This window comes from Mesomycoplasma ovipneumoniae SC01 (assembly GCF_000218525.1).
GTDB lineage: Bacteria > Bacillota_I > Bacilli_A > Mycoplasmatales > Metamycoplasmataceae > Mesomycoplasma > Mesomycoplasma ovipneumoniae_A.
This window is the reverse complement of record NZ_AFHO01000001.1, coordinates 1-55,713: the sequence shown is the minus strand read 5'-3', so window position 1 is coordinate 55,713 and position 55,713 is coordinate 1. Positions and strand designations below refer to the sequence as shown.

At 28.4% G+C, this 55,713-nt stretch carries 34 protein-coding genes; 15 read left to right on the top strand and 19 right to left on the bottom strand.

The window, feature by feature from the left end; all coding sequences use genetic code 4:
- The 3 genes from MOSC01_RS0100205 (at window position 1) to MOSC01_RS0100195 (ending at window position 12,161) form a co-directional block, all read left to right on the top strand.
- Window positions 1-5,913, top strand: coding sequence for an SGNH/GDSL hydrolase family protein (locus MOSC01_RS0100205; protein WP_010320820.1), 5,913 nt, complete (start codon window positions 1-3; stop codon window positions 5,911-5,913).
- Window positions 5,914-6,340: 427 nt separating this feature from the next.
- Window positions 6,341-9,235, top strand: coding sequence for a P97 family adhesin (locus MOSC01_RS0100200; protein WP_010320819.1), 2,895 nt, complete (start codon window positions 6,341-6,343; stop codon window positions 9,233-9,235).
- Window positions 9,236-9,257: 22 nt separating this feature from the next.
- Window positions 9,258-12,161 (top strand): P110/LppT family adhesin N-terminal domain, encoded by a 2,904-nt coding sequence (locus MOSC01_RS0100195; RefSeq protein ID WP_010320818.1) that lies wholly within the window; start codon window positions 9,258-9,260, stop codon window positions 12,159-12,161.
- 123 nt (window positions 12,162-12,284) lie between these two features.
- Here the strand turns inward: MOSC01_RS0100195 and MOSC01_RS04775 are convergent, their stop codons facing one another.
- From MOSC01_RS04775 to MOSC01_RS0100115, 12 genes are all read right to left on the bottom strand, one after another.
- Window positions 12,285-14,645, bottom strand: coding sequence for a hypothetical protein (locus MOSC01_RS04775; RefSeq protein ID WP_010320817.1), 2,361 nt, complete (start codon window positions 14,643-14,645; stop codon window positions 12,285-12,287).
- A 284-nt stretch (window positions 14,646-14,929) separates the two neighbouring features.
- Window positions 14,930-16,048, bottom strand: coding sequence for an IS256 family transposase (locus MOSC01_RS0100185; RefSeq protein ID WP_010320816.1), 1,119 nt, complete (start codon window positions 16,046-16,048; stop codon window positions 14,930-14,932).
- Window positions 16,049-17,011: 963 nt separating this feature from the next.
- Entirely contained in the window at window positions 17,012-17,926 is a 915-nt protein-coding gene (locus MOSC01_RS0100175; protein WP_010320813.1) for a hypothetical protein, read from the bottom strand.
- 112 nt (window positions 17,927-18,038) lie between these two features.
- On the bottom strand, window positions 18,039-18,602 hold the full coding sequence (locus MOSC01_RS04795; RefSeq protein ID WP_237700246.1) for a hypothetical protein: 564 nt from the start codon (window positions 18,600-18,602) through the stop codon (window positions 18,039-18,041).
- Window positions 18,603-19,071: 469 nt separating this feature from the next.
- On the bottom strand, window positions 19,072-19,707 hold the full coding sequence (locus tag MOSC01_RS0100165; protein ID WP_237700245.1) for a hypothetical protein: 636 nt from the start codon (window positions 19,705-19,707) through the stop codon (window positions 19,072-19,074).
- Between the two features lie 296 nt (window positions 19,708-20,003).
- A complete protein-coding gene (locus tag MOSC01_RS0100160) occupies window positions 20,004-20,909 on the bottom strand; it encodes a hypothetical protein (protein WP_010320810.1) in 906 nt (301 codons plus the stop codon).
- 300 nt (window positions 20,910-21,209) lie between these two features.
- A complete protein-coding gene (locus MOSC01_RS0100150; RefSeq protein ID WP_010320808.1) occupies window positions 21,210-23,129 on the bottom strand; it encodes a transketolase in 1,920 nt (639 codons plus the stop codon).
- Between the two features lies 1 nt (window position 23,130).
- Entirely contained in the window at window positions 23,131-23,694 is a 564-nt protein-coding gene (gene efp / locus MOSC01_RS0100145) for an elongation factor P (protein ID WP_010320807.1), read from the bottom strand.
- A gap of 1,011 nt (window positions 23,695-24,705) precedes the next feature.
- A complete protein-coding gene (locus MOSC01_RS0100130) occupies window positions 24,706-25,785 on the bottom strand; it encodes a DUF3137 domain-containing protein (protein WP_010320805.1) in 1,080 nt (359 codons plus the stop codon).
- Window positions 25,786-25,921: 136 nt separating this feature from the next.
- Window positions 25,922-26,986 carry a hypothetical protein gene (locus tag MOSC01_RS0100125; RefSeq protein WP_010320804.1) on the bottom strand — a complete coding sequence of 355 codons (1,065 nt, stop codon included), beginning with the start codon at window positions 26,984-26,986 and terminating at the stop codon, window positions 25,922-25,924.
- Window positions 26,987-27,395: 409 nt separating this feature from the next.
- Window positions 27,396-28,043, bottom strand: a complete 648-nt coding sequence (locus tag MOSC01_RS0100120; RefSeq protein ID WP_010320803.1) for a LemA family protein — start codon at window positions 28,041-28,043, stop codon at window positions 27,396-27,398.
- Window positions 28,044-28,112: 69 nt separating this feature from the next.
- Window positions 28,113-29,177 carry a hypothetical protein gene (locus MOSC01_RS0100115; RefSeq protein ID WP_010320802.1) on the bottom strand — a complete coding sequence of 355 codons (1,065 nt, stop codon included), beginning with the start codon at window positions 29,175-29,177 and terminating at the stop codon, window positions 28,113-28,115.
- 412 nt (window positions 29,178-29,589) lie between these two features.
- On the opposite strand from MOSC01_RS0100115, the gene MOSC01_RS0100110 reads away from it, so the two are divergent.
- Window positions 29,590-30,219 (top strand): hypothetical protein, encoded by a 630-nt coding sequence (locus MOSC01_RS0100110; protein WP_010320801.1) that lies wholly within the window; start codon window positions 29,590-29,592, stop codon window positions 30,217-30,219.
- A 677-nt stretch (window positions 30,220-30,896) separates the two neighbouring features.
- Here the strand turns inward: MOSC01_RS0100110 and MOSC01_RS0100095 are convergent.
- The 5 genes from MOSC01_RS0100095 to MOSC01_RS0100075 all read right to left on the bottom strand — a co-directional run bounded on the left by MOSC01_RS0100095 (window position 30,897) and on the right by MOSC01_RS0100075 (window position 36,332).
- Window positions 30,897-31,802, bottom strand: coding sequence for a type I phosphomannose isomerase catalytic subunit (locus MOSC01_RS0100095; protein ID WP_010320799.1), 906 nt, complete (start codon window positions 31,800-31,802; stop codon window positions 30,897-30,899).
- Window positions 31,803-32,072 carry a hypothetical protein gene (locus tag MOSC01_RS0100090; RefSeq protein ID WP_010320798.1) on the bottom strand — a complete coding sequence of 90 codons (270 nt, stop codon included), beginning with the start codon at window positions 32,070-32,072 and terminating at the stop codon, window positions 31,803-31,805. It lies immediately after the preceding gene.
- Window positions 32,072-34,060 carry a fructose-specific PTS transporter subunit EIIC gene (locus MOSC01_RS04040; RefSeq protein WP_010320797.1) on the bottom strand — a complete coding sequence of 663 codons (1,989 nt, stop codon included), beginning with the start codon at window positions 34,058-34,060 and terminating at the stop codon, window positions 32,072-32,074. Before MOSC01_RS04040 ends, MOSC01_RS0100090 begins: the two co-directional genes overlap by 1 nt.
- 114 nt (window positions 34,061-34,174) lie before the next feature.
- Window positions 34,175-35,008: a MurR/RpiR family transcriptional regulator gene (locus MOSC01_RS0100080; RefSeq protein ID WP_010320796.1), complete on the bottom strand. Its 834-nt coding sequence runs from the start codon at window positions 35,006-35,008 to the stop codon at window positions 34,175-34,177.
- 109 nt (window positions 35,009-35,117) lie between these two features.
- Window positions 35,118-36,332: a phosphoglycerate kinase gene (locus tag MOSC01_RS0100075; protein ID WP_010320795.1), complete on the bottom strand. Its 1,215-nt coding sequence runs from the start codon at window positions 36,330-36,332 to the stop codon at window positions 35,118-35,120.
- 1,159 nt (window positions 36,333-37,491) lie between these two features.
- On the opposite strand from MOSC01_RS0100075, the gene MOSC01_RS0100070 reads away from it, so the two are divergent.
- The 4 genes from MOSC01_RS0100070 to MOSC01_RS0100055 all read left to right on the top strand — a co-directional run bounded on the left by MOSC01_RS0100070 (window position 37,492) and on the right by MOSC01_RS0100055 (window position 43,487).
- Window positions 37,492-40,509 carry a hypothetical protein gene (locus MOSC01_RS0100070; protein WP_010320794.1) on the top strand — a complete coding sequence of 1,006 codons (3,018 nt, stop codon included), beginning with the start codon at window positions 37,492-37,494 and terminating at the stop codon, window positions 40,507-40,509.
- Window positions 40,510-40,693: 184 nt separating this feature from the next.
- Window positions 40,694-41,305 carry a diadenylate cyclase gene (locus tag MOSC01_RS0100065; RefSeq protein ID WP_010320793.1) on the top strand — a complete coding sequence of 204 codons (612 nt, stop codon included), beginning with the start codon at window positions 40,694-40,696 and terminating at the stop codon, window positions 41,303-41,305.
- A gap of 6 nt (window positions 41,306-41,311) precedes the next feature.
- Window positions 41,312-42,775: a magnesium transporter gene (gene mgtE, locus MOSC01_RS0100060; RefSeq protein ID WP_010320792.1), complete on the top strand. Its 1,464-nt coding sequence runs from the start codon at window positions 41,312-41,314 to the stop codon at window positions 42,773-42,775.
- Window positions 42,776-42,803: 28 nt separating this feature from the next.
- Entirely contained in the window at window positions 42,804-43,487 is a 684-nt protein-coding gene (locus MOSC01_RS0100055) for a hypothetical protein (RefSeq protein WP_010320791.1), read from the top strand.
- Window positions 43,488-43,542: 55 nt separating this feature from the next.
- Here the strand turns inward: MOSC01_RS0100055 and MOSC01_RS0100050 are convergent, their stop codons facing one another.
- Window positions 43,543-44,346, bottom strand: coding sequence for a Cof-type HAD-IIB family hydrolase (locus MOSC01_RS0100050; RefSeq protein ID WP_010320790.1), 804 nt, complete (start codon window positions 44,344-44,346; stop codon window positions 43,543-43,545).
- A 146-nt stretch (window positions 44,347-44,492) separates the two neighbouring features.
- Between MOSC01_RS0100050 and MOSC01_RS04035 the strand changes: the two genes are divergently transcribed.
- Genes MOSC01_RS04035 through MOSC01_RS0100015 form a run of 7 tightly spaced genes read left to right on the top strand, consistent with a single transcriptional unit; the run spans window position 44,493 to window position 53,144 of the window.
- The gene (locus tag MOSC01_RS04035; protein ID WP_010320789.1) at window positions 44,493-46,034 is read left to right on the top strand and encodes an MSC_0624 family F1-like ATPase-associated membrane protein; all 1,542 of its coding nucleotides are present in this window, start codon (window positions 44,493-44,495) and stop codon (window positions 46,032-46,034) included.
- A gap of 46 nt (window positions 46,035-46,080) precedes the next feature.
- Window positions 46,081-46,626, top strand: coding sequence for a DUF2714 domain-containing protein (locus MOSC01_RS0100040; protein ID WP_010320788.1), 546 nt, complete (start codon window positions 46,081-46,083; stop codon window positions 46,624-46,626).
- Between the two features lie 27 nt (window positions 46,627-46,653).
- Window positions 46,654-47,520, top strand: coding sequence for an MSC_0622 family F1-like ATPase gamma subunit (locus MOSC01_RS04485; protein WP_010320787.1), 867 nt, complete (start codon window positions 46,654-46,656; stop codon window positions 47,518-47,520).
- On the top strand, window positions 47,521-47,991 hold the full coding sequence (locus tag MOSC01_RS0100030) for an MSC_0621 family F1-like ATPase epsilon subunit (RefSeq protein WP_010320786.1): 471 nt from the start codon (window positions 47,521-47,523) through the stop codon (window positions 47,989-47,991). It abuts the gene before it with no gap.
- Window positions 47,984-50,242 carry an MSC_0620 family F1-like ATPase-associated subunit gene (locus MOSC01_RS0100025; RefSeq protein WP_010320785.1) on the top strand — a complete coding sequence of 753 codons (2,259 nt, stop codon included), beginning with the start codon at window positions 47,984-47,986 and terminating at the stop codon, window positions 50,240-50,242. The genes MOSC01_RS0100030 and MOSC01_RS0100025 overlap by 8 nt, the downstream gene beginning before the upstream one ends.
- Window positions 50,242-51,768 (top strand): MSC_0619 family F1-like ATPase alpha subunit, encoded by a 1,527-nt coding sequence (locus MOSC01_RS0100020; RefSeq protein ID WP_010320784.1) that lies wholly within the window; start codon window positions 50,242-50,244, stop codon window positions 51,766-51,768. Before MOSC01_RS0100025 ends, MOSC01_RS0100020 begins: the two co-directional genes overlap by 1 nt.
- Window positions 51,769-51,770: 2 nt before the next feature.
- A complete protein-coding gene (locus MOSC01_RS0100015; RefSeq protein WP_010320783.1) occupies window positions 51,771-53,144 on the top strand; it encodes an MSC_0618 family F1-like ATPase beta subunit in 1,374 nt (457 codons plus the stop codon).
- 740 nt (window positions 53,145-53,884) lie between these two features.
- On the opposite strand, the gene MOSC01_RS0100005 is transcribed toward MOSC01_RS0100015, so the two are convergent.
- Window positions 53,885-54,931 (bottom strand): zinc-dependent alcohol dehydrogenase family protein, encoded by a 1,047-nt coding sequence (locus MOSC01_RS0100005; RefSeq protein WP_010320781.1) that lies wholly within the window; start codon window positions 54,929-54,931, stop codon window positions 53,885-53,887.
- Window positions 54,932-55,713: the final 782 nt, after the last annotated feature.

The following is a 55,713-nucleotide window of genomic DNA, read 5'->3' as shown; positions in this document are numbered from 1 at the left end:
TTGATTGGTATAAAAAATCGCGATAAAACCGAGCACTTTAATATACCAGTAACCCATTCAGACCAACAGACTGAAAAACTTTTAGATCAAATTAACTATTTATCAATAGGTGATTCAATTTCTGCTGGTTTTAATTGGGATTATTCACTTGATCTCCGTGGAAAAATTGACGGAAATAACAAAATTAATGGACTCTCATATCCAGCCTTTTTTGCTAGTTTTATTCAAAAAATAAAACCAAATGCGCTTAAATCCTTTGATAATTTGGCTCTTTCTTGAACAACAGTCACTGATTGACTTTATTTACTTAATCCCGAAAATGAATTTTATAAACATTCTGATAAGACACATTTTCATTTTAATTATCATTTAGACAAAAAATTAGACTCACCATATGGCGAGCAAATTCGTGAAGTTTTTGGTGATTTTAATTCAAATAGCTACCCAAAACTACATGAAAAAATTCAAAATTCTAATTTGCTAACCCTTTCATTAGGTGCAAATGATTTAATCGAAGCTATTGATTTTCGCACAATCGCCAAGCCAATGCAAAAACTTGCAACAAAAGCTGAGGCAAATTTTGAATTTGACCAAAACATTGAAATTGCAAATCAAAAAATTTACAGAAATTTACAACTATTAATTCAAAGTTTGCGAAAAATCAACCCTGATTTACAAATAGTTTTAGTTGGATATAATTCTTTGTCTTCAAAAATTATTAAATTTTTTGAAAAAATGCTCACAAACGAAATTGGCGTTCCAGAAAATTATGCTGATTTAATAATACAAGGCTTGAATTCAACAATCCAAAAAGCCGCAAAAAGCCAAAAAGTAAATTATGTTGATTTATACAATGAATCAATTTGGCAAGATAAACACTCTGAATTTGCTACAAATGACTTAGACATTCATCCATCAACTAAGGGCTATAAAAAAATGGCTCAGGATTTGTTGTTTAAATTAGCCTTTGAACAAGACCTAGAATTCAAAAAAGATGCCAATACTAAATTACAATGGGACGAAAATTATGTCCAAAAAGACATTAACTCTTACCGTCGAATTCTAAATTTAGGTCAAAATTCAGAGATTTTTAAGGCTTTAACGGTCGACAATTCACCTGAAAAATTTATTTCAGAAAATTCTGAAATTGAAAAATTAACTATTCAAAATATTAAAAAAGCTGAAAACTCGCCGATACAAAATTTTGTAAACGTGATACTAAATAATAATTTTGGCGCGTTTTTAAACCGTTTTATCCAATTAGCTGTTCAAAATAATTCAAGTGTGCAAAAAATTTTAACTGATTTTTGACAAGAAAACCAAAAAACTGGTGCTTCTTTTACCGAAATTTTGCAAAAAATTTTCTCAAGTGGCTTTTTTAGTCAAATAATTGACCGTTTTCAGACTTATGTTCAAGATGTAACTGATAACAAAAATTGAGAAAAAGCAACAATTTCTGGCCTTGTTAGCTATATTTTTGCTGATTTTGACGAAAAACAAATAATTGATGTTTTAAATACCGTTGTAACTTCTGAATTTGCAGATAACAATCCTGAAAAAATTAAAGATTTAATTTTTGCATCCATTTTTGGCCAAACAATAGTCCAAGATTTGCTAATAAATAACATTATCAAAATCGACCTTAAAAATAAGGAAGATTTAAAAATTGTTTTTACTTTTGATTCGATAAGAAAATTATTTTCTAAAATAATTACTGATTATCATCTTCGGTCAAAAGATTATAAAAATTCACAGAATTTTCAGGAAATAATTCGTACTTATTTAGAAAATCCTGAAAATGACAATGATAATGTTGCTTTTATCCGAAATTTTATCTCAGAAACACTAAAACATCATGAATCTGTTCAATTATTAGTAACAATTATTAACGATAATTTTGAATTTAATTTGAATGAGGCAGATCAGACTTCAATTGTTGATCTTTTAGTTTCAATTGCCGATGTTGTTGTTCGCACTAATGTTTGGGCTAAATTAAATGACCAAGCAGCAAAAAATTTCCTAAGTGTTATCAAACAAATCAAAACTACTGATATCGCTGAAAATATTACTTCAATTTTTTCAGAGCAAATTTATACAAATTACTCAACTTTTTTTAAAGATTCAAAAAATTTACTTGATTTATTTCACGAACTTCTAAGTTTTGACTTAAGTCAAAACCAAATTGATTCACTAAAAAAATTACTTAATAAATTCTACCCAATTTTAACAAAATTTGACCTAAGTAATTTTATCGATGATTCAAACCCTAATTTTGCTAGTTTTTCATTCTTTTTTGACTCACTCAAAGATTTTTTGTCTTCAAATTCATTTAAACCACTTGCTGACATTGTAAATCAAGCAATTAACGATTTTTTAATAAATAAAAGCACATATCGACAAATTGACAACTTAAATCGTTTTGGCTTTCAATTTTTAGCTAATAATTTGCCAAAACTTGAGGAAAATATTTACGAATTTATTGCTAGAAATGTAGAAAATGGTCAATTTTTAACCAACCTTACTAGCTTAATTTCAAATTCATTAGGCTCACAAGGATTAAATGAAAAATCAATTGCAACTTTTACATCAATAATAGAACTAATTTTTCAAGATTTTCAAGTTAAATATCAACTTTGAAAACAAGATAGATCAGCTTCGATTGATAATTTAATTTTTGGTTTTGTAAAGGCAGCCTTAGAAAATTTTGAAGCTTTTTATAAAGAAAATTCTGACGAATATAATTCAGTAAAATTTCGTCTTAATGAGGCCGAGAAAAAACAAAATCCACTAGAAATTGCACAATATTCTCGCAAAATTGCTTTACTTGATGAATCATTATCCTTTCAAAATTTTTCTTCATACTTTTTAAATAATTTTTTTACTCAAGATACAATTTATACACTCTTAAAAAATCTTGCAAGTCTTGATTTCAAAACTAAAATCTCAGATGAGAATTTAGTTTTATTTTTCAAAAACCTTTTTGGACAGTCGTTTTTGCACAAACAACTTCTTGAAAAATTAAACCAAAATAGTTTTTTTAGTAACCCTAAAATTCAAAACTCACTTTTAAATGTTTTAACTAACTTTTTCGAATCAAAACAAGTTGAACAATTACTTTCAGAACTTATTAAGTATTTTTTTGACAAAAAGGCATTTGAATTACATCCAAATTTCAATTCACTAGTTGAAAATTTTCTCAAACAAAATACTCAATTAATTGAGCAAGTTTTTACCCTTTTTTTAGGAGATTCTTCAACTTGAAATTCAATTTCTGAATTTCTAAAAATAATTTTGCAAGAATATAAATTAAATTTGTCAGAAAAATCAGTTCAGACAATTTTGGATTTAGTGCGTGATATTTTTTCAAAATTAAAAGACTCAACTTTAGATTTTAGCGATCAATCAGAAACTCATTCACCGCTAATAATAAAAGCTTTAATTTCAATTATATTTGATGCAATTTCAGGTAATTCAACCCCTAAAAAACCAGTTCTTGAGACTTTATTTGACAGTTTTAGCGTCGATATTGCAAATAATTATTATTCAACAGACCAAACAAATAATTTAGATAATAGCGAAAATCAAAGCACAATTTCTCAAGATAGTATTGCAACTTTGATTTCAGAAGTTGTTAGAAGTAATCCTATTTCTGAACAGATTCGGGCAGGTTTAGCAAATATTCCACAAGAATATCTTGAAAGTGTTATGCCAATTTTTGACTGATTTTTACAATCGCCGGCACTAAAAGATTTGTTTAATTCCTATTTTAAAATAGTTGCAAAAGCCCAAATCCAAAAGCCATTAAATAACCTTTCATTAATTAAAACATTATTTGAAAAACAATATTTTAATAAAATTATTGGTGAATTTATTGTTAAATTAGATGAAAAAAATGACACTTTAATTGATAATTTTGGAACACTAGCAGGAAAAATATTTGAAACTCAATTTGAAAAAACCGAATTCCAACCGTTGTTTAAATTAGTCAAAGAAATAATTCAGAACAATCTTGATAATTTTTACAAGGAAGAAATTGATCCAAAAGGACTTTTTTCACCTGAAGCCGCCACTGTTAATGTAAGTCAGAATTTTTCCGAAGCGCCAGCAAATACTCAACTTTTTAATGATACTAGTAATACTGATGAATCCCAAAATTCTTCATCAACAGCAACTTCTAGTGAAATAACCTTGCCCAAATCCGAGGCAAATTATACAAAAGAAAATGCATTACTTACAAAGTTTATTTCAGTTTTAAGCAGATTAACTAGCGGAGATTTTTCACTTTCAAATTTTAACTTGCTTTTAGAATCAGAAATTGCAAACGAAGAATTTATTGTTGAACTTATTAAACAAGTTGCATCAGTTTATAATAAAATTGAACAACCTGAAAAAGATAATCTTTGAAAAGTTATAACTAGAATTTTCCAATCTAAGTTTTTTAAAGAAAAAATTAATTCCTTAGCTATTGGTGATGTAAGTAGTTTTTCACTGTTTAGCAATTTGTCACAAGAAAAAAAACAGCAAATTGAGCCATTACTCAAAGATTTGTTATTGGAATTTTTACCAGATTCTGCAAACAAAGTTTTAATTTTTAGAGTTTTTAGCCATATAAATAAAAATCCAATGGTTTTTAAAGATGTAAAAACCTTCTCTTCCCTTTTGGCTAGTTTCTTAAAGGATGAACCATCAACCCAAACCAACCAAAGTCAGCAACAGTCTGATGTACAAAATAATAGTGAATTTTTAAAATCATATTTATGATATGTGGTGCATTTTTTAGTAAAAAATGATAAATTTTCTGATTTAGTGATTGATGTGATTGCCTCATATTTAAAGCTAAATTTAGATGACAATAAGGATTATTCTAGTTTTAAAATTGAAAAACCAAGAGAAATACTAAAAAAATTTTTAAGAGAATTTATTGGCCTTGGTCTTGAAAATCCCCTTATTTCTGGTATTTTGGATCAAATAGTTGATTCAATTAAAAATTCAGATACTAGCCAACAAGCAAAAAGTTTTTTTGAAACCTTGTTTAATAAATTAGACCTTTCAAAAGTTCTCAATCTTGATTTAGTAATCAAAATTGAACCAAAAATTGATGATTCTGTTCAACCAACTTCACAAACAGAAACCCAAAACTTGATAAATGAGACGAATTTGTCAATAAACACACCAAAAGGACAAAAAATATCGACACAGTTGTTTGCCGAATTTTTTGATACACTTTTCCTCACCTCACCAAAATGAGATTCTGCAAATAAAGATAACAACTCTCCGATTCTAAATGAATTAAATAACATACAATACACCGGAATTTCATTAAAGGAAGTTTTTGGGTCCGGCGGAAATAGTGGATCCAGTGGAAATAATGGATCCGGTGGGGGTGGAAAAGATTCTCAATTAGACGCAATTTCAAAGCTATTTCACAAAATATGGTATTCTGAAAAAACAAAGACAAAAATATCAATTGAAAATTTTAAGAGCACTCCAAAAGGAAGATTTCTTTATAGATTAGTCTTAATCCTTCTTTTTTATACATATGAATCTAGGGTTTCTCAAGCTAATTATATAGTTCGATCTTCAGCATTTTACGGTGGTGCTTTGTCTTCTTATACTGCATCTGAAGTAATCCGTGCATCGCTACAAAGTGGCGAACAATCTAATAAAAACAATACAAAAGATAGTGATTATAAAACTTTCATCGACAAAATAATAGGTGATCCTGTAAAAAGTAAAGGTTGGATTTGAAACACCTATTATTCATCCTCCGATGTAAAATTAAATGATATGCTAACAATGATTTATTATAATTTAGAAACTAATCGATTTTCTAGAGATACTGGCCAACCTAAATTAAGAGACCAAATTTTTCACCAAATTCATGATGGAACTTATCCTGAAAAATATCAATAATCCAACTAGAATAATATAAGTTTTATTTGATTTATAGTTAATTTTGGTGCAATAAGTAATTCATTTTTTAGTTAATTCTAGATGGATTCATCCTTTAAAACTTATTTTTAATTATCGCATAAAAATCGAGATTACTAATTAATCCGGATTTACTAGCTGTGTTTTGCAAAAAATGAAATGGTTAGAAATTTAACTTTGTGGTGATATTGTTTTTAATTTATAAAAATTAATTCTTATTGTTGTAAGAATTTTTTTGCACTTTTAAGCTATCGGCTCACAAATTCTTGCCTATAATAAAAGCGATTATTTTAAAAATTTAGAAAAAGTTTTACCACTAAAATGCTTATTTATTAACTTATTTCAGGAATGTGTTTCCTTTTTTTTTTTTTTTGTTAAAATTTTTTTATACAATACTTAGGAGGAAAGTGTGTCGAAAAGTACAATCACTAAAAAACTACTAACTAAAAAAAATATTTTTCTTTTAGGGTTAAGCACTATTGCTGGTGGAGTAATTATTGGGGCTCCGCTAGTTGTTTTTGCAAATTTAGAATTAAAAAATCCTCGAATTGATGTGCAAAACCAAGCAAAATCAATTTCATTCATTAGTATAAAGGATAAATATTTAAATGCTAATTCAGACTATTTAGATCTAAAAAAGAAACTTTTAAATGATGATAACACCAAAAAATCTGACATTGATTTAACAGATTTTTTTGATTTTTACCAAATCAATAATGCCAGCATTCCCATTGATTTTTCAAATGATTATAATTGAAAACCCTTTAAACTGGAAATTTTTGATATCAAACCTGATGATAATGACCAATCATTCGAGGTTTATTGGCGAGTTTTACAAAAATTAGACGATGATAAAACAGCTAATTCTGACTTATTTAAACAAAAAGTTGCTTACAATTATGTTCCAGATTATTCACTTTCTAATTTTTCAACTTTCTCAGAAGACAAGCTCAAGAAATTAAGACCTTACACAAATAGTGAGTTTAATTTTTCATTTAAAAAAGAATTGACAAAGTTAATTTCAGTTGAAGATTTTCAAAAAGAAGTTAATAGCGCAAAAGATGACAATCAGGCTAGGGAAATTATTAACAAATATTTTAACCTTGAGGAAACAATTTCGGAAATTTTTAGAAATAAAAGCTTTTATTTTGAATCTGATAGTGGTATTAAAAAGCCTCGTTATAATATAAATTTGGCAAAAGATCAAATTATTACTGATCAATATTTAGTAAAAACAGCCACCCCAGGTGTTTATAAATTGACCTTTGTTGCCCAATTTTCTTCTGATTTTTCAAAGGAAATTAGCGCTGATTTTAACAAGGATTCCAAATTTTTCCTCACTACTCAACTCAATTTAGACAATTCTTTTCTTGATAATTCAATTAGTGATGATATTGTCTTAAGTGAATTTTCTGATAATGATTATTATGCAATAAATAATTTTAGTCAAAATAATTTGACTTCAATTACAGGATGACATTTTCTAAATTACTATAATAATGAAATTTTTGCAACCAAGGAAAAGCGCGCAGATTTTCTTAATTCACTTATTGAAAAAATTGTCAAAAAACCACTAATATCAAAAATTAGATTCCAAAATAAACTAGCAAATTTAAATTTTAACCAAATTTCAAAATTTTTAGATCTTCAAATAAAACTAGATTCTGAACAAGTCAATTTAGATTTTAAAGATAACAATGTTGTTGCACAAATTAATGGTGATATTGTTATAAAAGATAAAAGAAACGATAAAATTATTGCTACAAAAAGATTTTCTCAAAGTATTAAAAATTTTGAGATATTAGTTCAAAATGATCCTGATTTTGCAGCTTCAATTAACAAGAATAATTTGGTTATTCAACCACAGGCCCAAGAATCTGTTCCAAAAAATAGTCAAAAAGGAATTCCAAAAGATGAAATATTGGCGCTAATTGGGGCAAATAATTTCGATAAATTAAAGAAAGTTCTTGAAAATTCTCGTTATTATGGCTTTAAATTTGACGAAACCCAATTAAAATCAATGGTTGATAGTTATAATTTGCCAACTGTTCAAGATTTAATTAAAAACTCAAATGTTGATGATGCAGCCTCTAAAGGTATAACATCAATTTTTTCTAATTATTTTAATACTGACGAGAAAATTTCACAATTTTTGTCATCTTTATCAAAACAAGACATTAGTTTTGTCGCAAAATATTGGTTTGATTTTCTTAAACATTTTAAATTAATAGATTCTGCAACAAACTGGCCAGAAAATTTTGGTATTAATGAATTATTTAAAAAATTAAGTGAAATTAAAATTAAGCCTACAGCAAAACCGCGTGGTCAAATTGATGATAATTCCGAGCCAACAGTTTGACTTTTTTCATTTAACTATGGTTTTTTAGATTCTAACAAACCTCTTGAAAATGGTTTTTATATTAATGATGAGCTTAAAAATATTCTTAATTTGATGAAAACAAATTCATCCATTAGTCCTGAATATTTTATAAAACAGATCGAATTACAATCAAAACAAATCAGTAAACCTAATTTTTCACAGCAAAACAATAAAAATAATATTGAAAATCTCACCGATTTTCTTGTAGCTTTTTATTCATTAGCTTATTCAAAACAAAAAAACCAAAAACTTTTTACTGGTAATTTTGGTAAGGATTTTGATTACAAAATTCAATTTAGTCTGGAACCTAATTTAACAAATGTTGATGGTTTAGAAAAATCAAATGGCCAAAATTTAAAAATAAAATATTGATATAATATTGGTCCAGTTGATAAAAACGGCGATCTAGTTAGTGTTATTTATCAAACCAAAAAATCAGAAATTGATCTAAAAATCAATTTTGAAAATAAACTTTTAAGTGAAGAAGTTGATAAATTAGATGAAATTGCCTCAACTTTTCCATCAATTTCACAAATAGTTTTCTTATCCAATCAAGATTTTAAGGATTTTGAATCTCAAATCAAAGTCGCTACCTCAAAATCAAAGGAAAACGAGCCAGTATCTGTTGATAATGAAGTAAAAAAACTACCTTTTAGCAGTTATTTTGCCTCAGAACACAAAGATTTAGGCTTTTATGCAATAAAACAAGCAAAACAGAGTCAAACAGATACAACAAATACAGCATCGCAAACTACCGACAGTGACATTAGCGGCGTAATTGAGAAAATTGATTCTAAGCTGGGAAGTCAAGTTCAATATAATTTATTTTTATATATTTATGATAAAAATAATCCTCAAAATTTCTCAAGTCAACCTATCCGCGTTATTATCATTGAGCATACAAGCTCTCTATTAGAAAAATAATTAATTTATAAAGGAAATTATTATGAAAAAGATTAGAATAAATCATATAATTTTTGCAATTATTGGAATTAGCACAGTCGTTAGTATTTCTGCCAGCGTTCCTTATTTAATCTCCTTAAAGTCAAAAAATTATAATTCAAAATTATCGGAATTTGACGAGAAACTAGCTAATGCTAAAAATCTAAATGTTAATTCAGAATTTAACTCAACCGAATTTGACAATCTAGTTGCTAATTTAAAACTTAAGTCAAAATTTGCTAAAAAATTAAGCGCTTCTGATGCACTGAATTTGCATTTTGATAATGCATACAATTTTGACCTAAATAATGCGATTGATTTTAGTCAAATTAGTCAAAAATATCCAGACCTAAATTTCAGATTGGTTATTCCTAGGAGCCAATCAGAAGTAAAAATTGAGTCAAATAAAATAAAAAATCTTGCTGTTAATATTTCAAATTTTAGTAAAAGTATAAATTATACTGCAAGTTTTGACTTAGATTTTTCAGATCATGATAAAACCTTGAATTTTTCAGCTGAAAATTTGAGCGCATCAATTAGTCTTCTAAATCAAGATTTTTTAGAAGGAAAAGCCGCAACTGAAATTGCGATTTTGTTTTATAATGAATTTAGTAAAAATTTTAAACAAACAAAAAATTCAAGTTCAGCATTATTTGCGACATTTTCTAAATTTGGCGGAATTTCCTTTAACATAAATTCTGAACCGATTTTTGTTTTTCCTTCCAATTTTGAAATAAAACCTGATTTGCAACAAGAAAAATTAATTTTTACAAATATTGATGATGTTAATAATAAAATCGATTTAGCATTAAGTTTATTTGATAAAAAAACACAAAAAAGTAGCAAATTAACACTTAACTTTGTTGATATACCTAAGAAAACAGATCAAAAAAATTTTTCTGAATTTTTAGAAATTTTTAAAAGAAATTATAAATTTAACTCATCTATTTCTAAATATTTAGCACAAAACAAGCTTAGTGTATCAGAATATTTTGCTCAAAATCCTCAAAATTTAAATCTTGAGCAGTTTAATTCTTTATTTACTTCAAATTCAGGTTTAAATTCAAGTGAAAATGAAACATTTCTAGAAGAAATTAAAAATTTAATTCCTAATTTTACTCCAAAAAGTGTCACTTTTTTAGTAAAAGCAAACAAAAATAACCCTAAAAATTCTAATATTGTCAATGTTGGGCTAAATCTTGATGGTAATTTTAGTGATGAAATATCACTTCCTTTAGGTTTAAAACTTGATGAAAATAACAATTATACCTTCAATTTTGAACTAGAATTTGATGCAGCTGAAGAAATTTATGGTGGATATTTTAAAAATGCAATTGAGAGTTTTGATCAACAAGGATCGCAAGATATTGACAATTTAAGTTTTAAAATCAAGAAAGATTTGCCAATTACAGTTTTTGCTTCAACAATTGATGATAGAATCAAACCTTTTTTAAATCGAGCTTACAATATAAAAGATATAACAAGTCAGCTAAGCCCTTTTTTCGATGTTCTTAATTTTTTTGCAACAAAAAATAATAAAATTAATCAAACTCCAATAACTTCAAGCACTGATCAGACCACTGAAGATTCAACCACACCTGCTGCTGTTCCTGCAAATGTTAGCGCTTTACCGGTATTATTTCAAGATACATCAACTGATACAAATGATTCTTCAACCACAAATTCAACTCCTTCTCCAAGCCCAGATCCAACCCCTTCTCCTTCTCCAGCTCCAGATACAACTACCCCTCCAACTCAACAATCTTTAGGCGATTACCTAAGAAAACTTTTTGAAAATCTTGAAAAAGCTGATTTTCCCGAAGATACTTCTATTTATATTTCCGCAGATTTTCAAGATGAGACCTATGGAATAAATCTTAAGATTAAAACCCCTAGCGGAATTGAAAAAAATTTAAAAATTGGACTTGATAATGTAAATAAAGACAATAAACTTTATCAATCTTTTTCTGATAGTGTAAAAACTCACCTATTTTTAGATTGAAAAACTAATGTTGTAACAGAAGACCAATCTTTAAATGGTCAAAATCAGCAAGTTTTAAAATCAATTTCAGCTGTTAATAATCCAAATTTTAAATTTAAGGCAAACGAAGCCCCATCAGATAAATCAAAAGAAAAAGTTCATGTAGATAACCAAGAACAAGGTATTTATCTAGCCGAAGGTGGAATTTCCTTGGAAACCTCAAGTAACATCACCGATCCAACATTAGATAACGGTATTTCCTTCTTTTATGCTTTTAAACCAAATAAATTGCCAAAACTAGACGTTCTCCAATACTTTTTGCTAAAAACAGGAGAAGAAGAGAATAATTTTAACTTACTTATTGAAAAGGAATTGTACGTCCCGGATGTTTTTAAAATTGGTGCTGATTTTATTTCTAAACCTAACCCCAAGTCACAACCTAATTTTATAAATTTTGATAACGAAAAACTAGGATTTCAAACAACATATAACGGTAAATTAGAATTAAAATTAGAAGTAAGTGATGAAGGAGAACTTCAGCCTAGCTTGGAAATTGAGCCAAAAAATCCTCACTCATTATTTCATGATTTTCTTAATAATTCTAGTGCCACTATTATTTTAGGTGTTGATATTGAGAAAAAAGATAGCAAATCAGTTATGAATATGAGACTTTATTCTAGCGAATCTAATAATGCTAAAGAACCGATTTTTACCTGAAGTCGCGAAATTCCAGCTGGTGCAAAATTGAATTTTGGCAAAGGTTTTACTTTCGGAACCACCAAATCAGAAAATCAAAAAGCTATCGACCAAAAACTTTCAAGATCTGAAACTGGAATCACCTTTAAAGGTTTTGTTTTATTTGACAAACCAGAAAGTGATAAAAAATATAAAGAACTTTTTGAACAATTTAGATCTGAGTATGTCTAGTCACAAATTTTAATTATAAAAAAACCCCGTAAAAAACGGGGTTTTTTTATAATTCTACCTCAAAATAAAATTCCTTAAATTTTTGAGGTACTAAAAAATTTATACTTATTTTTAAAGAAATAACTATTTTAAAAATTCATATTCAAATAAAATAGGGGCAATTTTTTCAAGATAATATTTCTTAATCATTTGTTTGATAACCTCGATATTTCCGTTTAATTCTGGATAGTCATAAAGATATTTATTTGATTTTGTGTTCCCTATTATTGTTTTTGTGTTTAGTTCTTCAATAATTTGGTATAAGCCATATTTAAAATCAGACCGGTAATTTTTAGTTTTACTTGCCAGGTCAAGAATCCTAAATCATAAATTTTCAATTTCTAATTCCTCAGGGCTACGTTGATATTTTTTTAATGTATTTAGCGCTAATGTTGGCTTTTGGTTTAAATTATCAAGGCATAACTCATTTAAATAAATTCTGTCTTTATTTCTAGGATCCTCAAGACTTCGAATATGATTTAAATTTGTTAAGGAAACAAAAAATAAATTTCTAAGCAAAAATTGTTTTAGTTTTGATAGGGTCTCAAGATCTGATAAAAAACGACTAAAGCCATCGCCGGTTTTTGCTAAATAGCTTTTAGTTCAGTCATTATCAAATGATTTATAAATAGCACTGCTAAAAGCAAGCAAACCAACAAGAAAATTATTTTTGTCAATTCAAAAGCCATTTTCATTGTAAGGCTTAGCTCGCACCAAACCAGCCGTGGAGTAATGAATGGGAAAAGCTGATGTCTGAATATATCCAATAAAATTAGGATCATCTAAATTTCTCGGCACTCCCCGTAGACTTTTTCCTGATTTTTTTGTAAAAAGTCCGTTATAATCACATGCAAGGGCTAAATCCGGGTCTACTTTTGGCGGAGCTGCTTTTTTGTATTTATAAATACTTTGGCTAAGCATGGTATGAACTTTTTTTATTTTTACTTTATTAATATAAATAAGTTCGTCAGTTATTGTATCAATATCAAATACTTCAACCTCGACTTGATTAAATTCTTCTTTTTCAAATTTTCACCAGATACAAGAGACAAAATCTTGACCTGCATGAAAATGTTTTCTGTTAAAACCAAAACCACCGCCAATTTTTCGACTAACAGAATTTTGTCATTTAAAATATTTTACCGGACTAAAGACAATAAGAGCATCACCACTTTGGCGAATGTAATATTTAAAAGCCGATCAAATAAAATAATTTGCAAGTTCATTAAAATCACTACCTTTGAATTTGCTCTCTTCTTTGATTTTCTGAACCACATAATAGTTTTTTCAACTTTCACGGGATTCTTTTGCTGTTTTAATTTTTTGCTGTTCTAATGAGGTTGGCTCAACATAAGGTGGATTTTCAAAAACAATTATTGAACATTTAGGATTATTAATATATTTCAGTAGTGTTTCATTTTTAATATATTCTTCGCTGAGTGCATTAGCTCCGTTTACAAAACCTTGCTGAAAAGTATTATCATTTTCAGTTGGCGGGATAATATGTCTTACTTTGTCTCCTAATAACTCAACTAAAACTTTATATTCATAATACTCATAAGTTGAGACAATAACATGAGATAATTCCTCGTCTGTTAGCCATTTTTCTAAATTTCCTGTCCCAGCACAGCGGTCTAAAATTATATAGTCATTCCCTTTTGGGACTTCCGAAATTGCTGCTCGTAGTAATTCATAGGCTTTAATTACATAAGGTTTTGGCGTGTAAAAAGCGCCTAAATTTTTTTGCTGAATCTTTGTATTTAACTGATCCATTAAATATTCAAAGCGAACATTGGAATCTTTTTTATAAGGATTTATATATTTAGCAAAAATATTAGGGTCACGTATTTCACCTAGAGTTCTAGTTTTTCCAGTATTATCACCGATAAAATCTTGTTTAGTTTTTCCAGGATTTTCACTAAAAAATTTATTAGCTCAACCAACTATACAGTTTTCATCGATATTTATTTTTGTGTAGTGCTTTTCTTTGAGCAAAGCTATTAATTCTTCTTGATCTGCGCCTGAATTTAGGTCTAATTTTTTTGGTTTTTTATCTGTATGGAAGTCAAAATTATTAGTGCTTGCCGCGCCAATATAGACTTTTTCAATGTACTCTAAAAAGTCGCTGGAATTATAAATATATGCCTGTTTTTTACTAAATGAAATTAAAAGAATATTTTTAGGAACTGGGATTCCTTTAATTCTCATTCTTGATAAATATTTTATTGTTTGAAATAAAACGGCATTTAAATAATTAATTTTTACTTTAAATTCTAAAATATTTCCATTAATAATTCCGTCGGTATAATTATTTTGGATTTGATCAATAGAAAGATTTTTATCAACTCTTGGGAGATATGTTTTATAAAATTCTAATTGAAGAGCAAGTTCACCTTGCTCTCTCTCTCTCTCTCTCTCTGTTAAAATGTCTTTAATATTTTCCATAAGTTCCTTAATTATAAATATATTTTTTTATTTTTAAATATTAAAAAAACGAAATGTTTCAAGACGATTAATTCTGATCATCATTTTATCATTTAGATTATTTTTTTAATTAGAGTTGCAATTTTTTTCGATAAATCAAATAAATTATAGAGAAAATTCAATTATTTTATTTATTATACATTATTTACGGTTGTTTTTTAACTTTTTTAGCATTTCTAGTCTGCTTTTTAGCGAGTGTTCATAATTTTGTGTTTTAGATTGTTATGGATTTTTCAAATAGAAATCTAATTTAATTTTACATTATTTAACCGATTAGGAAAAATAATTTCTAATTGTTTTTTAATTATGTCTCAATTTGTTATCTGTCTTTGTCATTTTTTAGATACGTTTTGGACCGTTAAATAAGTTATTTTTGAAAGGTCATTAACACTTTGAATTTCGCCATTTGTTTCTGTATTTTGCCTAATTAATTTAATCACTGATTTAATTGGATTTGTCGTATAAATTGATTGCCTTAATTCATCTGGATATTTAAAAAATGTCGTTAATTCAACGAAATTTGCATACCAAGACTCGATAATTGAAGGATATTTTTGGCCTCATTTTTTCGCAAATTCATCAAGATTTTGCATTGCAAATTCTTGATTGATCGCTTGATAAATACTTTTCATATCAGAGGCAAAGTCTTTTTTGTCCTTGTAAGAAACTTTTAAAAGCGAATTTCTAACTTGTTGAACAACACATTTTTGAATATCTGTTTGCGGGAAAAGTGCTTCAATTGTTTGACTAATTCCGCTTAGATTATCGCAAGAAATTATAAGGACATCTTCGAGCCCGCGAGTTTTTAGTTCGCTAAGAACATCAAGTCAATTACTTGCTGATTCGCTATTTTTAATCCAAAATCCTAGTGCTTTTTTATTGCCCTGCCAATCAATTGCAAGAATAAGATAAAGTGATTTTTTGACAAAAACACCGTTTTCTTTAACATCAAAAAACATCCCATCAATGTACAAAATTGGATAGAAATTCTCAATTTTTTGCGATTTCCACTTTTCAATTTCGGGTAATATTTTGTCAATAACTGAAGAAATTCAAGCGATACTTACTTCTTTTTCATAGATAATTTTCATTGCGTTAGCAATTTTTTCATATGACATCCCTGATGCAAAAAGTGAAATTACTTGCTCTTCGATATCGCTTAAATTTTTGCTTTGGTTACTTTTTTCATAGTCTAAACGTTGGTTTGATTGCACCTTTGAGAGCCCTTGAATAAAAGTTTCAAATATAACCGAAATTTTGTTGCGAGAATCTTCTTTTTTGAATTTTTCATTATCAGCGTATTTTTTAACAAATTCTTTAATTTCTAACTCAAATGGGGATAATTGTTTTTGCTTTTTTTTCATATTTTAGTCCCTTATGATAAATTTTATCAAAACAGATTTACCTTAAAACACAAAATATTTAATATTCCAATTTTTTCGATAAATCAAATAATTATAGAGAAAATTCGATTATTAATTTATTTATTATACATTATTTATGGTTATTCTTTTAACTTTTTTAGCATTTCTAGATTATTTTTTACTGTTTTTGAATTGTCCAAGAATTATTTTGCAAGATAAAATTCATTTTGCTAATCCTGAGTTTGCAAGTTTGATTGCAAAAATTCACTTTTATTGAGTATGAATACGCAAAAATGCCCGTAAATCCGTCTTTTTTGGCGACATAACCTTAATTTTTATTATTTTGAAATTGACCTTTGAAAAAAAAAAAAAAAAAATGCTTGGTCTAAGAAAAAATTATGTTATAATAAATCTAACTTAAGAATAATTAATAAATTTTGATATTGAATTAAGCGGGGATTAGTTATGTTTTTGCCATAAAAAATCATAAAATGCGAATTATCCATTATATTTTTAGATATGATGGAATGCCTTAAATTTGACCGTTTAGAAATCTACAAATTTATGGCTTTTGATTATTGTTCTTTCAAAACTTCATATATTTTTTTAGGCTCGATGTAAATAAAAACGAGTTTTCTATTTGTATTGAGTTTAAATAGTAGTTGTATTTTTTATGGTTTTTGTTGTTTTATCCATAAATTGATTTTTACCAGTGTTTTAAAATAGGTAATTAACTTTTGCCAAAAAAGTCAAAAAAGCCCCAAAACCAAACATTTTTTTAAGATTATCTCATAAAACTGGGAAACTCGGGAAAAATAGAAAACCTTCTAAATTTGTCAAGAGTAAATCACAAGTTTGATAAATAATAATCAAGTCGCTAATTTTTTAAGAATTTTTAAGTATTATAGATCTAAACTAAAAATAACAAAAAAAGGCTATTTTATTGCCTTGTTTTTAAAATGATTAACTCATACTTTTAAAAATGGCATCATAGCCCAAAGGTTTTATAGAATATACAATTATAAAAAAAGCAAGTTGAACAATATGGGGGAAAGAAGCAAACAATAGAAATCTATTAAATTTTAGATCAACTATTATAGTGGCTCTAAAAAATTCAACGCCTAATCAAAATATGAATAAAAGTAAGCCATAATCAATAACAAAGTATATAAAATAGATAAAAAGAAAAACTTTTCAGTATTTTTCATCAATTTTTAATGTTTGGTGTTGACTATTAAATAAAAAAACTTGCAAAACTATTTGAGCATAATATCTAGAAAAAATTCTACCAGGAATAAATATGTTAACTCTACCTTCAAATGTTGCGAGAATATTTTTTATTATTTTGTTAGGATCATTTTTATCAGTTTTACTTACCCCAGATCTAAAGTAAGTTACACGCCCTACAGCAAAATTATAATATTTATTATAATCAAGGTCAGTTAAAAAATCAAATTTATTTTCCGGGTTTAACCTACCTAATTTTTGTTTTACTTTTTTTGCTAAATAAAAATGGAATACTTTTTGTAAAAAGCCACAAAAATATGAATATGGAATATAAAAAATTAAATAAGTGCTTATTTCAAAAACCAATGTAATCAAATAATTATTAAAAATTTTAAGATATGGCGCTCTTAAAAAATCAATATTAGGGCTTAAAATTAATGCTAAAACAACTACAAAAAAAGGTAGCGAAAAACTTATTAAGTAAAGTAATGCAAGTAAAAAATAATGCTTTTTTTGCTTATTATGATTAAATTTAAAAACTAAAAAAGAGAAAAGTCTAAAATACAAAGCATTAGTCAAAAACGGCATTTTTGAAAATTTTTTTGGTATTTTAAGATTTAGAAATTTTTCAACTGTTGATCAAAAATGCATTTTAAATTTCCTTGAATAAAGTAGTGCTAATTTATATAAAAAGTCTAAAAACTATATTGATTTATTTATAATTTGTCTTTTCTAAGCCGCTTGAAATTAATTAAAGTAATTTTTAACTTTCAAATAGTCAATATGTTACTCACGTCTTTGGATAATAAAAAAGTCTAGGAATAAGACTATAACCTATCCCAAGAAACATTAATGGTATAAGAAAAATAGCATTACTTTCAAAAAGCCCTTTATAAAGATCCTCAGTATTTGACTTGCTTCAAAGAGCATGGCCAAAAAACACTCATATAGAGACTCATGAAAATATGAAATGTAGTGTTGTAAAAATAAAATAGATTATTAAAAAATATTTTCATTTTTTTTGATTGATTTTTAATTCTGAATTTTCAGAATTAAACAAAAAAACTTGTAAGATTATATGAGAATAATATCTGGCTACATAGCCTTGAAATCAGTCATGAGTGTGTATTGATTTAATAATATTTTCAACATTTTCATCAGGTTTATATCAATTTGTCTGCTCAAAATAATAATCATAAAGTTTTCTCTGACACGCAAATTTATAATATTTATCATAATCAAAGTTAGTTAAAAAATCGAATTTATTTTCTGGATTAAGTTGGCCTAATTTTTGTTTTACTTTTTTTGTTAAATAAAAACGGAACATTTTTTGTAAAAAACTACAAACATATGAATATGGGAAATAAAAAATTAAGTAAGTAATTATTTCAAACAAATGCGCTAAAAAATACGTGTTGAAAATTTTCAAATAAAAAAATCTTAAAAAATCAACATTATGACTTAAAATCAGTACTGAAACAAGCACAAAAAAAGGAAACGGGTAAGTTATTAGGCAAAGTAAAACAAGAAAAAAATAATGTCTTCTTTGCTTGTTAGGGTTCAACCGAAAAACTAAATAATAAAAAAGCCAAAAATACACAAGATTAGACAAAAACGGGATTATTGAAAATTTTTTTGGTATTTTAAGATTTAGAAATTTTTCAACCCTTGATCAAAAATGCATTTTAAATTTCCTTGAATAAAGTAGCGCTAATTTATATAAAAAGTCTAAAAACTATATTGATTTATTTATAATTTGTCTTTTCTAAGCCGCTTGAAATTAATTAAAGTAATTTTTAACTTTCAAATAGCCAATATGTTACTCATGTCTTTGGATAATAAAAAAGTCTAGGAATAAAAACATAACCCATCCCAAGAAACATTAATGGCATAACAAAAACGACAGTACTTTCAAAAAGTTCTTTATAAAAATCCTCAATATTTGACTCGCTTCAAACAACGTATCCAAAAAACAGCCATATAGAGTATCATGAAAATATGAAATGTACTGTTGTAAAAATGAAATAGATTATTAAAAAATATTTTCAGTTTTTTTGATTGATTTTTAATTCTGAATTTTCAGAATTAAACAAAAAAATTTGCAAGATTATATGAGAATAATATCTGGCTACATAGCCTTCGCGGTATCATCCATAATTCTTCATTGACTTAATAATATTTTCAACATTTTGATCAGGGTTATATCAATTTTGTGGTTCAAAGTAACGTGAATAAAGTTCTCTTTTACATGCAAATTTATAATATTTATCATAATCAAAGTTAGTTAAAAAATCGAATTTATTTTCTGGATTTAGTTGCCCTAATTTTTGTTTTACTTTTTTTGTTAAATAAAAACGGAATATTTTTTGTAAAAAATTACAAACATATGAATATGGGAAATAAAAAAATAAGTAAGTAATTATTTCAAACAAATGTACTAAAAAATACTTGTTAAAAATTTTCAAATAAAAAAATCTTAAAAAATCACCATTATGACTTAAACTCAGTACTGAAACAAGCACAAAAAAAGGAAAGGGGTAGCTTATTAAGTAAAGTAAAATAAGAAAAAAATAATGCCTTTTTTGCTTGTTAGGGTTAAACCGAAAAACTAAATAATAAAAAAGTCAAAAATACACAAGATTAGATAAAATCGGGATTATTGAAAATTTTTTTGGAATTTTAAGATTTAGAAATTTTTCAGCTCTTGACCAAAAGTTCATCTTATTAATTAACCTAAGGAAATAATTGTTTGAAAAAAATCTATTGCAGATAATACAATTATAATTTTGGGGTTTACCCATTTTACCGCATTTAGACTAGCAGTTGCTGCTGCTTGTGCTTTTCTTAATTTACCTATTTGTTCCAATATTTCTGAAAGCGGCGATGTAAGATTAGCATACGACAATCCTCTGGAAACAAGGTTGAGACCATATTGAACGTTTGTTTCTTTAATAGCATTTCAATTTTTGTTATACACAAGAGAATTATAAGCGTTTTTGTATTCAACTGAAAGCCATGTTAAGATCCCGCCTGCAATAGTGCTAGCTATTGCAGATGGAAACATTCAAGCTAATCCATAACCCACAGCAAGACCATAATTTACTGCAGCAAGCACGGCAGTCTGAACGTGTTGACCCCAAAGTTTATCCGCAAATTCTTTCATTTTTAAATTGGGAGCGCTCTTAGAAGAAAAGGATTGAGGCTTAACAAGTAAATCTTGATTTTGAATTTTATCATTTTTTGAATTTTTTGAAGCAAATATTTTTTCTATATTATCGGCGGTAACACCCCCTCTTAGTAATTTTTCCTTAGCAATTTTTTCCAAGTTCAAATTGGGGTTTTGTGAAACTTCATCGATAAAATCTTGAAAATCTTTTTCAAATTTTGAAAAATCCTTAATCTGTTCTTCATTATTTTCGTTAGTGGAAGAAAAGGACTCGGCATTTTTTTGTTTTAAAGCTGAAATAACATTCAGAGATTCGGATTTTAATGCTTTAGAGAAAGCTATGTCAGATATATTTTTATGATTTTCGACAGTTTTTTCATTAATACTTAATATTAAAAAAGGTAAAGTAGCAACTGTTGTAAAGGTTGTTATTCCAAGGATAATTTTAAATTTGGATAATTTAAGCATTTAAAGCCTCCTTAAATTTGTAGCTAAATAAAATTATACTATAATTATATTAAAAAGGCTGATCAAATCAATGTTACTTGTAAACTTTTTACCATTTACTTTGATTTTCTTATTAAATTATTGTCATATACATGTTTAAACTTGTCTAAAATCCTCTGCAAAATGCAAAATTTGGATTTTTAACCCTTTAAATTCAGCAATTTTGACGTGTTTAATTTTATCTTCAACTGTGAATTTGTGTTGTTTCATTTTGACACACCTTTTTGAATGTGTCTGAAATTAATATGCTAATTTAAAAAATTAGGCAATAATTTTTTTAATTTTTTCAACAAGATCCTTACTTCGAAAACCAATTTCATCAAGAATGTGTTCTGCTGGGGCTGACATTCCAAAGGTATCATGACCAAAATTGTATTTTGCATGTGCTTTTCAGCCAAAAGTAGAAGCTAACTCAAGTGAAATTGCAAAATTTGGATCTCAAATTGGTGTGTTTTGTCAATTTGATAAGGATATTAAATTTAGGTCTAATTCTTGAGCGACTTCTTTTGCCAGTCCTAATTCACTACCGGTAGCAATAATTGCTCATTTTGATTTGCTTTTTTGAGCTAAGTAGGCTCCAAGTTTGAAATTATCTTTTGATTCAGCAAATGATTTGATATTTTGACGAGTTAAAATTATTGCACAAGGTTTATCTTTGCTTTCAAGAGCAAGTTCGTAAGCTCCTTTTAGTTCATTTTCATCACCAGGACGATAGACAGCAAAATTAGGAACTGATCTAAGCATTGCAAGTTGTTCAATTGGCTGGTGGGTCGGTCCATCTTCGCCAACCATTAGTGAGTCGTGAGTAAAAATGTAAGTTACTGGCAATTTCATTAATGATGAGAGTCTTAAAGCAGGCTTTAAATAGTCAGCAAACACAAAAAATGTTGAAACAAAAGGACGTAAAACTGAATGAAGGGCAACTCCGTTTGCAATTGCACTCATTGCAAATTCACGGACACCAAACATTAAGTTTCGACCTTGATAATTTTGGTCACTAAAATAACCATCTGAACCTTTTGCTTTTGTTGAAACTGATAAATCAGCTGATCCACCGATTCAATAAGGAACATTTTTGGAAATATAATCAAGAACTAATGCTGATGTTGCCCGGGTTGCCTGGTTTTTAGGAAGGTCTAAATCAATTTCCAAATTAATATTTTGACCTTTTTGTAAAAATTCTTCAAGTTCTGGAGAAATTTTAAAGGCTTCTTTTTTAGCTTGAGTTCTTTTTACAAGTGTTTTTTGCCAATGAGCGCTAATTTCTGGATCAAGATAAAAATCTTCTTTGTGTTTTCATTTAAGATTTTTCTTTAAATTAACAATGTCATTTCCTAGTGGAGCACCGTGAACTTCGGTAGTATTTTGTTTAGTTGAACCTTGGCCAATAATAGTTTTGATTTCAATAAAACTTGGTCTTCGGGAAGCTTTTGCCTTAGAAATTGCCCTGGAGATCAATTTTACATCATCTTTTGGAACCAATTGGTAAAATAAACCTTGAGATTCAATTCGTTGTTTCATATTTTCGCTAAAAACAACGCTTACTGGCGAGTCAAGTTGAATATCATTTGAGTCATACAAAACAATGAAATTTTTAAGTTTTAAGTGTCCCGCTAGTGAAAGTGACTCATAGGAAATTCCCTCCTGAAGGTCGCCATCCCCGCAAATTACATATGTGTAGTGGTTAATTTCTTTGAATTTTGCATTTAAATGCGACTGAGCAAGGGCAATTCCAACTGCCATTGCGATTCCTTGACCAAGCGGACCAGTTGTTGCTTCAATTCCAACAGTGTGGCCGTATTCTGGATGTCCAGGCGTTTTTGAATTTTTTTGCCGAAAATTCTCAAGATCTTCTTTTTTTAGTAAGCCTAAACTATATAAAAGTGAATAATAAAGCGAAGATGCATGACCTGCAGACAAAACAAAACGGTCGCGATTAATTCAGTTAGGATCATTAATGTCAAAATTTATATGATCACGAAAAAGTGCATAAACCATTTTTGAAGCACTAATTGCAACACCAGGGTGGCCAGAATTTGCCTTATTTATTGCTTCGTTACTGTGAATTCTTAAGGAATTTACACTTAATTCTTCAAGATATTTAAACTTTTTGTTGAATTTCTTAACTTTTTCTTTTGTTTCCAATTCTGCTGCGTTAGTTATTTTAGTGTTGTTAGTCATTTTATTGTCCTCCTCTTGAAACATATTTTCCTTCTTCAGTTGAGACAACTATAATTTCGTCTTCTTTAATAAATAAAGGAACATCAATTTCAAAACCAGTTTCTAATGTTGCTCTTTTTGTCGGATTTGTTGTCGTATTTCCTTTTACGGCATCAAATGTTGAGGCAACTTTTAATTCAATTTTTGGCGGAAGTTCAATATCTAAAATTTCATCATTAAATTTACGTAATTTTACCTTAACACCTTCAGATAAAAAATTGAGTTCTCAGGCTATTTTTTCATTATCAATACTAATTTGCTCATAAGTAGAATCATCCATCAAAACACTATTTTGACCTTCATTATAAAGAAAAACCATTGTAATTTTGTCAATACGAGCTTTTTGAACTCTTTCACCACCTGAAAATGTCTTAATAGTGGTAGATCCTGAGCGAAGATTTTTAACTTTTGCTTTTACGTTCGCTTGTCCGCGACCTTGTTTTGAATGTTGAGCTGAAATTACGACAAAAATTTCACCTTCAAATTCAAAGGTGATTCCAGGTCGAAATTCATTAACATTAATCATTTTACCGCCTCCTAAACTTGAAATAATAGCAATTATACCATAAAATTGCATTTTAGAAAGTGATTAAATTTAAAAATATAAAGTATGTTAAATTTAAAACAGCAAAAAACACAGTAAAAACAAGCTTAGTAATTTGTGTTCTTTTTAAGTATGATTTTTTAAAAAATTTGCTAAATATAAACCTGACTAGAAAAGCGGAAAAAATTTGTCTGTTTAGTCTTTTTAATTGATTTTTAATGATATTTTAAATTAAAAATCAATTAAAAAAATTGAAAAAATGCTGTAAATTACAAGGTTTTTTACTTTTTGCTTATAAAGTCAAAGTTTTCTTCTTGAGTTTCCCAGTTTGATGGCAAAAATTCACTTTTTGGTGAATACAAATATGCAAAAATACCTGTAAATCCGGGTTTTTTAGTCTAAAATCTTAATTTTTATTATTTTAAAATTAACCTTTTCAAAAAAAAAAAAAAAAAACTTGGTTTAAAATTAAATTATGCTATAAAGAATCTCCCTTAAGAATAATTAATAAATTTGGATTTTAGAATTAAGGGGGAATTAATTATGTTTTTTGTCATAATAAAATCAAACAGTGCGAATTATCCATTATATTTTTAAATATGATGGAATGCCTTAAATTTGACCGTTTAGATATCTACAAATTTATGGCTTTTAATTATTGTTCTTTCAAAACTTCATATGTTTTTTTTAGGCTCAATTTAATAAAAACGAGTTTTCTATTTACATTGAGTTTAAATAGTAGTTTTTTTATGATTTTTGTTATTTTATCCATAAATTGATTTTTGCCAGTGTTTAGATATTTTATAATTTTGCTTTTTAAGTGTGTTTTTTCAAAATTTGGTTGAATATAAACCTGACTAGAAAACCGGAAAAAAATTTGTCTGTTTAACCTTCTTAATTGATTTTTTAATGATATTTTCAATTAAAAATCAATTAAAAAAATTAAAAAAATTCTATAAATTACAAGGTTTTTTGAAAATATTATGTTTTTAACTACTCTAAATACAAAGTAGCGTAAATAAGAGACAAAAGATAATACAAACTGTAAGTGTCAGTCAAAAAATCGTTGAAAATTCGACTAATAAAATGATCAGGGCTTTTTATTGATTTAGGAAAATTAAAATACATAAAATTTCAGTTGCAACTGTAAGTAAAATAGATAGAATTTTGAAAAGATTGAATGGAAATATCCGAAACTTTAACACCATTACGGTCAAAATATCTTTTTAGCGAAAGCTCCATTGCAAGCGGTGTATAGATTTTTCTGATTTTCAATTGATCATTTGATACTGGCCTAAAAACCTTGTTAAATAATTGGTTTTCAAGTTTAACTTTGTCTTTTTGAAAAGGCCAGCTGCCTGCTTTTAAAACTTTAAAATTAAATGCCTTTTCGCCTAAAATCGAAGTATCCATTTTTAAAAATCCAGTATAACTGTCTCTTATCACAGTTTTAACTTTTCCATCTTCGTCTTCTATTTCTTCTTCTCATTCTCAGTGGACATTTGTAAAGGCAACAAGGAATTTTTTATCAATTAATAATTGTTTGACAGGTCTAACTTCGCTAATTCAAGCATCTGCTGAGCCAATAGTTCCTGCAGGAGTAAAATTTCTAACTTCATTTCCTGAAATTAGAAAATTGTTGTTTAGTTGGTCATAAAAACCTAAATAATCCATTCCTTTGTCTAAAATTGAAAAGGCAGTTTTATAAGCATCTTCTGGTCTAAAATTAACTATGACGTCTTTTGAAATTTCATTTGTGATTGATCAAATTTCCTTCTTTTTCATTCAAAAGTAAAAAGCAGACAAAACAGCAATTATTCCCGGAATAATTGCAAAAATTAAGGTAATATATGCAACTTCGGCCAAGGAAATACTAAGAATAATAATAAAAGTTAAAAATAATGAAATTGAAAAAATAATGATAAGTTTTTTCGACTCTTTTTGTAATACAGCAATTTTTTGAAGTGAGCTTGAATTTTTTTTCTTGATAATTTCATCTAATTTGGGAAAAAATTCCTCTTTTGCCTTGTTTTTATAGTTTTCAAATTTAAAATAATCACTTATTATTTTCATTTTTACTCCTTGGTCAATTTTAAAAGGAATTATTATAAAAATACTCTTTTTAATGATTTTTCAGTTATTTTCCAATTAAAATAGCTAAAAAAATCCTATAAATTACAAGCTTTTTTTGAGAATATTATGTTTTTAACTACTCCAAATACAAAGTAGCGTAAATAAGAGACAAAAGATAATACAAACTGTAAGTGTCAAGTAAAAAATCGTTGAAAATGTGATTAATAAAGTCATCAGGGGTTTTTATGTATGTTGGAAAATCAACATACATAAAATTTCAGTCACATTTGTAAGTAAAATAGATCGCATTTCCCGAAGACTCAATGGTAACATCCAAAACTTTAACGCCATCACGGTCAAAATATCTTTTTAATGAAAGTTCCATTGCAAGAGGTGTATACATTTTTCTGATTTTCAATCTGTCATTTGATTCTGGATTAAAAATCTGGTTAAATTCTTCGTTTTCAAGTTTGATTTTGTCTTTTTGAGAAAATCAACCCCTTGGTTTTAGAAGTTTAAAATCAAATGCCTTTTCACCCAAAATTGAAGTATCAATTTTTAAAATTCCAGTAAAACTTTCTCTTGTCACAGTTTCTTTGTTTTTTCTTTCTTCTCATTGTCAGTGGACATTTGTAAAACTAACATGGAATTTTTCATCAATTAATAATTCCTTCAGAGGCCTAACTTCACTAATTCAAGCCTTTGATGAGCCAATGATTTCAACAGGAGTAAGATCGCTAATTTCATTTCTTGAAATTAGAATGTTGTTGTTAATTTGGTCATTAAAACCTAAATAATCCATTCCTTTATCTAAAATTGAAAAGGCAGCTTTGTAAGCAACTTCTGGCTTAAAACTATCTACGAGGTCTTTTGAAATTTCATCGGTGATTGACCTAATTTGCTTTTTTTTGACTCGTAAGTAAGAAGTAGAAGCAATTGCAATTATTCCAGGAATAGCTACTAAAATGACGCCAGTAAAATTTTTATGGTAAATGAGATGAACAATAATAGCAATCGTAGTTAAAACGGATGAAATTGACAAGACAATATTAAGTGTTTTTGCCACACTTTGTAATCCAGCAAGCTTTTCAACAGTCTTTGAATGTTTTTTCTTGATAATTTCGTCTAATTTGGGGTGAAATTCCTCTTTTGCCTTGTTTTTATAGTCTTCAAATTTAAAATAATCACTTATTATTTTCATTTTTACTCCTTGATCAATTTTAAAAGGAATTATATAAAAATACTCTTTTTTTTCACTTTTTAATTATTTTTCAATAAAAATAGCTAAAAAGCGCTATAAACTACAAGGTTTTTTTTATTTTTTGCTTATAAAGTCAAAGTTTTTTTAGACTTTTCAAATGCGGTTTATTATCAGTTTGTCTAACTCAAAATTAGTGGACTAATCTAACTTATATTAATAATAAAAAAATAAGACAAATAATCTCAAAAAATCTGAAGAATTAATTTAAGCAAATATTTCTTAGATTTAAAAGGATATTATTTGTCTAAAAGTGTATTTTTTAAATTTTTATTGTTTGAATTGTAAATCTATTGAGAAATTATGTCTGTTTATAGGAGTTTTTTTGCAGTGGTTGATTTTTAATAAGAAATTAAAAATCTTTAAATGATACATCTTGACGATTTTGGTTACTTGTGCTAAACATTGGGTAGGTTGTTAAATTCATCGAAGATGCAACAATTGAAGAAGGAAAGACAAAAATTTCGGTGTTAAAAGAATTAACATTGCTATTATAAAGTCGTCTTGCAGCCGCTAATTCTCTTTCTAAATAGGAGGTTTGCTCAATTAATTCTTGATAAATTTTTGATGCTTGCAATTCTGGGTAATTTTCACTTACTGCAATAAGTCTACCAAATAATGAGTTGTTTAAATTTTCAATTTCTTGAGCATTTTCTATGTTTGATTTTAAACTTCGCAATCTTGTAATATCGCTTAAAATTGATTTTTCATATTCACGATAGGAGCGAACTTGGTCAGCTAATTTCAATAAAGTTGCACTACGTTGCTCAAGTTGAACCTCGATTGTACCTGCTGATTCATTGATTGAATTCTGTTGACGCATAAAATTATTTTTTTGCGAAATGTAATAAATTGGGCCAATAAATAAAAACAAAGTCCCCAAAGTTCAAAATGCAACTTTAGCCGCTGTTGAAACAACCGGTTTTTTGGAGTCATTATCAATTCGAGGTTCAAATCCTTCGATATTTCCAGCATTTTTAGGGTTGTATAAATTTGACATTTTTTTCCTTTAAATATTAATTAAATTACAAATTATACCATATTTTTTTGAAAAACATCACGTTTTTCACTAATCCAAATACAAAGTAACGTAAATAAGACACAAAAGATAATATAAACTGTAAGTGTCAAGCAAAAAATCCTTGAAAATGTGATTAATAAAGTCATCAGGGGTTTTTATTGATGTTGGAAAATCAACATACATAAAATTTCAGTCGCATTTGTAAGTAAAATAGATAGCATCACCTGAAGATTCAATGGTAACATCCATAACTTTAACACCTTCACGGTCAAAATATCTTTTTAGTGAAAGTTCCATCGCAAGTGGTGTATACATTTTTCTGATTTTGAATCTGTCGTTTGATTCTGGATTAAAAACCTCGTTAAATTCCTCATTTTCAAGTTTGATTTTGTCTTTTTGAGAAAATCAGCCGCTTGGTTTTAAAAGTTTAAAGTCAAATGCCTTTTCACCTAAAATTGAAGTATCAATCTTTAAAATTCCAGTAAAACTTTCCCTTATCACAGTTTCTTTGTTTCTTCATTCTTTTCATTGTCAGCGGACATTTGTAAAACTAACGTGGAATTTTTCATCAATTAATAATTCTTTCAAAGGTCTAACCTCACTAATTCAAGCCTTTGATGAGCCAATGATTTCTACAGGAGTAAGACTGCTAATTTCATTTTTTGAAATTTGAATGTTCTTACTAGGTTGGTCATTAAAACCTAAATAATCCATTCCTTTATCTAAAATTGAATAGGCAGCTTTGTAAGCAACTTCTGGCTTAAAACTTTCTAGGACGTCTTTTGAAACTTCATCGGTGATTTTCCTAATTTCCCTTTTTTTGACTCCTAAATAAAAAGTAGAAGCAATTGCAACTATTCCCGGAATAACTGCTAAAATGATGCCTCCAATCCCTAGATCGTAATTGAGAGCAACAAACATAGCAATCATAGTTAAAACGAATGAAATTGACGAGACAATATTAAGTGTTTTTGTCACACTTTGTATTCCAGCAAGCTTTTCAAGAGTTTTTGAATGCTTTTTTTTGATAATTTCGTCTAATTTAGGCCGAAATTCCTCTTTTGCTTTGTTTTTATAGTCTTCAAATTTAAAATAATCATTTATTATTTTCATTTTTACTCCTTGGTTCAATTTTAAAAGGAATTATTATAAAAAACTTTTTTAATCCACTTTTTTAGTTATTTTCCAATAAAAATAGCTAAAAAAGTGGCTAATTTAGTGAAAAATTCCGACAGCTAGTTTTTATCTATGGTTTTGATTTTACCACTTTTATCAATTTTTTCTAGTAATTTATTAGTAATTATTGCACTTTTTCCTTTGATTTTACAATAAAATATACCATGTAAATTTTTAAAATCCAAAATTATAAAATTTTTTTGCACTTTAGCATTAATAATTTAAAAATTAATAGTATAATATAGTATTTTTAAATTTAAGTTAAAGTATCTGTAAAACATTATTGCTTTATTTAAATTCTTTGTTTTTCGACGCAAAAAAATAAAAAACCGATCAAAAAAGGAAAAAAATGTTCAAAAATATAAAAAAAATTGCAAAATTAAGGCTTCTTCCAATAGCTTCTGTACTGCCAGTTTTTATTGTCTTATCATGCCAACATAATAACCAAACAGCACCTGAAACTAAAAAAGGTTCCCAATCTAGTCAAGAAGATAAAAATAAACCCGTAAAAATGGACACTCAAAAAGAAACAACAACCAGAAAAACTAACCAAACAATCGACTTTCATTCTGCTCCATTTAATATTCCAAAAAAAGATAATGTCAAAATTCGAACCTTATTATTTCCAGCTGCAAGAAGTGAAAATAGGCTAAATAGTGAAGGTGTTTTCCGTTTCCAATTACACCACTCACCGGTAAAAGGCGTTACAGGAAAATGAAGTGCATATGCTAGTGAGGTAAAATCATTAACTGACAACACTTTAGTTGATCCTTTAAAAGTTAAGGTCGCTCGTACAACCGCAATTGAAGGTGATAATATTGAATTTCCTTTAATTTTTAAATGAGATGAGCAAGATCAAAAACTAGAAAAAGGTAAATTTTACACATTTATTTTCTGAAAAGATGATGGTTCAGAAAAAATTGTTTTTAAACCAGAACATGTTGAAAATAGTAGAGATACTTTTCAAGCAATTGAGTAAAATTTCAAAGTTTTTCAAAATAAAGACCGCATTTAGCGGTTTTTATTTTTGCAAAAAACAAGGAAAATTAAATCCTGAGTTTGACAGTTTGATGGCAAAAATTCACTTTTTAGCGAATGTAAATATGCAAAAATAGCTGTAAATCCGTGGTTTTGACCTAAAATCTTAATTTTTTATTATTTTAAAATTAACCCTTGCAAAAAAAAAAAAAAAATGCTTGGTTTAAAATAAAATTATGTTATAATAGATATCACTTAAGAATAATTAATAAATTTTTGATATTGAATTAAGGGGGAATTGGTTATGTTTTTTGTCGTATTAAAATAAGATAATGCGAATTTTTCCATTATGTTTTTAAATATAATGGATTGTCTTAAATTTACCCGTTTAGAAATCTACAAATTTAAGGCTTTTAATTATTGTTCTTTCAAAACTTCATATATTTTTTTAGGTTCAGTGTAAGTAAAAACGAGTTTTGTTTTTACATTGAGTTTAAATAGTAGTTGTATTTTTTTTATGATTTTTGTTGTTTTATCCATAAATTGATTTTTGCCAGTGTTTTAAAATAGGTAATTAACTTTTGCCGAAAAAGTTAAAAAAGTGCCCAAAATAATAAACTAGGACACTTTTTTAAGATTATCTCATCAAACTTGGAAACTCGGGGAAAACAAGAAAAATTAAATTATTTTGTTTATTAAAATTAGTGCATTTTCTGCTTGAAATTCAATTGGTTTTTCAATTTGCCCTGATATTAATATGGCATCAAATGGCTTAAAAGTAACATCATTAATTTTTCCATGACCAGAAATTATAATAATTTCGTACCAAAAAACATCATTTTGGGGCAAAAGTAAAAATTTTTGGCTAATTTTTACTTTTTCAAGGTTAAAAAATTTATTTTTAACTAAGGATTGTTGAGTTTTTTTGTTGTCATGAATAATTTTTGGACTTAATTTTGGTTTTATTGCGGCTTTTGCAAGTTCAAAATGAAGTTCTCTTTTTTGCCCGTTAGAGTCAAGTCGATCAAAGTCAAAAATTCGAAAAGTTAAGTCTGAATTTTGCTGAATTTCATAAACAAGGGCGCCTTGAGGAATAGAATGAATAAGTCCGGCACTAATATAGGCAAAATCATTTTTTTCAAGATCAGAAAAATTACAATGTTTGTCGATATTTTCGTTGTTAATTTCTGTAATTTTCTCAGCAAAATCGTTTGATTTTGCGCCAATTATAAAAGGATCATCGCCTTTGTTTAGCACAAATCAAGCCTCGTCTTTGCCAAAAGAATTTAATTTTTTTGCTATTTTATTATCAGGATGAACTTGGAGACTCAGTTTTTGCCCGGCATCAATAATTTTATGAAGATTTGGGTAAGTTTTATGTGGATAAAAGCCAAAAAATTGTGGGTTTTGGGCAAAAAATTCGTCAAAATTTTGCCCATTGACACGTGAAAGACCGTGTTTTTGTGCTGAAATTAGTCAAAGTTCGCCAATTTTTTGACTAGATTTTAGCTGATTTTGTAAATTTTGCCCAGCTCATAAAGTATTTTTTTGGTATGGTTCAACAAAAACAAAATAATCTTTCATTTAATTAGACTGACCTAATTTTTTGTTAAAAACATCATTTCCGATAAATGCTGATAAAATAAGTCCTAAAATTCCCATAACTAGTAAAAATACGCCATAAACAAAACCTTGACTTGGTAGCGCTTCTTTTTTGGCAATTGTTGCGCTAATAAATTCTTGGTGAGCCGAAATATTTAAACTAATAAGGATAATTCCAAAAATAAGGACAGCTAAGGCCAAAAAAATCACAATATAAAACAGTTTTTTATTATCTATTTTCTTAATTTTCATTATTTAACTCCTTTTTTGTGATTTTTTCGTGCTAAATTGCTAAAAATATTAAAGTTGCGATCTTTTCAAAATCCATAAATTAGCGCAGTAGTAAAACTTCCGACAATAACTGACAAGAAGAAAAAGGCAATTCCAAGACCGATTCCGTGTTTTATTGAACCAACAGCACCAAGAATTGCAACAATTGGTCCCCCATGTCCGGCTTGATTTGTAACTGCAAGAACTCCAGCAAGTCCACCAGCAACTGCTGAACCAATAACATTAGCACTAATTACCCGTTTTGGATCAGCGATTGCAAAAGGAATAGCACCTTCAGAAATTCCAATAAATCCCATAATTATAGCTGAAAGTCCGAGTGATTTTTCTTCTTTTGTAAATTTTCTACGTCAAATTAAGGTTGTGATTCCCATTCCAATTGGTGCAACCGGTATTGCAGCTGCCATCATTCCCATTGGTTCATAAACTTGAGTTGAAACAAGTGCTGTTGAAGTTAAAAAAGCAACCTTATTTACTGGGCCACCCATGTCAAATCCGGCCATTCCGCCAAGTAAAAGACCTAGAAGAAAGGCAACACCAACACCAATTCCGTCTTTGTTTTCAAAAACATGTTTTAATCCAGCGATTAATTTGTCAAGCACTCAACCAATAGGAGCGCCAATTAAGAAAATTACAACTAAAGATCAAAATAGACTGACCCCAATTGGAATTACAAAAATTGGTAAAATTGCACTTAAAGATTTTTGGATTTTTAGTGAGTTAATGAATTTAACACTGTAACCAACAAGAATTCCAAAAATTACCGCGCCAATAAATCCCATCGGTGTCTGAACAGAAATTCCGCCAATTCCATAGAATAAATCGGCCGAATTACCGACAGTTGCAACAATAAATCCTGGCGCAAGTGCGGCCCGTCCGGCAATTGAGTAGGCAATGTAGCCTCCTAAAACACCGATCATTAATTTAAAGGCAATTACCCCAATTTGGAGCATTCATCAAAGAAAATCACCTTTTGGTGCTTCATTAGCATTACCATAAATTGCTTTTCCAATTCCTAACGAAAGGGCGATCATAATTCCACCAAAAACAACATAAGGAATCATGTAGGAAATTCCGGTGATAATATGTTTAACAACGCTAGTTCGATTTTCTTGATTTTGGGTTTGTTTTTTTTGTTTATTATGCAAAATTGGTGCTTTTTTTGCTTTTTGAATTACACTTTCAGTTTCATGGATTGCGGCTTTAGTGCTTGTAAAATAGACCTTTTTTTGGTCAAAAATTGAACTGTCAATTTCAAGATCGCTGGCAACTATGACAAATTCGGCTTGATCAATATCTTCTTTTGTTAAAACATTTTTAGGCCCAACTGATCCGCGAGTTTCAATTTTGGGAATATAGCCATTTTGTTTTAGTCCCATTTCTAATTTTTCAGCGGCTAAATAAGTGTGAGCAATTCCAACAGTACAAGATGTGATTCCAACAACTTTTTTTGCATTTATGGGAATTTTTTGGGAATTTGTCTCGTGATTTTCCACTTGGTCTTTTTCAAAAATAAACTTTGAAATGTTATCAAAAATAACATTTTCGTCTTTAGATAAAATTATTTCTTTAATTTCGGGATTAAGAATAATTCGTGCAACTTTTGCCAGAATTTCGACTTGATTTTGTTCAAAACCAGACTTTGGCAGCAAAATACAGAAAATAAATTTTGCCTTAGAATCATCGAAATTTTGTCAATCAAGCCCAGATTTTAGACTTAAAAACAGTAGCGCTGGCTTTTCAATAGCACTACTTTGAGCATGAGGGATTGCAAAATTTGACTCAAGTCCGGTAGAAATTTCATTCTCACGAGCCAAAAGATCGTCAAAGATTTTATTTTTTTCAGTTCCAATTCCAAGGTCTACTGCTTTTTGAGCAATAAATTCAAAAACTTCTTCTTTTGAATTAAGATCTTGGTCTAAAAAAATAAAATCTTTTGAAAAAATACTCATAAAAACCTTCCTTTCTTTTATTATATATACTTAAATAATGGATTATTTAGTTAAAAATAAAAGAAAAATAAAAAAATTTTTACAAATTTGAAGTTTTTTATGAATATTTTTCAATTATTCATTTCATTCTTTGAGAATTTCAAGATTTTTCTTGTAGTTTTCTTCATATTGCTCAGAAATTAAATTAGCAACACTGAAAAAAATAACATCAGAAATAAATTGTTGGTTTATTTTCGATGAGATCGAAATAAAACGGTTTTTTTGCTCAAGTGTTTGGTAAAAAATTAAATTTTTTTTGGGAATATCAATTTGTTTTTTTGCTGTTATTACAATAAAATCGTCGTTATTTTCAATAAACTTTTTAAGAACAAAATTAATTTCTTTTGTTTTACAAGATTTTGAAAACAAAATTTTTAAGGCTTGAGATTGAACACTAACTAATAAAAAATTATGAAAATCACGAAAACTAACTGAATTTAGCCCTAATTTTTGCAAATTAATCGCTAGTTCGCTCGCTCCGATTGAAGAAGAACCAGCCCCGTAGATAAAAATTTTTTTGCTTTGAATAATTTTACGGGCAAAATCTTGGATTTTTTCAAGATCAACAAGTTCTAATGTTTGAACTAATGAATTATGATAATATTTATAAAGTTGTTCGATAATTAGCTTGTTTTTATCGGTTTTTTGCTGGTTTTTTACTTTATTTGAAATTTGTGCTGAATTAAGGAATAAATAATAAACATGAAACTGCATTTCTTTAAAGCTAGAAAAACTTAATTTTTTTGCTAAATTTGAAATGAGCGTTATTGAAGATTGTGTTTTATTTGCTAATGATTTTAGATTGGATTGATAAAAAAATTGGGGATTATCCTGTGCCAATTTAACAATAATTTTTTCAGTTTTAGTTAGTGATTCAACAATTTTTTCGTCAAAAAATACACTTTTCATAAAAATTAATCTACTTTACTTATAAAATAAAAAATGAACAAGTCCTGTTTTTTTGATTTTAAAAAACAGGACTTGTTAAGTGTGAAAATTAAAAAAATGCTATAAATTCTTATGCTTTTTCCTGAATTGGACCTAGACCGATTAGATCGCCTTTTTCAATAAAACTAATTGAAGCACCACCACCAGTTGAAATATGACTAAAAGCATAACCTAATTTTTCAGATTCAATCGCTGCAACTGAATCGCCACCACCAATTACGCTATAGCAATTTTCAAGTTTTGAGATTACTTTTGCAATTTCACGAGTTCCGGTGGCAAAATTAGAAAACTCAGCAACACCAAGAGTTCCATTTCACAAAATAGTTTTTGCATCTTTTAAATGTGATTCAAATAATTTTATAGTCATTGGACCAATATCTAAACCTTCAAGGTCATCCGGAATTTCAAGTGGATTTTTTTCGTTATAAATTGGACTTACATCTTCAAATTTATCAGACAAAGCAGCATCAAGCGGTAAAATTAATTTATCAGAGTATTTATTAATTAAACTTAGGGCTAAATCAATTTTGTCTTCTTCAACAATTGATTTTCCAATTTTGAGTCCAAGAGCTTTTTTGAATGTATAACCCATTCCTCCACCAATTAAAACTTTGTCAGCTTTTTCAAGTAGAGTTGAAATTATCCCGATTTTATCAGAAATTTTTGCGCCGCCAATAATTGCATAAAAAGGTTTTTGGGGTTCAAAAATAATTTTTGACAACGCATCAAGCTCTTCTTTTACAAGATAACCGATTGCTGATTCTTTGATGTAAGTTGCAATTCCAACATTAGATGCATGAGCGCGGTGGAGTGTTCCAAAGGCGTCATTTATAAAAACATCACCTAATGAAGCTCAGTATTTTCCAAGTTCTGGATCATTTTTTGATTCAGCTTTGTTTTCAAGATCTTGGAATCTTGTATTTTCAAGCACTAAAATTTGTCCGTTTTCAAGTTGATCAATTGCTTCTTCAACTTCTTTGCCACGGTTTTGAGGAACAAATTTGACTTCTTTTTGTGAAATTTTAGCTAATTCCTCGGCGACAATTCGTAGTGATTTCTTTTTCAAATCTTCGGGCGTTTTAACCCTACCAAGGTGTGATAAAATTATAAGTTTGCCACCTTCAGTAACAATTTTCTCAATGGTTTTTAAACTCGCAGTAATTCTTTTTGTTGAAGTAATTTTCCCTTCAAGAATAGGAACATTAAAATCAACACGTAAAAGAACTTTTTTATTAAAAAATTTAATTTTATCAATAAATTTTTTAGTTTTATAGGTTGGTATCATTCTTTATTATTTTCCTTTAAAAAAAATTAATGTTACGCTTAGAATTATAAACTAATAAATTAATATATCTAAAAAAACTGAAAATAAATTTTGTCTTATGAATTTATAGCTTCTTTTGTCTCATAACGGTTTTATTTAATTTTCCCGCAAAAAAAAAAAAAAAAAAATGCTTGGTCTAGGAAAAAATTAAGGTATAATTAATCTCACTTAAGAATGAATTAATAAATTTTAATATGAATTAAGGGGGAATTAGTTATGTTTTTTGTCTAAAAAATTCAGACAGCGCGAATTTTCCATTATATTTTTAAATATGATGGAATGCCTTAAATTTACCCGTTTAGAAATCTACAAATTTAAGGCTTTTAATTATTGTTCTTTCAAAACTTCACATATTTTTTTAGGCTCGATGTAAATAAAAACGAGTTTTCTATTTACATTGAGTTTAAATAGTAGTTGTATTTTTTATGGTTTTGCTTTTTAAGTTAAAATTTTAGCTTTTTTAGTTCGCCTTATTTTATTAATAAGTAGATTTTGCATTCATGAGTGTTGGATTTAAAATTTAGTGTTTTTTCCTTGATAGTTATTTTTCCTGAGTTTGACAGTTTGATGGCGTTGCTAGTGATCCAAATATTTGAAATAGGTATGATTTTTACTTTGATATCTTAATAAATCAGTAAAAAAATGGTAATTAACTTTTTCCAAAAAAGTTAAAAAAGCTCCAAAACCGGATAATTTTTTAAGATTTTCTCATCAAACTGGGAAACTCGAGATAAACTAATAAATTAATATGTCTAAAAAAACTAAAAATAAATTTTGTGCTATGAATTTATAGCTTTTTTTGTCTTATAAGCCCTTTAATTTTTATTTTTGCAATTTTTTTTGTTAAATGAAAAAAAATGCAAAAAATAATATGTAAAAAATTAAAATATGCTTTAAAATTATAGTATAATTTTCAAAAAGGCAAAAAATCAAAACTAAAATGTAAAAACAGAAAAATTTGTGAAAAATAACATTAAAATTTATTCGTTTTATGTTAAAATTGAAATAGATTTTGCGTTTGTTCAAAAGCAAAATTTATTTTTTATTAGTATAACTACAAATTTTACTCTATAATTTACATTACTTTAAATATAAAGATCAAAAAGAAGTCGCTAGAAAAATGAACAAAACCAAAACTTTAAGATTTTATCTCACAGAGATTTGTGATGAGTTTCACAATGAAAAAGACTGTTATTATAGGCTAAAATTCGCAAAGGAAACCGTCGGTCTTTTTAACTCTCTAGTTGATGTTTTTCTAAAAATTGAAAGTCTTAAAACACCAGTTCGACTTTGAGTTTTACGTAATAAGAAATTTGGATCTGTAATTTCCTTTCCTTTAGCGATTAATTTTAGGTCACTTAGTCAAGAAAAAAAAGAACAATTTATAGCTAAAATTTTGGCTGATGACCCAAATTTCAACCTAAATGAATCAACTCAGCCAAATCAAAAAACTAGCCAACCTAAAAATTTAACTTCGGACCAATCAAAACATTTTGATTTACAAAGTTTAAAATCTAAAACAAACAAAGAAAAACAAAAAACCGAAATTTTAATTACTGAAAACGAGAAAACTATTGAAGAAATTCTCTATGCATTAAAACAAAATGATACTGATCACCCAATTGAGTGTCCAGTTTGTGACGATGAAAATCATCTTGAAGAAATTAATAGTGAATGTCCTTGTCATTTAGTTGAGCTTGAAATTGTTGAATCAGTAGATGACTTAGACCAAAAAGATGGCACAAATTCTTCTTTAGATTTAGAAAACTCAGAAATTTCATCACAAAAGAGTGATAAATCTAATTTAGATTCTTCAGAAGATTTTGAAACTTTAGAAGAATTTGACCAAGACCATGACGAAAAAGATGACTTGAATTCATCAGTAGAAAATGAGCAAAATTTGCCTAAAACTTCGCCAAATTTAGTTTTTAATAAAGATATTTCTGATGAATTTGACAATAAATTGCTTGAAAAAGTTGACTCAGTAAGTCAAGCATTAGTTGAAAAAGTCAGTGGCCATGAATTTGAAGATGATTTGCCACAAAAAGATAATCATTCTGATCATCATGAGTCCGAAGATCAAATTTATTCATCTAGAAATACAGACAATAATTTTGATCTAGAAGAAAATTACCAAATTCATTCAGAATATTGCGACTTTTCTCCTGAAAATTCAGACTCGACTCGTTCTTGTCAGTCTTGTGTGCATAATAAAAATTGCTCTTGATGCCAAAGATATCGCACTTATTTAATTGAAGCTCAAAATTGTCCAGCTTGTCTTGATTTATTTAAGAAAAAAAATTTTAACTATCTTGAAAAACTCGCCCAATTAAGACTCCCTGTCCAAACAGGTCTTAGTTTTTCAAAAAAAGAGCCAAAAATTTGCAAAACTTGTGTTCATAATGCCCTTTGTTCTTGGTGTCAAAGATATCGCACTTATTTAAATGAGGCTCAAAATTGTCCTGGATGTAAAGCGATTTTTGAAGCTAAAAATATTAATATTAGCCAAAAAATTCGTGAACTTGCACATCCTAGTTATCCCTCTTATTTATTAAAAAACCCTTATTTTAGCAATTGTGTTGCTTGCAACCATAATGCAACTTGTCCTTGGTGTCAAAAATATCGCACCTATTTACTTGAGGCCAAAAATTGTCCAGCCTGTCTTGCTAAATTTAAACAACAAAATTTTGACATTGATGCTAAACTAAATTTACTTCGTGATAATTCATATTTTAGTCATTTAGCTTCATTAAAATCAACTATAAATTGCAAAGCCTGCAACCATAATGCAACTTGTCCTTGATGTCAAAAATATCGCACCTATTTACTTGAGGCCAAAAATTGTCCAGCATGCCTTGCTAAATTTAAGGAACAAAATTTTGACATTGATGCTAAAATAAATTTACTCCGAAGTAATTCATATTATAATAATTTAGCAAATAATACTAAATGTAAAGCTTGTTTTCATAATGCATCTTGTCAGTGATGCCAAAGATATGCAACTTATTTACTTGAGGCCAAAAATTGTCCAGCCTGCCTTGCTAAATTTAAAGCGTCAAACTTTGACCTTGAGAAAAAATTAAATGAACTTAGAACAAATGATCTCCAAAATTTAACCTCACTAATTTGACAGCAAACTTATAATTCACCTTGTCCAGCTTGCAATCATAATTTCTTCTGTCCTAAGTGCCGAAAATTAGCTGCTTTTTATCGTGAAGCTCGCAAATGTCCAGCATGCCAGGCAATCTTTAAAAAGAAAAATATTGATCTTGAGAAAAAAATTGCTGAACTTTCATTTTATCCTTATTATGAATCACGAGCACTTTTAAGATACAATTTATCCCATTCAGATTCACTTTTTAATCAAAATTGTGCCTCTTGTTTACATGTTTATTCTTGCCGTTTTTGTCAAAAATATCGCACTTTTTTACTTGAGGCCAAAAATTGTCCAGCATGTAAATACCTTTTTGCCAAAAAAGGAATTTCAATTGACTATTTACTAAAAGTAATTAATTTCTGAAACCACCCTGATAGTTTCAATCACGTCGATCCACTTTCAGTCTTAAAACATGGTCGCCCAATTGTTCATGAAAAAATTGTTGAAATAGTTGATATTCCTAAAATTGAAATAGTTGAACCCCCACAGATTGAAATAGTTGAAATTCCGCAAATAGTCGAGATCCCGCAAATAGTTGAGCCAGTTCTTGATTATTCTTGAGTCAAAATTCACCCTTATTATCCACAAATTGGGACTTTTGAACTAAATAAATTTCCAACAATTATCCCATTATTCCGCGGAATTGTTTATCAAGCCTTTCTAGATCTCAACCGTAATGAACATAATTCAATCGTTGATGATGAATTATTTAACACAAAACGTGGCTTTGGTGGTTATAATGTTCAATCTGGCGGAGTTTCTGTTGGTCTAGGTGATTTAAGTGTTGACGAGGCTACCCGTGTAATTGCCGCTTCAACTTCAAGCGTGGATGAGGATGAAGAAATAATTATCGTTGCAACCGAGAAATCAACAATTTGAGGTCTTCCTTCTTATGTTTTATGATTTATCGTTTTTGCCTTGATTGCTGTAATTCTTGTTGTTGTAATTATGTTTATTTTATACGGCGCTGGTATTATTTAAAATTTTTATTTTGTTTAACCTTTTTTATAAACTCCTTTTTTCTTAAAAAATTTTTAGGGAAAAAAGGAGTTTATATTTTTTTAAAAAGTAAAAACCGGTTAAAAAATAATTAAAAATAATTGTTTGTCGAAAATAAAAAATTAATATATAATATTTAAGTTAAATAAAGTAAAAAGGTGATGTCATGAACTTAGATATTGTAGTTTTGATAATTTCAGCATTAACCCTAGTTTTAGGTCTTTTTTTTGCAGTTTTTTTTATTTACAATCATATAAAAACATTGCATAAAAACAAGGTGAACCGTAGTTTTGTTGATTTAGGCATATCTACACAAAGAAAAATAGTTTATGAACTTTATTTTGCAGTTAAATATTTGTCAAAAAATAAAGTCGGAGCAATTATCACTTTGCAGCGTAACATTCTTCTTGATAGTCTCCGTACTGACGGGGTAAAAATTGATTCTTTAATCAATTCCTCGCTTTTAATCGCTATTTTTCAAAAAAGTTCGCCATTGCATGATGGGGCAGTTATTATTGTTGATGACCGAATTTTGTATGCCTCGACATATTTTTCGGTTTCAGAATCAACACTTGAAGACCGATATGGCGCCCGACACCGGGCTGCTTTAGGTATTTCTGAGGTTTCTGATTCAATAACAGTTGTTGTTTCAGAACAAAGTGGTGAGGTTGTGATTGTTCGTGATGCAAATTTTTTTAAGGTTACAAATCTTGAAACTTTTACTGAAGTTTTAACAAAAGAACTAAATTCAAGTCAAACAAATACTGTTAAAAAATAATATTTAATGCAAAATTTTGAGACAAAAAGTTCTTTGTTAATTGATTTAGTAAACAATAAAAAAATTAATCAAGTCCGTGAATACACAAACCAAAAACCACTTTCAGAAGTAGCAGAAGAAGTATCTAAATTTAGTCAATTTCAGCGTCTTTTATTTTTTAGAATGTTAGACACTGCCACAGCCGGAGAAATTTTTACCTTTTTTTCGCCCGAAATTCAATCAGAATTAGTTATAAGTTTGCCAAATGAGATGATGAATCAACTTCTTGATGAACTTTATGCTGATGAAATTGTCGAGCTTTTAGATGAAGTTCCTGATAATGTTGCCAAACGAATTTTGCGCAATATTGATCCAGATACAAGAAAAAGAGTTAACCAACTTTTACAATATAATTCAAATCAAATCGGCTCTTTTATGTCGGTTGATATTGTTTATCTTTCAAATGAATTAACTTGTGCCCAAGCGCTTGAAAAAATCCGTAAATATAAAGATATTTCTGAACTTGTGCATTATTACTATGTTGTTGATTCGCAAAAAAAAATTATCGGCGCGGCCACACTTGAGGATATAGTTTTTTCTGATCCTAATTTAAATATTGAAAAAATAGTGTTTCAAGTTCCTTTTTTAGTAACAACTGACAAAAAAGAAGATGCCGCTGAAGTTTTTGCTAAAAATGATTTTTCGGTTTTACCGGTTGTAAATACTGCCCAAAGATTAATTGGGATGGTTACAAGTGATGATATTATTGACATTGTTAAAGAAGAAGCAACAAGTGATATTTATAAATTAGCCGGAATTTTACCACAAGAAGTTGAGGATTCTTATCTTAAAACCACAATAATTCAAATTGTTAAATCCCGTGTTTTTTGACTAATAATTTTAATGTTTGGCTCAACTTTGTCCCAATTTATTATTCAAAAATTCACAGATGCAATTACCGAAAATGATGCAATTAAATCAATCGGGCTTTCATCTTTTATTACCACAATTGTCTCAATGATCCCGGTAATTTCTGGATCAGCCGGAAATGCTGGCTCCCAATCAGCAACAACAATTGTCCGCTCAATTTCACTAAAAGAAATTAATCGTTCTAACTTTTTTTCCAAAGTTCTTTTAAAAGAAATTGGCGTTGGAGCCGTTGTTGGCACAGTTTTAATGATTCTAAATTTTTTGCGGTTAGTAATTTATTTTACTCTCTCAGGCGAGATCAAAAACTCGCAAATTCCCGAAAATTCAATCTCAAATTTAACAATCCGCGATTATGTTTTAATTATTTCTTTTGCCTCATCATTTTCACTTTTAACAGTAATTATTTTCTCAAAAATTCTTGGTTCAATAATTCCGATGATTGCAAAAGCGACAAAAAGAGATCCTGCTGTTATGTCAGCGCCAATTTTAGCGACTGTAACAGATTCAATTTCTACTTTAATATTTTTTGGTGTAACAATTATTATTTTTTTATTATTGTAGTATAATATATTTTTTTTAAGCGGGAAATATGTCTTATATAACAATAATTGGTTGAATTGCGGCTTTTTTAACTTCGATAATCGGTTTACCTTTAGTAATAAATACTTTTTTAGCAAAAAAACCACCAAAAGTTTCACTACTAAGTTGATGAATTTATTATTTGGGAATTTTTGGATTTGCAATTTTTGGATTTGCAATCCGTGATTTACAAGTTTTTATTCCGCAAGTATTTAGCGGACTTTCAACTTTTATCTTTTTAGCTCAAGTTTATATTTTTAAAGCAAAAACAACAAGAAGACAAATAATAAATTTCACTTTTTTGTCTTTTGCACTAGCAGTTTTTCTACTGATTTTACTACTTGGAATTTTCTTTTGGGCCAAAATTTCTTTAGGCAATCTGGGTTCTTATGCTAATTATGTTGGAATTTTTGCCGGATTGTCGGTAAATATTGCCTTTTTACCACAAACTTTATTAGGTATTAAAAATAAAACAATTAAATTTATTCCACTTACCTTTTTGCTAAATTTATTCCTCTTAAACTTTGCTTGATTAATCTACTTTTTCTTGCAATTTGTTATTGAAAAAAATGGGGCTTATCTTTCGTCATTCATTTTTCAAATTATTGGGTTTTTGATTTCAACAATCCAACTTGTTGTTTATTTTTATCAAATCAAACAACAGAAAAAACCATTTAAAATTAATTGAATTTAAGATTTTTAATTATTTTAATTACAAAAAACTAACAAAATTTGACTAAAAGACTTTTTTAGTCAAATTTTGTTCGATATAAAAAGTCTTTAATTGCATAAACTAGCCCTTGTTGATCGCAAGCGCTTGTATGAAGTTTTGCTGTTTTTTTAACAATTTCATAGCCATTTGCCATTGCATAAGAAAAATTAGTTTTTTCAAGCATTGAAATATCATTAGGACTATCGCCAATTGTCATTGTTTTTTGGACATCAATTCCAAAAGTTTTTGCTACAAATTCAACAGCATTTCCTTTATTTGTTCCTTTTTTACTAATTTCAATGCTTATATTATTAATTAAAACTGCTTCAAGATCACCATCTTCTTGTAATAATTTATAAGCCTTTTCTAAATTTTGGCTTGGGCCAATTAGTTCTAATTTTATTACATCTTTTTGTGGGCCATCAACAAAAATTACCTCATTTTCAGGATCCAAAAGTGGGTAGTTAAAATAGGAATAATTTTGCTCTTTAAAATTAAAGCTAAAATATTTTTGGCTTGTTCAAAAATTTAGTTGCATATCTAAATCTTTGGCAATTTTAAAAACAAAATCTTGTGATTTTTGCGAAATTGGTCCATTAATTAAAGTATGTCTGTCCTCTTTTAAATCACTAAATAAAGAGCCATTAGAAGTTAAAAGGTAACGAATTTCTAAGAGTTTTGCTATTTGCAAAATTCTTGAACCCAAAGGATTGCCTGTATTTAAAATTAAGGTAAAGTTATCTTTATTATTTTTTAGAAAATCAATTGTTTCCTTATCAACGGAAAAATCACCGCAATAAAGAGTTCCGTCAATATCACTAAATATTAATTTTTTAATCATTTCTAAAATTATAAGGTAAAACGCCAAAAACAATAAATTATTTTAAATTAGATATTTTTTAACTAATTTTTTTTGCATTTTTGTCATAAAAAAAAAAAAAAAAAGGTTATAATGTTAGCATTTCAAAACTAAAAAAGGAGGTAAAAATGAATGCGGTTAGTCCTGAAGCTTATAGGTTAAATGCAAAACCAGCTAAAAAAGACAAGAAGAATTTAGCGCGTATTTTTCTTCGCATACTATTTATTCTGCTTTTACTTGGTTTAAGCACGGCAATTTTCTTTGATGCCCGTCGGTCATTCCTGAACATAGTAAATATTGACCAAAATGCGCCAATTTCAAGGATTTCAAGTATTTCGCTAATTTTTAATCCTATTGATGATGAAATTCGCGAATTTATTGCTCCAAGAGTTGCAAGATCAATTTTCCTGTTATTTTTTAGTATTATCTTTTTATTTAAAGGTTTAAAATTTTTACACCTGAAAAATAAGACGCACAAATACATAATTTTATCAGTATATTTTTTCCTTTCGTTAGTCAATCTAGTTGTTTATTTTGCTTGACTAACGACAGAATGGAGCCATATTCTCGGCATTTCTGCCCAAATTTTTATTTATATTTTACTTGATTATTCCCTTTGACTTTGACTAGGGCGAACAGATGACAAAATTAACTATGATTATAAAAAGCTTTTCATTTTTAAGCATATAAGTTTAGCTTCTGCTATTGTTACATCAGGTACTTTGTTTGGAATTTTTGCTTCAATGGTGTTTTCTACCCCTGAAAAATCATCAATTCCGAGCGTAACTTATGACAATCCAATTGCAGATTGAATTTATACTTTTATTACTGAAGTGGCAAAAATAACTAATTCGTTAATTTTAATTGCACTTTTAATGGGAGCTTTAGTATTAGTTTTATTATATTATAGTCCTCAAATTTATTTTTACCGTCAAAGTCTTATTCGGCTTAAAAAATATACTCCAGCGCTTTCGGCCTTAATTTTTATTGCTATTGGAATTTTTGCATATAGTGTTTATATAACAGTTTATTCCATAACTAATTTTGTTCAGTTTCTTCCTTTTGGAAACAATATTGAACCAAATTATTTGCCAACAATAATTGGTATTTCGGTTCATGTTGTTTTATTAATTCTTTATTTTGTTTTAAATCTTACGCGGTTAAAAAATAAAATTAAAGATTATCAATTAAATACGCTTCCATTCATTTTTATTCTTCTATCTTTTATTGCAAGCTTTGTTGTCTCATATTTAAGTTATTCAGTTCATGAAACAATTTGGATAAACTCAACTCAGCTAGTATTTTTCCTTACCATTTATTTTGCTCTAGTCAGAATTAAGCCCGAATTTCCGCTTTGGATGAAATTAATGGTAAGTTTTTTTATTGTCTTATATACAATTTTTAATTTCATTTATTTATTGAATATTGATATTTATACATCTACTGTTTCCCAAGTTAAGCCAGAAGACTACCAAAGAGATTTAGTATCAGTTTTTTATATTGACTATAGTTTCTATTTTCTTGGGATTTTAACTGTTTTACTTGCAATTTTTGTTTTGGCAAATTTATTTGTTGCAATTGGTAAAAATACTTTAATTCTAACAACAAAAAACAAACCATCTCAAGATCAAAAAGAAAACGTTGAAAATGAAAAAATAGGTTCGTCTTAGATCTAAAAACTTCCAAATCTAAAAGTTAAAAAATAAGGAACAAATCATGAAAATTTTAGGAAAGAAAAAGCAAGCAAATCCAAACCAACTTGATACAAAAACAGAGTTTCGCGACTATTATGATTTAATTAATCATCCCAATTTTATTAGTTTTGATGCACTAATGAATTTAACTCTACTTGTATCCTCGCAAAAAGCAAAATCCTCGATGAAAGAAAAATACCAAAAAAAAGTTATTGACTCTTATAAGTCAACCACAGAATTAGTATTTAAAAATTTCGTAATTTCTTGACAACGCTCAAGTCGTTTTGGCTCAAAAGGGCTTGTTCCTATAATTGCTCAAGTTGAATCTTCAAATGTTAGAGCAAGTAATTTTTACTCAGATAGTTCTGATTCAAGATTTTCAGCACTACTTTCCAATTTAAACACGCTTGCTTGAGATTTTATTGCCAACAAAAGCCGTTTTGTTGAAGTTGTCGAAGGATGCATTGTTTTTCTAGATCCGCAAACAAAAACACTTAAAGTTATTTTCAGCGAAGTTTCTTTAGCATCAAGTTTAGAAGATCAAAAGGATCCAAATAAAAAAGCATAAATACTTTAATTCTGAGAGTTTTAGATTATGAACATAAATGAAAAAAAGGAAAAAAGAGACAATTTTATCAAAATTTATGATTTAGTTTCGTTAAATCGAAATATTTCTCTAATCCAAATTAACCTTCTTTTAAGAACAATAAGAAATGTTTATGAATTTTTCTTAATTGGACAGTTTTTACTTGCTCAATTTAGTCCAAAAAGACCATTTAGCACAAAATTATCACTACTGACAAAAAAAGCTTTTGCCCGTCAAAATATTAATCTTTGAATTTATCCTTCATCAAATGAAAAATATACCCAAAACTTTTTTGATCAAATTGAAACTAAAATTTTAGAAAATTATACTGAAAAAGATTTTATTGTTCCTCTTGGTGTTCGGGCAATTAATTTTGCAAAGAAAAACAATATGAAAATCATAACTAGTTTTGAAAATTTAGACAATTCCTTTGAAAATTCAGTAAAAATTGGTCAAGTTATTGAATATGGACTTAAAACTCGTCAGTTTTCATCAGTAAAAATGGCCGTTTATTCAAATAAAATCCCAAATTTTATTGCAACAATTTTCCCTTTAAACCAATTTGAATTTAAAATGGAAACAAGTCAAGAAACAATTGATAAATTCAAAGCTAGCCTTGATAAAGTCCGTTTTTTCCCTAATTTTGAAGAATTTTACCAAACTCAAATTCAAACATATTTTGCTACATCCGTGCAGGTTTTACTACTTGAGTCGCAATTTATCGTCTATAAAAATAAACTTATTCACGAAAATACACTTTTAAAGGAAATTGAGGAAAAAATTTTACGTCTTAAAACAACAATTTTAAAAATTGAACGTGAGCTAGAAATTGAGGAACTAAACTTGATTAAGAGCAAACCGAAAGGAATTTTTTAAATGGAATCACAACTTTGAAATTTCCGAATTTTGACCCCTGAAAATAAAACTATAAATTTTAAAGATTGCAAAATATATATTAACATTGAACAGGAAAAATATTTTGCACCACTTGAACCATTTATTGTCTCAAATCTTGATTTTTCGCTCATAAAAATCGAAATTTCCTCAGGGGTTTTTTATTTTTTTGCCCACAAATCATTACTTTTTTCTTTAGAAAACAGTGCTTCTATTCGGCTTCATGATGATTTGATTTTTTACAAAACTGATAAAAAAGAATATTATATTCAGAAAAAATCAAATCAAAAAAGCAAAAAAACACTTTTACACAAGTTGCAAATGCAAGCAAATTTAGAGCTAAGTTCAAATTTAGAATTGTATAATAGTTATATACTTACCAAACAAGAAAATGAACAAAACCGTTTGATGCAACTGTTTTTTTTAGTTCAAACCGAGGTGAATTATGTCTAAAAAATTAAAAAATAAACTAGTTTTTGCGCCTATTTTATCAGTCTTTTCAATTTCATCTTTATTTTTTCTTTCATCAGCTTCAACTTTTAGTCCTCCTGCTGTTGAATTTCAGCAAACCGCCCCAGCTCCTTCAAGCCCAAGCCAGCCCCCTACAATTCAGCCAGTAAATCCCGGACAAAATCCCGAACAAAATCCTGGCGGACAAGCTCAACCAGGCACAAGTGAAAAAAAGGCTGAGCCAATTACTGAAGAAGATCTAAGGCAAAATAAAGCATACTGAGAAGCCCAAAAAGAATCATTAATTGACCAATTTATTGATAAGGTTGATGAAGATATTAAAATCAAACTTGCTGATATTGCTTCAAAAACTCGTGATAATCTTGAAGAAAAACTACAGCAAAGTTTTTTCTGAATACAACTTCGTGATTACTTTAAACGAAACCGTGAAGGTCTAAAAAAGAATCCAAGTGAGTTTGGTCTTAATATTATTAGTCCTTTTGCTTTTGCTAATAATCTAAAACTAAAACGTGGCGATGTTAGTTTTGACAAAGAAAACTACCAAGGTCTTGAATGAGGAACTAACAATGATGATAATTATGAAAAAATAAATAATGTTAAAACCTCAAAAGTAACAGAAGTTCCAAACACGCTCAAAGGCAAAGAATTTGAAAATCGAATTAAGACTTATTTTCAAGGACTTACATCCCAATATAAACAATATCTTTTTAAAGAAGAAGAATTTCCTGTTTATAAAAAGAATTTTAACCTTGACAAATTTGCTGACAAATCTGATACTGAAGAAAACCTTTTATTAGCAAGTAAGCCAATTGGCAAAGAAGGAATAACTTCTTGAAATGACTGAATTAAAAACTATTTTGAAAAACAGTCACTTTTACTTGATTTTACTTTAAATCAATTGCCAAATCCAAGTTCATCTCAATCAGCCCAAGAACAAATTAATTTTGCAATTAAAAAAATTACTAACCAAAATCCACCTGATGTAGCCGAAAAACCTGAATTTGAAGTGCGAATTGCCCCTGATTTGCCCCCAATTATTGCTCCTCAGTATGCAGGTAGGCCGCTTAATGAAGTAGTTCAACTCTATAATAATGCATCACCAGAAGAAAAAAATAACATTTTTTTCTTCCTAAATCCATTAAATTCACGTTTTAAATATTTTATTGAATCAATTTCACTTGATCCAGCCGGAAATAAAATTAATGCAAAAGTAAAAATTGTTGACTTTGTTAATCAAGTTCGTGATCCTGCGGATAAGTCAAAAGCCGAAAAAGTCTACGATACTCCCCATTATACTGATTTTCCTGAAGGGGCAACTCTAGCTCAAAAACAAGCAATAACAACAAATTTATACCATTCAAATTTAGGTGTAACTGCTGTAATTGACCAGTTTTTTTCAACATTGAATATTCAAGATCAGTTTAGTTTTGACCAAATTCGTTATTATTCTCCAGGTTCACAAACAACAATTTATAATTTCTTTTATTTATTAACTAAAGTTTTTTATAACCAAGATTTTCTTGATGCTCAGAAAAAATTGGCCCAAGATTATATAAATTCTTCTCATGCTAGCGTTTTTTCAGCTTCACAATTTCAGTTTTTATCTTATTTAAAAAAATCAGAAATTGACAATAATAAAGCTTGATCTCATTATTATTTAATTTATTTCTTAAATCTAATTGTTCTTCAAGATAAATTTTTCCAATATTTGGCAAAACCAAATGCAGTTGACAAAGAAGCAGCGGCTCAAAAAGAAAAACAATTTGACGAAAATCTCAAAAAATTGAATTTAACTCGCGAAGATATTAACCGTTATTTTGCTCAGGCACACGAAAAAGTTGCCCTTTTTCATAATGAGTCTTACAAATTAAGTTCTAATTTAGTTAATCAATTTTTGGCAATGACTAAACTAGGACGCCAAATCAATCTTTTAAACCAAATATTAGGACATGTTGCTTATTTTGATGAACCCCAAACAAATCAAGGATCTTCTTCAATAAATAACAATCAACAAAACTCTGATCCAATTCAGAATTTTTCAGCACTTATTGAAAAATTCAATAACGAACAGCAAGGTCAATGGTTATCAAATAATCTTGCTTATATAATAGTCGGGACACTTTCGGTAATTTTAGTCTCAATTGCTGTAATTTCAAGATTGTTAGTTTATAAAAAAAATCAATTAAAAAAAGTTGAAAATAATTCTGAAAATCAACAACAAGGAGAAAAATAATGTCATTACGTGTCGCCTCAGTTTTAGACTATGTTATTTTAGTTAAAGGACAATACAACTGAAAAGAACAGCAATTTTTTCAAATCAAAAATAAACCCGAAATTAAAGCGGTAGTAATTCAAGCCTCATATATGCAAGCTTATTTACTTTTTAACAACCAAAAAGGTAAAGTTGAAATTAATGACGAACTTGTTGAATTACCTGATTTTGATCGTGTGGCCACTTCAATGGAATTTTTTGGGAAAATTATCGATCTTTCTGGTAATATAATCGAACCAAAGTCAGCAAGACCACAAACTTTTTTAACTTATCGCCATTCAGCTTTTGCAACTGCCGCAGGTGTTTTACAACGTCAATTGCTTGATCGTCAAGTTTATACCGGAATTTTGTCAATCGATCTTTTTAACCCAATTGGATTTGGTCAGCGTGAACTTATTGTCGGGGATCGTCAAACTGGAAAAACACATATTGGAATTAATACAATTATTAACCAGAAAAATTCGCCAACAACAAAATGTATTTATGTCTCAATTGGTCAAAAACGGCAAAATTTAGTCTCTTTATACCATGATCTATTAAAAAATGGGGCAATGAATAACACAATCGTTCTTCATGCAGCTTCAACAAGTCCATTTGACCAATATTTAGCTCCTTATTTTGCAATGGCACATGCTGAAAATCTTAGTTATAATTACGATGTTGTTATTGTTTTTGATGATCTGTCAAAACATGCCAGTGTTTGACGTGAGGTTGCTCTTTTAACTAATCAGCCAATTGGAAAAGAAGCTTTTCCGGCTGATATTTTCTTTGCCCACTCAAAACTTTTAGAGCGTTCAGGTCGTTTTATTGGACGAAAATCAATTACAGCCTTACCAATTCTTCAAACTGTTGATAATGATATTACCGCACTTGTTTCTTCAAATGTAATTTCAATTACTGACGGTCAAATTATTACTTCTTCAGCACTTTTTGCCGAAGGAAAAATTCCTGCGGTAAATATCGGACTTAGTGTTTCGCGGACAGGTTCATCAGTTCAAGCAAAGAATATTCGTGCAATTTCAAAAGAAATTTCATCATTATATTATAACTATCAAAAGCAAATTAAATTAGCAAAATTAGATTATGATCTTAATAAAGAAACTTCAGATTTACTTTTTAAAGGGTCACAAGTTGAGCAGTTTTTAGTTCAAAAAGGTTATTCTTATTATTCACCAACAAGTGTTTTAATGGGAATAAAAATAATTTCTTGAGGTCTTTTAAAAGATGTGGCTGACCCTACAAAAGTCGTGAATTTTGTTCAGGCCTTAATTGAAACTGATCCGTTTGCCAAACAAATTTTTGCCAAATACACAAATAATGAATTTATTGACGATCAGCTCGCTGGTTCATATTTTGCAACAATAGTTAACCAATTTTTGGAAAAATCAACAAATACTCAACTCGAAGTTCCACTAGCGTTCCCAAAAATGGATCAGTCATTACTTGATTCAATAACACAAAAGGCCCAAAATATCGGAGGTAGATAAAAATGATTGGTTTTGTTTCCCAAATTTGAACTAATGTTGCTGAAATCAAATTTCAGACTGATCTTGATAAAATTCAACTCGAACAAGCTCTAACAATGCACCAAAACACGACAGTTTTGGTGATAAAAAAAATTTTAGATGCAAATACAGTTCGTGCAATTGTGATTGCCAAATCTCAGCCAATTGCCGTTGGTCATCAAGTCGTTAATACACTCACTTTTTTACAAGTTCCTGTTGGTGCTAGTGCTAAAAATCAAGTTTTTAACATTTTAGCCCAATCGCAAAATAATGCCCAATACAAGCCAAAAACAATTCCGATTAATTCTACAGTTAATGTTACAAAAGAAAATTTTAATGTTCGCCATAAATTGCTTGAAACCGGAATTAAAGCGCTTGATTTTTTTGTACCTATTTTTGAAGGTTATAAAATTGGAATTTTTGGTGGTGCTGGAGTTGGTAAAACTGTTTTGATGAAAGAAATAATTTTTAACGTTTCCAAACAAAGACAAAAAGTTTCATCAATTTTTGTTGGTTCAGGTGAGCGTTCCCGTGAAGGTCTTGAGTTATTTTTAGAACTTCAAGAGTCAAATTTAATGTCTAAATCAACAATGTTTGTTGCCCAAATGAACGAAACTCCTGGCGCACGTTCAATGATTGTGCCAATGGGAGTTACAGCTGCTGAATATGCTCGTGACTACGAAAAAGAAGATGTGCTTTTATTTATTGACAACATTTACCGTTTTATTCAAGCTACTAATGAAGTCTCAAGTGCGCTTGAAAAAAATGTTTCAATCGGTGGTTACCATGCGACAATGGACTCTGATGTTTCTTTTATTGAAGATCGTCTTTATAAAAATGAAAATGGTTCAATTACTTCATTCCAAACCGTTTTCTTGCCAATGGATGATCTTTCTGATCCAGCGGCTATTTCGCTCTTTACTCACCTTGATTCTTCATTTGTGCTCTCACGTGATAAAATGTCAAGAAATATTTTCCCAGCTTTTGATCCTTTAGTTTCAACCTCAAACTCAGTTTCGGTAAACGTTATTGGTGAAAGACATTTTAATGCAATTATCGCCGCTAAGTCAATTATGAAAAAATACAAAGACTTAGAAGATGTTATTTTGATTCTTGGATTTGATGAACTTGATGCTGAAAGTAAAATAATTGTCCGTAAAGCGCTTCAACTTGAAAACTTTTTCACCCAGAATTTCTTTATGGCCGCTGCCTTTACTAAAGAACCTGGAGTTTATGTTCCACTTGAAAAAACAATCGATTCAGTAATTCGAATTATTGATGGCGAATTTTTAGATATTTCCCCATCAGAATTTGCCTTTATCGGCTCAGTTGATGATCTTGCTAAAAAAGAAGCCTAAAAACTTGAAATAACAAAGTAAAATTTCACCTTAAATTTAGGTGAAATTTTTTATTTACTTATTAATCAAATAAACCAAACTAAAAAAGCTAAAATTTTACCCTAAAAAGCAAAATTATGAAATTTTTAAACTGCTTTTTTAGTTTAAAACACTAACAAAAACCATAAAAAAATACAACTACTATTTAAACTCAATGTAAATAGAAAACTCATTTTTATTTACATTGAGTCTAAAAAAATATGTGAAGTTATGAAAGAGCTATAATTAAAAGCCATAAATTTATAGATTTCTAAACGGTTAAATTTAAGGCATTCCATCATATTTAAAAAATATAATGGATAATTCGCATTTTCTGATTTTTTTAGACAAAAAACATAACTAATTCCCCCTAATTCAATATCAAAATTTATTAATTCATTCTTAGTGAGTTTAATTATAACAGAAATTTTTTTTAGACCAAGCATTTTTTTTTTTTTTTTGCAAACGGTTAATTTTAAGCCATTACACTATCTTTAAAACATAGTTCAAAATTTGCTTTATTTGAGTTTTTTAGCCAAAAAAACATAATTAAGTCCCCCTTAATTCTAATATCTAAAAAATTTATTAATTCATTCTTAGCAAGGTTAATTGTAAGAGATTTTTTTTATTTTAAAAATTGAAAATAAAAAAATAAGACTCGCACTTTTAAAAGTACAAGTCTTACAAATCAATTTACAAATAATAAAACGAAAATAATAACTTTATTTTGTCGCGTCAATGAAAATTTTCATTGATTTATTGTCAGATGCATTTAAGAAGGTATCATAAGCTTTCATGATATCAGAAAGGTTAAAGCGGTGGGTAATTAGACCTTGAACTGGTAGTTTTCCGGTTGAAACGGCGTTAATTAGCATTGGTAGTGTGTTTGTATTTACTAGTCCGGTTGTAACGGTGATGTTTTTAATTCAGAGATTTTGAAGGTTAAAGTCGACTTTTTTACCGTGAACACCAACAACAGAAATATTTCCGCCTGGTTTAACAATTTTTTGGCATGTGTCTCATGACTGCGGAAGTCCGACAGCCTCAATTGCCACATCAACACCATCAGGGCCAACAATTTCGTGTAATTTGTCTAATAGTGTTTCATCAGGAACTAATGTGTGAGTTGCTCCTAATTCTTTAGCTTTTTCTAAACGGTTTTTATCAAAGTCAATCACAATTAATTTAGCTGGTGAATATAACTGGGCAGTTAAAAGCGCTCCCATTCCAACTGGACCAGCACCAATAATTGCTACTGATTTACCAGGTGAAACTTGACCATATTGAACACCAATTTCGTGTCCAGTTGGAAGTGCGTCTGATAACATAACAGCTACTTCGTCAGAAATTGTATCAGGATATTTATATAAACTATTATCGGCAAAAGGAACTCTTACATATTCGGCTTGGGTTCCGTTGATCATGTAACCGAATTTTCAACCACCTTCTGCTTCACGGCAATGAGAATATAACTGTACACGACAGTTGTCACACTTACCACATGGAGTTATGCAGCCAATTAAAACTTTGTCACCTACTTTAACATTAGAAACACTTGAACCTATTTCTTCAACAATACCAATACCTTCGTGACCTAAAATTCTACCTGAGGCAACTTCGGGATTTTTACCTTTAAAAATTCCTAAATCTGTACCGCAAATAGTTGTTTTGGTAACTCTAACAATTGCATCTGTTGGTTTTTGTATAACTGGTTTGTCAACATCTTCGAGGGCGATACTGTGATCGCCACGATAAACTAATGCTTTCATTTTTATATAATGACCTCGTATATAATTATTTGCATAAATAATTATATAACTTTTTTTATAATAAATAAGTATTTTTATTGAAAATTTTTTTAGTCAACGTAGTGTAAAATTTCTGCCTTATTTGCCAAAGGTTTTGACATTAATTTTGTACCTAGTCACAAAAACCAATTTTTTTTTCGAGTTTTCCAGTTTGATGAGATAATCTTAAAAAAGTGTCCGGTTTTTCGGCGTTTTTAACTTAAAAAGCAAAATTACAAAATATTTAAACTACCTTTTTAGTTAAAGTGCTAACAAAAACCATAAAAAATACAACTACTATTTAAACTCAATGCAAATAGAAAACTCGTTTTTATTTACATCGAGCCTAAAAAAACATATGAAGTTTTGAAAGAACAGTAATTAAAGGCCATAAATTTGATGATTTCTAAACGTTTAAATTTAAGGCATTCCATCATATTTAAAAATATAATGGAAAATTCGCATTTTCTGATTTTTTAGACAAAAAACATAATTAATCCCCTTTAATTCAATATCAAAATTTATTAATTTATTCTTAAGTGAGCTTTATTATAACATAATTTTTTGTTAGACCAAACATTTTTTTTTTTTTTTGCAAAGGGTTAATTTTAAAATAATAAAAATTAAGATTTTAGCGTTAAAAAACACTGATCCCGAGTTTCCCAGTTTTAAGGCAAAAATTCACTTTTTAGTGAATATAAATATGAAAAAACACCCGTAAATCAGTGTTTTTTGAACGTAAAACCTTAATTTATATTAATGTC